This window comes from Streptomyces sp. NPDC047061 (assembly GCF_040643955.1).
Lineage (GTDB): Bacteria > Actinomycetota > Actinomycetes > Streptomycetales > Streptomycetaceae > Streptomyces.
In genome coordinates this window covers 1-41198 of the sequence record NZ_JBEYVI010000063.1, presented here as the reverse complement: position 1 = coordinate 41198, position 41198 = coordinate 1, and the positions used below count along the sequence as shown (strand labels likewise).

The 41198-nt window shown below is 70.4% G+C and carries 36 protein-coding genes and 1 pseudogene; 19 read left to right on the top strand and 18 right to left on the bottom strand.

The window, feature by feature from the left end; all coding sequences use genetic code 11:
* Nucleotides 1-104: 104 nt before the first annotated feature.
* Nucleotides 105-1382, bottom strand: a complete 1278-nt coding sequence (locus ABZ887_RS47190; RefSeq protein ID WP_361305166.1) for an extracellular solute-binding protein — start codon at nt 1380-1382, stop codon at nt 105-107.
* A 130-nt stretch (nt 1383-1512) separates the two neighbouring features.
* Nucleotides 1513-2532 (bottom strand): carbohydrate kinase family protein, encoded by a 1020-nt coding sequence (locus ABZ887_RS47185; protein ID WP_361305164.1) that lies wholly within the window; start codon nt 2530-2532, stop codon nt 1513-1515.
* A 126-nt stretch (nt 2533-2658) separates the two neighbouring features.
* Between ABZ887_RS47185 and ABZ887_RS47180 the strand changes: the two genes are divergently transcribed.
* The 5 genes from ABZ887_RS47180 (at nt 2659) to ABZ887_RS47160 (ending at nt 10170) form a co-directional block, all read left to right on the top strand.
* The gene (locus ABZ887_RS47180; protein ID WP_361305162.1) at nt 2659-3423 is read left to right on the top strand and encodes a DeoR/GlpR family DNA-binding transcription regulator; all 765 of its coding nucleotides are present in this window, start codon (nt 2659-2661) and stop codon (nt 3421-3423) included.
* Complete coding sequence (locus ABZ887_RS47175; RefSeq protein WP_361305160.1) at nt 3420-4757, top strand: 6-phospho-beta-glucosidase; 1338 nt, start codon at nt 3420-3422, stop codon at nt 4755-4757. Before ABZ887_RS47180 ends, ABZ887_RS47175 begins: the two co-directional genes overlap by 4 nt.
* Before the next feature lie 46 nt (nt 4758-4803).
* A complete protein-coding gene (locus ABZ887_RS47170) occupies nt 4804-7848 on the top strand; it encodes a glycoside hydrolase family 38 C-terminal domain-containing protein (RefSeq protein ID WP_361305158.1) in 3045 nt (1014 codons plus the stop codon).
* Between the two features lie 4 nt (nt 7849-7852).
* Complete coding sequence (locus tag ABZ887_RS47165) at nt 7853-9103, top strand: alpha-L-fucosidase (RefSeq protein WP_361305156.1); 1251 nt, start codon at nt 7853-7855, stop codon at nt 9101-9103.
* 191 nt (nt 9104-9294) lie between these two features.
* Nucleotides 9295-10170, top strand: a complete 876-nt coding sequence (locus ABZ887_RS47160; RefSeq protein WP_361305154.1) for a sulfotransferase — start codon at nt 9295-9297, stop codon at nt 10168-10170.
* 40 nt (nt 10171-10210) lie between these two features.
* On the opposite strand, the gene ABZ887_RS47155 is transcribed toward ABZ887_RS47160, so the two are convergent.
* The gene (locus tag ABZ887_RS47155) at nt 10211-11890 is read right to left on the bottom strand and encodes a carbohydrate binding domain-containing protein (RefSeq protein WP_361305152.1); all 1680 of its coding nucleotides are present in this window, start codon (nt 11888-11890) and stop codon (nt 10211-10213) included.
* Nucleotides 11891-12111: 221 nt separating this feature from the next.
* Nucleotides 12112-13233 (bottom strand): ATP-grasp domain-containing protein, encoded by a 1122-nt coding sequence (locus ABZ887_RS47150; protein WP_361305150.1) that lies wholly within the window; start codon nt 13231-13233, stop codon nt 12112-12114.
* Nucleotides 13234-13568: 335 nt separating this feature from the next.
* Here ABZ887_RS47150 and ABZ887_RS47145 point away from each other — a divergent pair, with 335 nt between their 5' ends.
* Entirely contained in the window at nt 13569-14474 is a 906-nt protein-coding gene (locus ABZ887_RS47145) for a metallophosphoesterase (RefSeq protein WP_361305148.1), read from the top strand.
* On the top strand, nt 14422-15102 hold the full coding sequence (locus ABZ887_RS47140; RefSeq protein WP_361305146.1) for a 4'-phosphopantetheinyl transferase superfamily protein: 681 nt from the start codon (nt 14422-14424) through the stop codon (nt 15100-15102). Before ABZ887_RS47145 ends, ABZ887_RS47140 begins: the two co-directional genes overlap by 53 nt.
* 14 nt (nt 15103-15116) lie before the next feature.
* On the opposite strand, the gene ABZ887_RS47135 is transcribed toward ABZ887_RS47140, so the two are convergent.
* Nucleotides 15117-15344, bottom strand: coding sequence for a hypothetical protein (locus tag ABZ887_RS47135; protein ID WP_361305144.1), 228 nt, complete (start codon nt 15342-15344; stop codon nt 15117-15119).
* A 244-nt stretch (nt 15345-15588) separates the two neighbouring features.
* Here ABZ887_RS47135 and ABZ887_RS47130 point away from each other — a divergent pair, with 244 nt between their 5' ends.
* On the top strand, nt 15589-16611 hold the full coding sequence (locus ABZ887_RS47130; RefSeq protein ID WP_361305142.1) for an alpha/beta fold hydrolase: 1023 nt from the start codon (nt 15589-15591) through the stop codon (nt 16609-16611).
* 40 nt (nt 16612-16651) lie between these two features.
* Here ABZ887_RS47130 and ABZ887_RS47125 read toward each other — a convergent pair whose 3' ends face one another.
* Together ABZ887_RS47125 and ABZ887_RS47120 are read right to left on the bottom strand one after the other, a co-directional pair.
* Complete coding sequence (locus ABZ887_RS47125; RefSeq protein WP_361305171.1) at nt 16652-17209, bottom strand: toxin-antitoxin system, toxin component; 558 nt, start codon at nt 17207-17209, stop codon at nt 16652-16654.
* A gap of 46 nt (nt 17210-17255) precedes the next feature.
* Nucleotides 17256-17912 (bottom strand): helix-turn-helix transcriptional regulator, encoded by a 657-nt coding sequence (locus ABZ887_RS47120; protein ID WP_361305140.1) that lies wholly within the window; start codon nt 17910-17912, stop codon nt 17256-17258.
* A gap of 263 nt (nt 17913-18175) precedes the next feature.
* Between ABZ887_RS47120 and ABZ887_RS47115 the strand changes: the two genes are divergently transcribed.
* A complete protein-coding gene (locus ABZ887_RS47115; RefSeq protein WP_361305138.1) occupies nt 18176-18847 on the top strand; it encodes a hypothetical protein in 672 nt (223 codons plus the stop codon).
* 96 nt (nt 18848-18943) lie between these two features.
* Here ABZ887_RS47115 and ABZ887_RS47110 read toward each other — a convergent pair whose 3' ends face one another.
* Nucleotides 18944-19723, bottom strand: coding sequence for a hypothetical protein (locus ABZ887_RS47110; protein WP_361305136.1), 780 nt, complete (start codon nt 19721-19723; stop codon nt 18944-18946).
* Between the two features lie 38 nt (nt 19724-19761).
* Complete coding sequence (locus ABZ887_RS47105) at nt 19762-20502, bottom strand: GntR family transcriptional regulator (RefSeq protein ID WP_361305134.1); 741 nt, start codon at nt 20500-20502, stop codon at nt 19762-19764.
* 123 nt (nt 20503-20625) lie between these two features.
* On the opposite strand from ABZ887_RS47105, the gene ABZ887_RS47100 reads away from it, so the two are divergent.
* The 9 genes from ABZ887_RS47100 to ABZ887_RS47060 all read left to right on the top strand — a co-directional run bounded on the left by ABZ887_RS47100 (nt 20626) and on the right by ABZ887_RS47060 (nt 30642).
* Nucleotides 20626-21657 carry an ABC transporter ATP-binding protein gene (locus tag ABZ887_RS47100; protein ID WP_361305132.1) on the top strand — a complete coding sequence of 344 codons (1032 nt, stop codon included), beginning with the start codon at nt 20626-20628 and terminating at the stop codon, nt 21655-21657.
* An 18-nt stretch (nt 21658-21675) separates the two neighbouring features.
* Entirely contained in the window at nt 21676-22878 is a 1203-nt protein-coding gene (locus ABZ887_RS47095) for an ABC transporter substrate-binding protein (protein WP_361305130.1), read from the top strand.
* A gap of 3 nt (nt 22879-22881) precedes the next feature.
* A complete protein-coding gene (locus ABZ887_RS47090; protein WP_361305128.1) occupies nt 22882-23745 on the top strand; it encodes an ABC transporter permease in 864 nt (287 codons plus the stop codon).
* Nucleotides 23746-23774: 29 nt separating this feature from the next.
* Nucleotides 23775-24590 (top strand): ABC transporter permease, encoded by an 816-nt coding sequence (locus ABZ887_RS47085; RefSeq protein ID WP_361305126.1) that lies wholly within the window; start codon nt 23775-23777, stop codon nt 24588-24590.
* A gap of 57 nt (nt 24591-24647) precedes the next feature.
* Nucleotides 24648-25643, top strand: a complete 996-nt coding sequence (locus tag ABZ887_RS47080) for a LacI family DNA-binding transcriptional regulator (RefSeq protein ID WP_361305124.1) — start codon at nt 24648-24650, stop codon at nt 25641-25643.
* Nucleotides 25644-25783: 140 nt separating this feature from the next.
* On the top strand, nt 25784-27136 hold the full coding sequence (locus tag ABZ887_RS47075) for an extracellular solute-binding protein (protein ID WP_361305122.1): 1353 nt from the start codon (nt 25784-25786) through the stop codon (nt 27134-27136).
* Nucleotides 27137-27141: 5 nt separating this feature from the next.
* Nucleotides 27142-28098 carry a sugar ABC transporter permease gene (locus ABZ887_RS47070; RefSeq protein WP_361305120.1) on the top strand — a complete coding sequence of 319 codons (957 nt, stop codon included), beginning with the start codon at nt 27142-27144 and terminating at the stop codon, nt 28096-28098.
* The gene (locus ABZ887_RS47065) at nt 28095-28976 is read left to right on the top strand and encodes a carbohydrate ABC transporter permease (RefSeq protein WP_361305118.1); all 882 of its coding nucleotides are present in this window, start codon (nt 28095-28097) and stop codon (nt 28974-28976) included. Before ABZ887_RS47070 ends, ABZ887_RS47065 begins: the two co-directional genes overlap by 4 nt.
* A gap of 31 nt (nt 28977-29007) precedes the next feature.
* Nucleotides 29008-30642, top strand: coding sequence for a glycoside hydrolase family 13 protein (locus ABZ887_RS47060; protein ID WP_361305116.1), 1635 nt, complete (start codon nt 29008-29010; stop codon nt 30640-30642).
* Between the two features lie 39 nt (nt 30643-30681).
* Here ABZ887_RS47060 and ABZ887_RS47055 read toward each other — a convergent pair whose 3' ends face one another.
* Genes ABZ887_RS47055 through ABZ887_RS47040 form a run of 4 tightly spaced genes read right to left on the bottom strand, consistent with a single transcriptional unit; the run spans nt 30682 to nt 34018 of the window.
* Nucleotides 30682-31485 carry an ABC transporter ATP-binding protein gene (locus tag ABZ887_RS47055; protein ID WP_361305114.1) on the bottom strand — a complete coding sequence of 268 codons (804 nt, stop codon included), beginning with the start codon at nt 31483-31485 and terminating at the stop codon, nt 30682-30684.
* A 24-nt stretch (nt 31486-31509) separates the two neighbouring features.
* Nucleotides 31510-32286: an ABC transporter permease subunit gene (locus ABZ887_RS47050; protein ID WP_361305112.1), complete on the bottom strand. Its 777-nt coding sequence runs from the start codon at nt 32284-32286 to the stop codon at nt 31510-31512.
* Nucleotides 32283-33056 carry an ABC transporter permease gene (locus ABZ887_RS47045; protein WP_361305110.1) on the bottom strand — a complete coding sequence of 258 codons (774 nt, stop codon included), beginning with the start codon at nt 33054-33056 and terminating at the stop codon, nt 32283-32285. The genes ABZ887_RS47050 and ABZ887_RS47045 overlap by 4 nt, the downstream gene beginning before the upstream one ends.
* Nucleotides 33053-34018, bottom strand: a complete 966-nt coding sequence (locus ABZ887_RS47040; RefSeq protein ID WP_361305108.1) for an ABC transporter substrate-binding protein — start codon at nt 34016-34018, stop codon at nt 33053-33055. The genes ABZ887_RS47045 and ABZ887_RS47040 overlap by 4 nt, the downstream gene beginning before the upstream one ends.
* Before the next feature lie 200 nt (nt 34019-34218).
* Here ABZ887_RS47040 and ABZ887_RS47035 point away from each other — a divergent pair, with 200 nt between their 5' ends.
* Complete coding sequence (locus ABZ887_RS47035; protein ID WP_361305170.1) at nt 34219-34941, top strand: helix-turn-helix domain-containing protein; 723 nt, start codon at nt 34219-34221, stop codon at nt 34939-34941.
* Here the strand turns inward: ABZ887_RS47035 and ABZ887_RS47030 are convergent.
* The 5 genes and pseudogenes from ABZ887_RS47030 to ABZ887_RS47010 form a co-directional block, all read right to left on the bottom strand.
* Entirely contained in the window at nt 34892-35830 is a 939-nt protein-coding gene (locus tag ABZ887_RS47030; RefSeq protein ID WP_361305106.1) for a PDR/VanB family oxidoreductase, read from the bottom strand. The genes ABZ887_RS47035 and ABZ887_RS47030 overlap by 50 nt on opposite strands.
* Nucleotides 35827-36030 carry a hypothetical protein gene (locus ABZ887_RS47025; protein WP_361305104.1) on the bottom strand — a complete coding sequence of 68 codons (204 nt, stop codon included), beginning with the start codon at nt 36028-36030 and terminating at the stop codon, nt 35827-35829. The genes ABZ887_RS47030 and ABZ887_RS47025 overlap by 4 nt, the downstream gene beginning before the upstream one ends.
* On the bottom strand, nt 36027-37091 hold the full coding sequence (locus ABZ887_RS47020; RefSeq protein ID WP_361305102.1) for an aromatic ring-hydroxylating dioxygenase subunit alpha: 1065 nt from the start codon (nt 37089-37091) through the stop codon (nt 36027-36029). Before ABZ887_RS47020 ends, ABZ887_RS47025 begins: the two co-directional genes overlap by 4 nt.
* 943 nt (nt 37092-38034) lie before the next feature.
* A complete protein-coding gene (locus ABZ887_RS47015) occupies nt 38035-40674 on the bottom strand; it encodes a DEAD/DEAH box helicase (RefSeq protein WP_361305168.1) in 2640 nt (879 codons plus the stop codon).
* A 267-nt stretch (nt 40675-40941) separates the two neighbouring features.
* Nucleotides 40942-41106 (bottom strand): annotated as a pseudogene (locus ABZ887_RS47010) (thioesterase domain-containing protein); the annotation flags it as partial.
* Nucleotides 41107-41198: the final 92 nt, after the last annotated feature.

The window sequence follows — 41198 nt, the reverse complement described above, 5'->3', positions numbered from 1 at the left end:
GGGGGCCGGCGGGGGGGGCGCGCCGGGGGGGCACCGGGGCGGGGCCCGCCCCGCCGCGGTGCTCGGGCACCGCGGCGGGACCGGTGACCGGAGGTGACGTCACCTCAGTTCACCCCCTGGCGCCGGGCGATCTGCTTGGCCTGGCTGACCGCGTCGTTCCAGGCGTCGTCGGGCTTCTTGCCCTTGGCCTCGATGTTGGTCAGCTCCGTCATGTACGGGGCCATGACGGCCGCGTCGGCCGGCGCCTCGTAGCTGTTCGGGACGGCCTTGGCGGCCGGGCCGAAGACCTCGATGATCTTCTGTCCGCCGAAGAAGGCGTCGGGGCCCGTCATGGCCGGCATGGTGTAGGCGGCCGGGGCGGCCGGGAAGATGGCGGCGTCGGTGAACCCGCGGGCGTCGTTGGCGGGGCTGAGGATCCAGCTGATGATCTTGAAGGCTTCCTCGGGGTTCCGGCACTGCTTGGGCAGCGCCAGGTAGGAGCCGCCCTGGTTGGCCGGTCCGACCGGGTTCGCGCAGACCCGCCACTTGCCCTTGGTCTGGGGCGCGGCCTGCTCGATGTCCAGCGCGTGCCAGGCGGCGCCGAGCTCGGTGAGGAGGTTCTTGCCGACGGCGGCGTTCCAGCTGTTGTCGTTGATCTTGGCGTCGATGCCCAGGGTGTAGGGGCGGACGGCCGTGGTCCACGCGCTGCGGATGTGGTCCTTGTCACCGATGAAGTGGTTGTTCTTGTCGATGAACCGCTGGGTGCCCTGGCCGACCACGATGTTGAAGACGGAGCTGATGTTGTTGACCAGGTAGGTGCCGGGGTTCTTCTTCTGCAGCTCGGTGCCGAGCGTGAAGTAGTCCTCCCAGGTCGTGACCAGCGCGGCGACCTTGTCGGGGTCGGTGGCCACGCCGGCCTTGGCGAACAGGTCCTCGCGGTAGAAGAGCGCGGTGGGGCCGATGTCGATCGGGAAACCGATCTGCTTGCCGTCGCTGGTCTGGGCGAGCTTGGTCTTCCAGCCCAGGTACTGCGAGGAGAGCTTCTTGAAGCCCAGGTCGTTCAGGTCGAGGAAGCGGGAGGCGTTGGGCAGGAAGGAGGCTATGTCCTCGCCCTTGATGCCGGTGATGTCGGGCACGGAGGAGCCGCCCGCGGCGAGCGTGGTGGTGAGCTTCTGCTTGAAGTCGCCGCCGATCGACGAGGCGGTCAGCTTGACCTGGCTGCTGAAGTGGGTCTTCGCCTCCGCGACCACCTTGTCGCTGAGCGCACCGCCCCAGTACCACAGGGTGAGGTTCTTGCCGTTCTTGGTACCGCTCGATCCGGAGCCGCCGCATGCGACGGTCAGGCCGGACGCGGCCGCGGTGAGCGCGGCGGCCTGGAGGAAGCCTCTACGTGAAAGGTCCACGGGTCACTCCTGTTGTTCCTGTTCGTGGTACTGAGGGGCGTTGGTGCTGTGGATCGTGGGGGCTGTGGGGCGTTGGGCTGTGGGGGCGTCGGGCGTGGGGTGTCGGGCTGCAGGCGGGTGCGGGTACGGGTCAGTGCGGCCGGGCGGGCGGGGTGACCGGGGCGTGGTGCACCGGGGGGCCCACGTCCGCCGGCAGGCGGTCGGCGAGGAAGCCGTACGTCTTCTTCAGTTCGGGGTCGGTCAGTGAGTGCCACCAGCGGTCCACGCCGTACCAGCCGGGGGCCGCGAGGGCGCCGCCGTGGTGCTGGACGGACAGACCGGCCGCGAGGACGGCGAACCGCAGCCGCTCGGCAAGCGGCCAGCCGCCGAGGGAGGCCGTGACGAAGCTCGCCCCGAAGACGTCCCCGGCGCCCGTGGCGTCCAGGACCTCGACGTCGAGCGCGGGGACCTCGGCGTACTCGCCGGTGGTCTGGTCGACGGCCACCGCGCCGTCCCCGCCCCGGGTGACGACGGCCACCGGCACCAGCTCCGCGAGCGTGCCGAGTGCCGCCACCGCAGTGTCGGTGCGGGTGTAGGCCATCGCCTCGGTCTCGTTCGGGAGGAAGGCGTGGCACAGGGCCAGCTGGTCGAGGAGGTCGCGGGACCACTCCTGGGTGGGGTCCCAGCCGACGTCGGCGTAGACATGGGTGCCGTTCGCCGCCGCCTTGGCGATCCACTCGCGCGGCTCGGCCTCGATGTGCACGAGCGCCGTGCGGGCCTCGGGCGGGTCGCCCATCAGCGCGTCCTGCGAGTACGGGGGTTCCTGGCCGTGGGTGACGAGGGCCCGGTCCTGGCCGGTGGCGAGCGAGACGGTGACGGGGGTGGGCCAGCCGTCCGCGGTGCGGGAGAGCGAGAGGTCGATGTCCTCCTGGTCGCACAGGACGTCCCGGCAGTACTCGCCGTAGAAGTCGTCCCCGAAGACCGTGGCCAGCGAGGTGCGCAGACCGAAGCGGGACGCGGCCACCGCGAGGTTCGCGATGCCGCCGGGGCCGCAGCCCATGCCGGCCGTCCAGATCTCCTCGCCCGGTGTCGGGGGCTTTCCCAGCCCCGTCAGGACGAGGTCGTAGAAGAGCAGCCCGGTCAGCAGGACATCGGGCCTGTCGTCGTCCACACGCACAGCCTCTCGTCAAAACTCGTCATTTTGATGCGGGAATCGTGCGCTGCTCCGAGAGATTGGTCAATACCCGAGCAGAACTGAGCATGGATTTGATTGAAGATGACGAGTAGTGTTCGCCGCGTGCTGGCAGAACGACGACACCAACTCATCCTGCGGGCCCTGCGCGCCGGTGGCCCCGCCTCTGTGACCGACCTCTCCGAGCAACTGAACGTGAGCCCGGCCACGATCCGGCGCGACCTGGTCAAGCTGGAGGAGGACGGGCTGCTCACACGTGTCCACGGCGGCGCGGTCGTGGAGGAGGGCGACCAGCCCTTCGCCGAGGTGGCCGAGGTGCGGGTGGCCGAGAAGGACGCGATAGCCGCGCGGGCGGCGGCGCTGGTCGAGGACGGCCAGTCGGTGCTGCTCGACATCGGTACCACCGCGTTCCGGCTCGCCCGCCAGCTGCACGGCCGCCGCCTCACCGTGATCACCAGCAACCTGGTGGTCTACGAGGAGCTCGCCGACGACGAGGGCATCGAGCTGGTGCTGCTCGGCGGCATGCTCCGCCGCGAGTACCGCTCACTGGTCGGTTTCCTCACCGAGGACAACCTGCGCCAGCTGCACGCCGACTGGCTGTTCCTCGGTACCAGCGGGGTGCGCCCGGGCGGGCAGGTGATGGACACGACGGTCGTGGAGGTGCCGGTCAAGCGCGCCATGATCGGGGCGAGCGACAAGGTCGTGCTGCTCGCCGATGCCGCCAAGTTCCCGGGCACGGGCATGGCGAAGGTCTGCGGTCCCGGGGACCTGGACATGGTGGTGACCAACGCGCCGGTGGATCCGGCGACCCGAGCCGCCCTGGAGGAGGCCGGTGTCGAGGTGGTCCTGGCAGGAAAGGCTCAAGCGTGAAACTGACGATTCTGGGCGGCGGCGGGTTCCGCGTGCCGCTCGTGTACGGCGCACTGCTGACGGACCGGGCCGAGGGGCGGGTCACCGAGGTTGTGCTGTACGACCTCGACGCCGGCCGGCTGTCCGCGGTCGCGCGGGTCCTGGCCGAACAGGCGGCCGGCGTCCCGGGCGCCCCCGCCGTGACCGCCACGACCGACCTGGACGAGGCCCTCACCGGCGCCGACTTCGTCTTCTCGGCGATCCGGGTCGGCGGCCTGGAGGGCAGGGCGAACGACGAGCGGGTGGCCCTCGCCGAGGGTGTCCTCGGCCAGGAGACGGTCGGCGCCGGCGGCATCGCCTACGGCCTGCGGACCGTGCCGGTCGCCGTCGACATCGCCCGGCGGGTGGCCCGGCTCGCCCCCGACGCCTGGGTCATCAACTTCACCAACCCCGCGGGCCTCGTCACCGAGGCCATGTCCCGGCACCTGGGCGACCGCGTCATCGGCATCTGCGACTCCCCGGTGGGCCTCGGCCGCCGGATCGCCCGCGTACTCGGCGGGAACCCGAAGGAAGCGTGGATCGACTACGTCGGCCTCAATCACCTCGGCTGGGTGCGCGGCCTGCACATCGCGGGCCGCGACGAGCTCCCGCGCCTGCTCGCCGACCCCGACCTGCTCGGCTCCTTCGAGGAGGGCAAGCTCTTCGGCGTCGACTGGCTCCAGTCCCTCGGCGCCATCCCCAACGAGTACCTGCACTACTACTACTTCAACCGCGAGGCCGTCCGCGCCTACCAGCAGGCCGAGAAGACCCGCGGCGCGTTCCTGCGCGACCAGCAGGCGCACTTCTACGGGGCGGTCGCCGAGCCGGGCGCGAAGGCCCTGGACGTCTGGGACCGCACCCGCGCCGAGCGCGAGGCCACCTACATGGCCGAGAACCGGGAGACGGCCGGCGCGGGCGAGCGCGACGCCGACGACCTGTCCGGCGGCTACGAGAAGGTCGCCCTCGCCCTGATGCGGGCCATCGCCCGCGACGAGCGCACCACCCTGATCCTCAACGTCCGCAACCGCTCCACCCTCTCGGTGCTCGACGGCGAGGCCGTCATCGAGGTGCCCTGCCTGGTCGACGCCAACGGCGCCCACCCGGTCGCCGTCGCCCCGCTGCCCGACCACGCCACGGGCCTCGTCTGCGCGGTCAAGGCGGTGGAGCGCGAGGTGCTCGCCGCCGCCGAGTCCGGCTCCCGTACGACGGCCGTGAAGGCGTTCGCGCTGCACCCGCTGGTCGACTCGGTGAACGTGGCCCGACGCCTGGTGGAGGGATACACCGAGGTCCACCCGGGCCTCGCGTATCTTAAGTAACCAGCCGCTCGGAAAGCGCTTTCCAAACCTCTTCTGGAGACTTCCCATGCACGACGAACGCCGCCGGATCGAGGAGCGCGTAGAGCGACTCCACAACCAGCGCATCAAGCCCGCGGTCTACGCGGCCACCGTCCCCTTCGAGGTGTCCGCCTGGCAGGCCCCCGGGGAGCCGGTGTCCTTCGAGGAGGCCGCGGCCGCCGCCTACGAGCCGTTCGCCATGGACACCCCGTGGGGCCCGCCCTGGGGCACCACCTGGTTCCGGATGCGCGGCCAGGTGCCGGCCGAGTTCGCGGGCCGCCGCGTCGAGGCGGTCATCGACCTCGGGTTCACGGGCGACTGGCCGGGCAACCAGGCCGAGGCCCTGGTCCACCTCACCGACGGGACCCCCCTGAAGGCGGTCAACCCGCTCAACCAGTACGTACGGATCGCGAACCCGGCGGCCGGCGGCGAGGTGATCGACTACCTGGTCGAGGCCGCCTCCAACCCCGACATCCTCGCCAACGACTTCGCCGAGCCCACGCTCCTGGGCGACGTGCTGACGGCCGGCGACAAGCCGCTCTACACCTTCAAGCGCGCCGACATCGCCGTCCTCGACGAGGACGTCTGGCACCTCGACCTCGACGTCCAGGTGCTGAAGGAGCTGATGCTGGAGCTCGGCGAGCACGACCCGCGCCGCCACGAGATCATGCACGCCCTCGACCACGCGATGGACCTGCTGGACCTGGACGACATCTCCGGCTCTGCCGCCGCCGTCCGCGAGGCCCTGAAGCCGGCGCTGTCCAAGCCCGCGCACGCCAGCGCCCACCGCATCTCCGGCGTCGGCCACGCCCACATCGACTCGGCCTGGCTCTGGCCGATCCGCGAGACCAAGCGCAAGACCTCCCGGACCTTCTCCAACGTCACCTCCCTCGCGGAGGAGTACGAGGAGTTCGTCTTCGCCTGCTCGCAGGCCCAGCAGTACGAGTGGGTGCGCGACAACTACCCGCAGGTCTGGGCCCGCATCCAGGAGTCGGTGAAGAAGGGCCAGTGGGCGCCGGTCGGCGGCATGTGGGTCGAGTCCGACGGCAACCTCCCCGGCGGCGAGGCGATCGCCCGCCAGCTCGTGCACGGCAAGCGGTTCTTCATCGAGCACTTCGGCATCGAGACCAAGGGCGTCTGGCTGCCCGACTCCTTCGGCTACAACGCGGCCTACCCGCAGCTCGCCAAGCTCGCCGGCAACGAGTGGTTCCTCACCCAGAAGATCTCCTGGAACCAGACCAACACGTTCCCCCACCACACCTTCTGGTGGGAGGGCATCGACGGCACCCGCATCTTCACGCACTTCCCGCCGGTCGACACCTACAACGCCCGCTTCAGCGGCGAGGAGATGTCCCGCGCGGTCCGCCAGTACGCCGAGAAGGGCGCCGCCACCCGCTCGCTCGCCCCCTTCGGCTGGGGCGACGGCGGTGGCGGCCCCACCCGCGAGATCATGGAGCGGGCCCGCCGCCTGAAGGACCTGGAGGGCTCCGCGAAGGTCGAGGTCGAGCACCCGGACGCCTTCTTCGCCAAGGCCCGCGCCGAGTACGAGGACGCCCCGGTCTGGGTCGGCGAGCTCTACCTGGAGCTGCACCGCGCCACCTACACCTCGCAGGCCCGCACCAAGCAGGGCAACCGGCGCAGCGAGCACAAGCTGCGCGAGGCCGAGCTGTGGGCCACGACGGCCGCGCTGCACGCGCCCGGCTACGCCTACCCGCACGAGAAGCTCGACCGGCTCTGGAAGACGGTCCTGCTCCACCAGTTCCACGACATCCTGCCCGGCTCCTCGATCGCCTGGGTGCACCGTGAGGCCGAGGCCGAGTACGCCCGCGTCGCCGAAGAGCTGGAGGCGCTGACCGCCGAGGCGGTCAGCGCGCTGGGCGGCGGCACCGCCCGCGTCTTCAACACCAGCCCCTACGGCCGCGCAGAGGTCGTCCGGGACGCCGCGGGCACCCCCGTCTACGTCGAGGTCCCCGCGAGCGGCAGCGCGCCCCTGACGGCCGCCGCCGAGGCCCCGCAGCCGGTGACGGTCGAGGGCCGGGTCATCGACAACGGCCTCGTCCGGGTGGAGATCGCCGCGGACGGCACCCTGTCGTCCGTGTACGACCACCGGGCGCACCGTGAGGTCCTGGCCGGCCAGGGCAACCTGCTCCGCCTGCACACCGACCTCCCCAACTACTGGGACGCCTGGGACGTCGACAAGCACTACAAGAACCGCTACACCGACCTGCTCGACCCCTCGGAGATCACGGTCGCCGACACGGACCCGCTGCTCGGCTCGGTCCGGATCACGCGCCCGTTCGGCAACGGCTCGACGATCACCCAGACGGTCACCGTCCGGGCCGGCAGCCCCCGGATCGACTTCGAGACGGACATCGACTGGCACGAGGCCGAGAAGTTCCTCAAGGCCGGCTTCCCGGTGGACATCCGCGCCGCGCACTCCTCCGCCGAGATCCAGTTCGGCCACGTCCAGCGGCCCACGCACACCAACACCACCTGGGAGGCGGCCCGCTTCGAGGTCTCCGGCCACCGCTGGGTGCACCTCGCCGAACCCGGCTACGGCGTCGCCGTCGTCAACGACTCGACGTACGGCCACGACGTCTCCCGCACGGTCCGCGAGGACGGCGGTACGACCACCACGGTCCGCCTCTCCCTGGTCCGCGCCCCGCGCGTCCCGGACCCGGGCGCCGACCAGGGCCGCCACCGCATCACCTACTCCCTGCTCCCCGGCGCGAGCATCGAGGACGCGGTCGCGGCGGGCTACGCCCTCAACCTCCCGCTCCGGGTGGCCGACGCGGCCGGCGAGCCGCAGCCGGTCGTCTCCGTGGACGGCGCGGGCGTGACCGTCGAGGCGGTCAAGCTCGCCGACGACGCCTCCGGCGATGTCGTGGTCCGCCTCTACGAGTCCCGGGGCGGCCGCGCCGAGGGCGTCCTGCGCACCGGCTTCCCGCTGGCCGGCGCCCAGGTGACCGACCTCCTGGAGCGCCCCCTGGAGGACGCCGCCACCGACGGCGACAGTGTCCCCGTCACGCTGCGCCCCTTCCAGATCCTCACCCTCCGCCTGCGCAGGAGCTGACCGGATGGCCATGCAACCCTGGTTCACCGACGCCAAGCTGGGGATCTTCGTGCACTGGGGCATCTACGCCGTGGACGGGGTCCAGGAGTCCTGGTCCTTCTACGACGACATCGTTCCGCACGAGCAGTACATGTCCCAGCTGGACCGCTTCACCGGCGCCCACTACGACCCGAAGGCGTGGGCGGACCTGTTCGCCCGCGCCGGCGCGAAGTACGCCGTGCTGACGAGCCGTCACCACGACGGTGTGGCCCTGTGGGACACGGCGTACGGAGACCTCAACCTCGGCCGGGACTACCTCGGCCCCTACGCCGAGGCCCTGCGTGAGAACGGCCTCAAGGTCGGCCTCTACTACTCGCACTCCGACTGGAACCACCCCGACTACGCCTCCACGCGCAAGCCGGGCCGCCCGCCGGAGCTGGAGGACAACCGCTACTCGGAGGTCGCGGCCGAGCACGAGGACCTGGCCGCCTGGGAACGCTTCCTCACCTACCGGGACGGCCAGATACGGGAGTTGGCCTCCCGCTTCCGGCCGGACCTGATGTGGTTCGACGGGGAGTGGGACCGCAGCGAGGAGCAGTGGCGGATCCCCGAACTCGCCTCGCTGATCCGGTCGTACGTCCCGCACGTCGTCTTCAACGCGCGCATGCTCAGCGAGGGCGACTACGCGACGCCCGAGCAGGGCGCCCCCATCGTGCCGCCGGACGGCCCCTGGGAGCTGTGCCTGACGATCAACGACTCGTGGGGCTACCAGCACCACGACCACAACCACAAGTCCCTCGCCCAGCTGATCCGCTACTTCACCGAGACCATCGGCGGCGGCGGCAACCTGCTGCTCGACGTCGGTCCCATGGAGGACGGCACCGTCCCGCAGCCGCAGGTCGAGCGCCTCGAAGGGCTGGGGGAGTGGATCCGCAGGCACGCGGAGGCGGTGTACGGGACCGGGCGCGGCCTGCCGGCCGGGCACCACTACGGCCCGAGCACCCTCTCCGCCGACCGGCGCACCCTCTACCTCACGCTGTTCGACGCCCCCCGCGCCGAGATCGGCGTCCGGGGACTGGCGACCGAGGTGAACCGGGTCACCGTCCTCGGCACCGGCACCGAACTCGGCCACCGGGTGATCGGCGGGCTGCACGACGCGGTCGGCGTGCTGTGGATCGACCCGCCGGCCGCGGCCGACCTCGACCCGTACGCCACCGTCCTCGCCGTCGAACTGGACGGCGAGCTGGAGCTGTACCGCGGATCCGGCCGGTTCTGACCAGATTCGAACCATAAGTCTGGATTTCTCATATGAAGAATTAAGAGAAGGGTAAGCGGGCAGGTCACGGCGGCTTTTCCGGTCGCCGTGACCCTGCTGGTTTCCCTCCCGGACACCTTGAGTTCGCCTGGCACGCCTGGGATGCGGGACGGCAGGGACGACAGAAAGGCATCACCGTGCGAGACCCGCGAATGTCTGCGATCGCCAAGGGGCTGAGGCGCCGCGGCCGCCTCATGGCGCAGGCGGTGAGCCCGCCCCGCAAGACCCTGGACGCCATCCCCACCCAGCGCCCGGCCGAGCGGCCGAAGCAGGCCCCCGTCGACTACACGGCCCCGCTCGCCCCGCGCCTGGTGGAGTCCCCGGCCTTCGTGCTCTCCTCGGTGCGCTCCGGCTCCACGCTGCTGCGGGTCCTGCTGAACAGCCACAGCCGCATCCGGGCCCCGCACGAGATGCATCTGCGCACGGTCCACGTCCGCATGTCCCGGGAGTTCACCGCGGACGCCATGAAGGAGCTCGCCCTCGACCGCGAGGAGCTGGAGCACGTGCTGTGGGACCGGGTGCTGCACCTGGAGCTCAGCCGCAGCGGCAAGGACGTCATCGTCGACAAGACCCCGCCGAACACGCTCATCTGGCCGCGGCTGCACCGATGTTGGCCCGAGGCCCGGTTCGTCCTGCTGCTGCGCCACCCCGGCGCCGTCATCCAGTCCCTGACCAGCCGCCGCGCCGAACCCAACCACGAGGCGATCCGCGCCGAGGTCCTGAACTACGCGGAGAAGCTCGAAGAGGCCCGCCAGAGCCTTACCGGCGCCCACGTCATCACCTACGAGGACCTCACCGCCGACCCGGAGCGCGTCACCCGCGGCCTGTGCGCGTACCTCGGCGTCCCGTGGGAGAGCGGCATGCTCGACTACGGCAAGCAGGACCACGGCACGTTCAGGCCGAAGCTCGGCGACTGGAGCAAGGAGATCAGGTCCGGGAAGATCCAGGCCGCCCGCCAGGCCGACCCGACCGCCGAACTCCCGCCCCGGCTGGCCGAGATAGCGAAGGCGTGGGGGTACCCGGTCTAGGCACCCCCACGCCGACGGTCTCCGTCCGCTCAGCGCTCGCTCAGCCGGTGAAGCCGGCCGTGATCGAGGTGAACTGCCAGTCGCTCTGGCTGATCCCGGAGCAGTTGCTCACCACTCCGCCGCCCGCGCAGCCGCGGTCCCGGTTCGCCGCCCAGAACGCGAGCCGGGCGATGTGGTGCGAGTTCCCCCAGTCGCGGATCTGCGTCCAGATCGCCGGAGTGGTGTTCTCCTGCTGGTCGGACAGGCCGTTCATACCGGAGATCCCGATGTGCGCGTAGGCCGTCGCGTCGTCCCAGCCGAACGTGGACTTCAGCTTGGTCTTCAGCCCCTCGGCCGCGGCGACGGTGTTGCCGTACATGTCGGAGCCGCCGCCGAAGTCGAACGGCATGATCGTGAAGACGTCGATGTCCGCGCCGATCGACTGAGCCTGTTCGATCAGCCGGTTGCCGTAGTACGTCGGACCGGTGGTGGACGTCCCGAAGGTGACGATCGTCTTCAGGCCGGAGTTGTTGGCCTTGACCGTCTTGAGGGCGGTCAGGATCTTCGCCTGCACGGCCTCGTTCTCGAACTCGTCCGTGTTCTCGATGTCCATGTCGACGGACTTGAGGCCGTAGGCGTCGATCACCTTCTGGATCGCCGCGGCCAGCGCGCTCGCCGAGGAGCAGTTGGCGCCGAGCTTGCTGCCCTGCCAGCCGCCGAACGACGGGGTGACGTCACCGCCGGCCGCCCGGATCTGGTTGATCGCGGTCTGGTCGGCGCCACCGGTCAGCGCCCGGCTGCCGTCCCAGGCCGGTGTGCAGCCGCCCGAGTCCAGCACGAAGGCCATGGTGAAGTTCTTGATGCCGGTCGCGTTCATCACCGTGGTCGGGTTCGGCGGATCACCCCAGCCCTCGTAGAGGTAGGGCGCGGCCTGCTTGAAGCCGGTCCCGCCGCCGCTGCCCGCGCTCGTCGTCACCGACACGGAGTTGGAGGCGGCCGACACGTTCCCGGCCGCGTCCCGCGCCTTCACCGTGAACGAGTACGCCGTACTGGCCGAAAGGCCGCTCACCGTGGCGGAGGTCCCGGAGACGCTCGTCGCCAGGGTCGACCCGCGGTAGACGTCGTACGCCGCCACCCCGACGTTGTCCGTCGAGGCCGACCACGACAGCGACACGCTCGACGAGGTCTTCCCGGTGGAGGTGAGGTTCGTCGGCGCGGTGGGCGCCTGGGTGTCGGAGCTGCCGCCGGGCCCGTCGAGGCTGATGTCGTCGGCGTAGTACGTCCCCTGGGCGTACCACCCGTGGACGTAGATCTGGGCGCTGGTCTGCGAGGCCCCGGTGGTGAAGGAGACGGTCAGCTGGCTGTACGCGGACGCCGACGTCGTCCAGGTGGAGGCGCCGCCGGTCACCCCGAGATAGACGTACGAGCCGCGGACCCAGCCGCTGAGCGAGTACGTCGTGTTGGGCTGCACGGCGACGGTCTGCGTGCACTGGGCGGTGTCACTGGAACTCACGGCACCCGCGAGTGCCTTGGAGCCGCCGTGCACGGGGGAGGACACGACCGAGCCGAGGTTCCCGGAGCAGGACCACGGCGAGAGACTCCCCGACTCGAAGCCGGGGTTGGACAGGATGTTGGCCGCCTGCGCGGTACCGGGCAGCGCGATGGCCCCGGCGAGCGCGAGAGCGGCGGACCCGAGCAGAGCGAATATCCGACGTCTGGAACGTCTGAGCGAGTTGCGCACACGATCTCCCTGAAGGAATGGGGGCGTTCGGGAGTGCACGAAGGTGCAAGGAGGTGCGCAACCAAGTTGGTATGGACCAATCCACCTGTCAAGAAGACGAACGTGAATTGGTCCATACCGGTGAGTCAAGGCGCCCCGACAGGGGCGCGGGGCTGTGTTCGATTTGCGGCTCCGCCGCGTGGGCGCGACCAGCCACAACGGACCCGCAGTCGGCGTCGTACCTAGAGCGGCAACACCGCAGCCGCAGCGTCGACAGACTCCACTTCCATGGGCAACGCCGGCGCAAACACCGTGTCGGCCTCTTCCCGCTGCACGGGAACCGACGGGAGGACAGGCTTCGGCCCCGACACCACCGCATAGTCCTGCCCCAGGAACGGCGGCTCGATCACCCCGGGGTCCTCGCCCAGCGCCAGCTGCACGGCCGCCCACGGCGCGTTGACCCCGCAGAGCGACAGCTGGTGCAATCCCCCAGCTGGACGCGTGTTGACGTCGAGCAGCACGGGCTGGTCGCCGTACATGCGGAACTGGATGTTGGACAGGTAGTGCAGCCCGAAGCCCTCGGCGATCATCCGCGCGGGCTTCAGCCACTGCTCGTCGAGGGTGAACCCGCGCCGGCGCCCCTTCTTGGTGCGGCCCACGGCCATCCGGATCCGGTTGTCGGGCCCCGTGAGGCAGTCGACGGACACCTCCGGCTCCTCAAGGCGCGGCATCACCAGCCAGTCCACCGGCTGGTCGGCGCGGCGCAGCGCGTCCACGACCAGGTCGAGCTGGACGTACGGCCCCGGGAACCCGTTGAGGTGAAAGAGCGAGAAGGGGGCGCGCGTGATCACCCGGAAACCCACACCGCCCGCACCGGCGGCCGGCTTGAAGCAGGCCTTGTGACCGCCGGCCTCCAACTCCTCGACCGCGGCGATGAGTTCGTCCGCCGTGCGGACCCGCGACCAGGGCGGCACCGGGACGCCCACCGAGCTCACCGCCTCGTAGGCGGTCGCCTTGTCCTCGAAGACGGCGGTCGCCTCCGGCGTCGGCGCCAGCAGGGCCGTGCCGACCGCCTCGAAGTCGGCCCGGTGGGCCACGATCGTCGACTGGTGCAGCCGGGGCACGAAGACGTCGATGCCGCGGCGCTGGCACTGGTCGAGGGCGTACTCGACATAGCCGGCCGGGGACAGGCCCTCCGGCTCCAGGTCGGCGGTGTCGGCGGCGGCCAGCACGGGGGAGTCGGCGTCACCGTGCGTCGCATGGATGTCGACCGCCCGGTCGCTGGGATTTCTCCGCAGCTGATCCATGAAGAACACGTTCTCCGCGTACGTGCGGTTGAGCCAGACGCGTACGCGAGAGCGCATTAAAGCCGCCTTTCGGGGTTTTCGGGCAGGGGTCAGCGGGCCCGTGCCCGGGCAGGGTGGTTGGAGGGTCACCAAACCGCCCTGGACGAAGGGAAGTTCGTGGCGGTGGTGTTAGGGGGGATCATACGGCTTTCAAGGGGCCCCGCGTGCAACGCCAGTGTTACGGATTTCCCCGTACTGTCCACGCGCGTTTTCCTGCACCGTCCGCGCCGGTTTCCTTGACGGCCCGGAACCGGCCGGGTGACGGCTGACGGGCCGTCGGCCGGGTGGTCTTGTTCCCGGCCCCCGAAGTGTGTTGTGGTGGGGACCGACGACATGATCGGAAGGGGTACGGGGTGGAGTCCACGGCCGGTGCCGGGCAGCTGCTGGCCATCAGCGACCTGCACATCTCGTACCCCGAGAACCGCGAACTCGTCGAGAAGATGCGTCCGGAAACGGACGGGGACTGGCTGATCGTCGCCGGGGACGTCGCGGAGACCGTCGCCGACATCCGCTGGACGCTGGAGACCCTTGCCGGCCGCTTCTCCAAGGTCCTGTGGGCGCCCGGCAACCACGACCTGTGGACCCATCCCAAGGACCCGGTCACACTCCGCGGAGTCGCCCGCTACGAGCATCTCGTCGGCCTCTGCCGGGAACTGGGCGTGGTCACCCCCGAGGACCCGTACCCGCTCTGGGAGGGCCCGGGCGGCCCCGTCGTCGTGGCCCCGCTGTTCCTGCTGTACGACTACTCCTTCCTGCCGGCCGGCTGCGCCACCAAGGCGGAGGGCCTCGCCTACGCGCACGGCACCGGCATCGTCTGCAACGACGAGTACCTGCTGCACCCCGACCCCTACCCGACCCGCGAGGACTGGTGCCAAGCCCGGGTCGAGGCCACCGAACGCCGGCTCGCCGAACTGCCCGAGGACCTGCCGACCGTGCTGGCCGGGCACTATCCGCTGGACCGGCACCCCACCGACGTGCTCTGGTACCCGGAGTTCGCCATGTGGTGCGGCACCACCCGCACCGCCGACTGGCACCGCCGGTTCCGCGTCGCGACCATGGTCTACGGCCATCTGCACATCCCCCGGACCACCTGGCACGACGGGGTCCGCTTCGAAGAGGTCTCCGTGGGATACCCCCGCGAGTGGCGCAAGCGGTCCGGGGAACCGGGCCGGCTGCGCCGCATTCTGCCGATGGAGGTCGGAACCGGTGATCGAGGAGCTGCTCCCGGACTCGGTGGTGGCCGTGGAGATGCTCGGTGACGAGGCGATCCGCGAGGCCCCGCTCTACCCCGAGGAGGCGGCGCTGGTCGCCCGGGCCGTGCCCAAGCGCCGCCGTGAGTTCGCCGCCGTGCGCGCCTGCGCCCGCAGCGCCATGGAGAAGCTCGGGGTCCCGCCGCAGCCCGTCGTGAGCGGCGAGCGCGGCGCCCCGCGCTGGCCGGACGGGCTGGCCGGCAGCATGACCCACTGCGACGGCTACTGCGCCGCCGCCCTGGTCCGCGCCACCGACCTGGCCTCCCTCGGCATCGACGCCGAACCGCACGCCGCGCTCCCCGAGGGCGTCGCCGAGACCGTGCTGCTGCCCGCCGAGCGGCAGCGGCTCGCCCGGCTCGCGGCCGAGTGGCCCGGCGTACACTGGGACCGGCTGCTGTTCAGCGCCAAGGAATCCGTCTACAAGGCGTGGTTCCCCCTCACCGGGAAGTGGCTGGACTTCATGGAGGCCGACATCGAGCTCGTCCCGGAGCCCGGTGAGCGGCCGCACGGCATCCTGCGCGCCCGCCTCCTCGTCCCCGGACCGGAGGTCGGCGGGCGGCGGCTGCAGCTCTTCGAGGGCCGCTGGAGCGTGGGGCACGGCATACTGACCTCGTCCGTGGTCGTGCCGCACCCCTGACGCACCGCGCCGGCTCAGGTGGGTGGACACCAGTCGTGCAGCAGCCGGAAGAACGCCTTCTCGTTGCCGGCCAGTCCGGCCCCGGCCAGCGCCTCCTCGGCCTCGGCGAGCACGGCCGGCGGCACCATGAAGGGGCGAGGCGCGTCGGGCGGCCCGTCGAAGGCCGCACGCACGGTGTGCAGCAGCCTCAGATAGGCCTGGACGGCGGCGCGCTCACGGTCGGTCAGTACGGCGGTGTGCATCGGTCGGCTCTCCCCGTCGGTCGTCGAGGTCACGCGCCCGGACGGCGCGGGCACACCGCGTGTGCGGTGCGCACCCCCCAGCTTGCCGGTCGCCACTGACAACGCCCCCGCGCCAGGCCTCGGTTCGCTCGCTTAGCGGAGGCGAAACCTCACCGAAACGCCCTGGGGAAAAGGCTTCCTACCCTGGAAGGAGAGGAATCCGGCCGGGCCGCAGCGAGCCCGGGACAGCGGGGGAGGCCGAGCCGTGGCAGAAGCGGTGCCCAGCCGTCCGCAGCGCTCCGCGCACCTGCGCCCGGTGGGCGACGGGGAACTGGTGGCGCGCCACCGGGTCGTGCACGGCTACCGGCGTGCCTACCGCATCGCCGGGGACGGGCCCGCCCTGGTCCTCATCCACGGCATCGGGGACTCCTCGGCGACCTGGGCCCGGCTCATCCCCGACCTCGCCCGCACCCACACCGTGATCGCCCCCGACCTGCTCGGCCACGGCGAGTCGGACAAACCGCGGGCCGACTACTCGGTCGCCGCCTACGCCAACGGGGTGCGGGATCTGCTGACCACCCTGGGCATCGAGTCCGCGACCCTCGTCGGGCACTCGCTCGGCGGGGGAGTCGCGATGCAGTTCGCCTACCAGTTCCCCGAGCGCACCGAACGGCTCATCCTGGTCAGCGCGGGCGGGGTGGGCCGCGAGGTCAACCCGGTGCTCCGGCTCGTCTCGCTCCCCGGCGCCCACCTGATGCTGTCCGCGCTGCGGCTGCCCGGCATGCGCCTCCAAGTGGGTCTGGCCGTACACCTGCTGAAACTCCTGGACACCGGCCTCGGCCAGGACGCCCCGGAACTGCTCACCCTGGTCGACGCGCTCCCCGACGAGACCTCCCGCAACGCCTTCGTCCGCACCCTGCGCGCGGTCGTCGACTGGCGCGGCCAGGTCGTCACCATGCTGGACCGCTGCTATCTCACCGAGGGGATGCCGACCATGCTCCTGTGGGGCGACCGCGACAGCGTGGTCCCGGTGCGGCACGCCCACCGCGCCCGCGAGGCGATGCCCGGCGCCCGGCTGGAGATCTTCGAGGGCGCCGGGCACTTCCCGTTCCACGCCGACCCGGCCCGGTTCGTCGCCCTGGTCCAGGAGTTCACCGCCACCACCGCCCCGGCGGACTGGAGCCGTGAGCACTGGCGCACCCTGCTCCGCGACGGCCGCCCCGGCACCGGCCACGGGCCGGCCGCGCAACAGGACCTGCGCGAGGCGAGCGAGCGCAGCGCCACCTGAGCCCGTGCCGCGCCGACGGCGGCCCCCCAGGCCCTGCCGCCTACTTCCCCAGGTACCCGAGCGACACCTCGATGCGGCCCGCCACGTCGTGCCGGCGCACCGGCCCGCGCAGGGCCGAACCGGCGAGCCAGGTCCGGCACTTGGTGGCCAGCAGCAGCCCGAAGGTCTCCGCGTCCCGTTCCTCGGCCCGGTCGAAGCGGGTACGGGCGGCCACCCGCTGGACGGCGGCCTGAAGCGCGGCCTGGTCGGCCTCGGTGCCCGCACCGCCGCCGACCGCAGTGCCGAGGAGCCGTGCGGCCACCCCGACCCCCTCCACGTCATGGCCGCAGTGCTCGGCGTGCATGTGCCACAGTTCGTGGCCGAGGATCACCAACTGGTGGTCGGGCACGGTGCGTTCCTCGACGACGACCAGGTCGCGGTCGGCCAGGTCGAGCCAGAGCCCGCTGGCCGTGCCGGGCGGGAAGACCGCCGTACGGAACTGGACGCGGCGGCCGCGGCGACGGCCCATCGCGTCGCACAGCGCCCGGTACAGCTCCTGCGGCGGGGCGGGCGCGGGCAGGGTCAGCTCCCCGACCAGCTCACCGCTCAGCCGGCGCATGTCCTTGCCGATGCCCACTCTTCTCCCTCGGCTCACGACTCTCGGCTCACGACTCGGGTCGCTTGACGCTCTCCAGGAGCATGTCCAGCCATTCCGCGACCTTGTCCCGGTGCTGGTCGGTGGGCAGCTGGGCGGCCCGCCAGGCGATCCCGCGCACCCCGTGGTCCTGCAGCAGCCGCTCCAGCGGGTCCTCGGCCGCCTCCGCCGCGGCCCGCTCCCGGTCGGCCAGCTTCTGCAGCAGCTCCTGTTCGACGCGCTGCAGGGCACCGGCGAGCGCCTCGGGGTCCTCGGCGGTGAGGAAGCCCGCGTGCACGCGGAAGAAGCGCTGGAGGGCGTCGCAGTGCTCCATGGTCGGCCGCCGGTCACCGTTGATCAGGGCGCCGGCCTGCTGCCGGGACATGCCCGCGCCGTCGGCGATCTCCTGCTGGGTGTGCTTGCGGCCGTTCGCCTTGAGCCGGGTGCGGCGCAGCAGGTCGAGGCGTTGCAGGAAGCGGGCCTGGACATCGGGCTCGCCCGCCGGGCGGCCGGTCAGCAGGGCCCGGACCACGGGTTCGGGGACACCGCTTGCGAAGGAGAGCCGTCCGACGTGGAAGACCTCGGCGTGCGGCACGCCCAGCCGGTCGGCGAGCGCGGTGACGCGGGCGACGGCGGCCGGCAGCTGGGCGGTCGCCGTGGCGCCCGGATCCTGGTAGCCATCCGTCACCGACAGAACTCCTACGTCTCTCAGGGAAATCAGAAAAATCAGGGGAATCAGGGACTTCTCACAGGCGCTGCCGTGAACTTCCCCGCATGAACCCCCCGGAGATTAGCGGGTGGTTCGAACTCACATCCAGGTCTCGCCACAACTGTGGCCAATTTCGGACGTCAACAGGCATGAAATGCCACGATAGTTGACATGACTCAGGGTGGAGCAGCAGGATCACATCGCCGCGAGAAGGCCGCATAGGCAAGAGGGGTGACCTCCCGATGGCATATCAGGCAGGTGGGCGGCGGCCGGCGCCGCGGCCCGTCCCCGAGGGCCTGGAGGCCCAGGCGTATCTCCAGGACTACGCGTTACTGCTGGACGCCGTCCCCTTTCCCTCGTTGGTGGTGGACCACCGCTGGGACGTGGTGCTCGCCAACGGCGCGTTCGAGACACTTTTCCGGGAGGTCGCCCCGCATCCGACCGCGATGCCCGGGGACAACTTCCTGCGCTTCGTCCTGTTCCACCCGGACGCCGGAGCGGTCCTCGGTGCCCACGAGGCGGGCTGGTGCCTGCCGATGCTGGCGCAGTTCAAGACCACCCTGGAGCGGTACGGCCACGACCACGAACTCCAGACGATCCGCCGGGAGATCGCCCAGGACCCCATCATGGAGGCCGCCTTCCGGCAGGGCCTGCCGCACTGGCTGCGCGTGGTCGGAGAGGACGGCGCACAGCTCGACGGAGCCGTCCGGCCGCTGCTGCACCCGGACCCGCTGCTGGGCGCAGTCGAGTGCCGGGTCGTAGGCGAAACGCCCAAGACCCTTCAGGACATGGGCTACGCGCGTTACACCCTGGTGCTGCGCGCCGTACCCCGCCCCGCTGCCGCCCCACGCCGCTCCCGGCGGCCCGGCGGCCTGGGCGCCCACCTGACCGTCGTCCCGGCCCCCGAAGGCTGACCCGGCACCGTCGGCGTTCAGGTCGCCGACGGCGCCGGGCCGGACGCCGGTGACGTCCGGCCCCGTCTCGACGGCTGCCGCTGCCTCAGCCCCGCCTCAGCCGCCCGCCACGACCAGGACCAGCGGCACGCCCAGGCACGGCACCAGCCGCAGCCCGCCGAACGTGCCCGGCCGCCCGCTCTCCAGCACCGCCGCGAAGTCCGGCCCCTTGGTCAGTGATCCGGCCAGCTGCGCCGGGTCCGACGACGCCGCCACCCGGCCGCGGGCGTTGACCAGCCGCGCGGGTCCCGGCAGCCGGCGCAGCAGCGGCAGCGCGGCCGCCTCGAAGTGCCGCAGATACACGTCGGCGGCGGCCACGCCCAGGAACCGGCCGCCCACCTCCACCGGCGCCGACAGCGTGAGGCTGTACTCGTCCGAGCAGAGGTAGTCGACGTACGGCCCGGCCACCGCCCGCCGCCCGGAGTCCCGGGGCAGCGCGAACCAGTCCCAGTGCGTGTAGTCCGAGTAGGCCGAGGTGCGCGGGTCGAGGTCGAGGAGAAGCGGCCGTACGTCCCCGCAGGCGTCGCTCTGCCACCACTCCAGCCAGGCCGGGACGTCGGCCAGCATCCCGGGCGCGGCCACGAACCCGACACCGGACACCAGTTCCTGCCGGGCCAGCCGCAGATGGAGCCCGGGCCGGAGCGCGGCCAGGTCCGCGGTCACCGGCCGGCGGCCCTCGGCGGCCACCCGGGCCAGCAGCCCGGCCGTGTCCGCGCGGGTCGCCGCCACGGCGTCGAACACCGCCTCCAGGGCGTCGCCGACCCGCGCGGCGACGTACTCCTCGGCGGCGTCGAGCGTGGCCGTGGACGGGCCGGAGGGGACGGTGCTGCGGCTCATGGTGCCCTCCAGCGGACGGGGGAGCGGGCGCGGTGCGGCTACAAGGCCAGCCGCAGGGCGATGAGCCGCGCCGTCGAGTCCCGTACGCACCGCTCGGCCAGCTCCCTGGCCGGTGCGTGCGCCCCATCCTGCACGGCCGAGATTACGGACCGGTGACGGTCCGCCACCTCTTCACGATATTCGTCGTCACCGAGCACAAGGCAGAGCAGCGCCCCGATCTCCGTCTGGAGCGCGACCTGTTCCCGGGTGAGCCGGGCCGACTGCGCGGCGGCGGCCAGCTCCACGTGGAAGCGGCCGTACACGCGGCTGCGCGCCGCCGCGTCCGGTGCCCCGCGCAACTCCTCGGTGGTGCGCCGGAGCTGGTCGAGGTCGTGGTCCTCGGTGCGCTGCGCGGCGAGGTGGGCGGCGGTGCCGGACAGGGCCGCCCAGTGGTCGCCGAGGTCGCGCAGCTCCTCGGGGCTCCAGCCGCGCAGCCGTTCCGTGAGCCGCTCCAGGTCGGGCACCTCGGGGGAGGACACGAAGCTGCCGCCGCCCCGGCCCCGGCGGGTGACCACCAGACCCTGCTGGCGCAGCGCCATCAGCGCCTCCCGCAGGGTCACCGTGGACACCCCGAGCTGTCCGGCCAGCTCGGTCTCGCCGGGCAGCTGCTCCCCGTCGGCGAGCAGGCCGAGGTCGATGGCGTCACCGATCCGGCGGACCACGGCGTCCACCCGCGCGCCGGTGTCCACCGGGGCGAAGACGGCCTTTCGGGCGCCGCCGTCCGTCTGCTGCTGTCTCACGGCCCACCACCCTATGCGTTGACCCAAGCTTTACCTCAGAAGGGTCTTGAGCTTTGAACTATGACTTCATATCTTTCCGGTCACCAGGTGCAACGCAGGAGAACGGCAGAAAGGTTCCCGCCCATGGAGGCCAGCGCGATCCGGTTGCGGGATCTGCGGAAGTCGTTCGGCGACACCACCGCCGTGGCCGGGGTCGACCTGGAGATCCGGGACGGCGAGTTCTTCTCCATGCTCGGCCCCTCCGGCTCCGGCAAGACCACCGTCCTGCGCATGGTCGCCGGCTTCGAGAGCCCCACCTCGGGCACGATCGAACTCGCCGGGCAGGACGTCACCCGCCGCGCCCCCTTCGAACGCGACGTGCACACCGTCTTCCAGGACTACGCCCTGTTCCCGCACATGACCGTCGAGCAGAACGTCGCCTACTCCCTCAAGGTCCGCCGGGTCCCCAAGGCCGAACGCCTGGTCCGGGCCCGCAAGGCCCTCGCCGAGGTCCGCCTCGAAGGCTACGGCGGCCGCCGCCCCTCCCAGCTCTCCGGCGGCCAGCGCCAGCGCGTCGCCCTCGCCCGCGCCCTCGTCGGCCGCCCCCGCGTCCTGCTCCTCGACGAGCCCCTCGGCGCCCTCGACCTCAAGCTGCGCGAGCAGATGCAGATCGAACTCAAGGCCCTGCAGCGCGAGGTCGGCATCACCTTCGTCTTCGTCACCCACGACCAGGAGGAGGCCCTGACGATGAGCGACCGCGTCGCCGTCTTCCACCAGGGCCGCATCGAACAGGTCGGCACCCCCGCCGAGATCTACGAACGCCCCGCCACCGCGTTCGTCGCCTCCTTCGTCGGCACCTCCAACCTGCTCACCGGCGAGGCCGCCCTGCGCGTGCTCGGCGAGAGCGGCACCCACAGCATCCGGCCCGAGAAGATCCGCGTCCTCGACGAGACCACCACCCCGGACGAGGAAGGGCACGCCACCGCCGTGGGCACCGTCGCCGAGGTGGTCTACCTCGGCGATGCCACCCGTTTCCTGGTCGACCTGGACGGCGGCGGTCGGCTCACCGCGCTCCAGCAGAACCTCGACACCTCCGCCAAGGACGTCGCCGCCTACCGCGGCACCCGCGTCCGGCTGCGCTGGCAACGCCGGCACACCGTCCACGTTCCCGACTGAACCGCCGTCCCTCACGCCATGGAGTACGTCGTGCGCCTCAACCGTCTTCGCACCGCGGCCGCCGTCGCCGCCCTGCTGCTGGCCGCCACCGCCTGCGGCTCCTCCGGCTCCGGCTCCTCGACCGGACTCAACCCGCCCGACCTCAAGCCCCTGGCCAAGCTCGGCAAGTCCGAGGGCGAGGTCAACCTGATCGCCTGGGCCGGCTACGTCGAGGACGGCTCCGACGACCCCAAGGTGGACTGGGTCACCGACTTCGAGAAGCAGACCGGCTGCCAGGTCAACTCCAAGGTCGCCGCCAGCTCCGACGAGATGGTCAAGCTGATGAAGACCGGCCAGTACGACGCCGTCTCCGCCTCCGGCGACGCCTCCCTGCGCCTGATCGCCTCCGGCGACGCCGCCCCGGTCAACACCAAGCTCGTACCGAACTACAAGGACATCTACAGCGGCCTGAAGAACGGCGCCTGGAACTCGGTCAAGGGTCAGATGTACGGCATCCCGCACGGCCGCGGCGCCAACCTGCTGATGTACAACACCGAGAAGGTCAGCCCCGCGCCCACCTCCTGGTCCGCCGTCTTCGACGACGCGGCGACGTACAAGGGCCATGTCACCGCCTACGACTCACCGATCTACATCGCCGACGCGGCCCTCTACCTCAAGGCCACCAAGCCCGAGCTGAAGATCAAGGACCCCTACGCACTCGACCAGAAGCAGTTCGACGCGGCCGTCGCCCTGCTGAAGCAGCAGAACGCGGACATCGGCGAGTACTGGAGCGACTACCTCAAGGAGATCTCCGCCTTCAAGAGCGGCGACTCCGTCATCGGCACCACCTGGCAGGTCATCGCCAACCTCGCCGCCGACGAGGGCGCCAAGGTCAAGGCCTTCGTACCCAAGGAGGGTTCGACGGGCTGGTCCGACACCTGGATGGTCTCCGCCAAGGCCAAACACCCCAACTGTGCCTACCAGTGGCTGAACTGGATCGTCTCCCCGAAGGTCAACGCCGAGGTCGCCGAGTACTTCGGCGAGGCCCCGGCCAACGCCAAGGCCTGCGACCTGACCAGCGACAAGAACTTCTGCACCACCTACCACGCGGCCGACGAGACCTACTGGAAGAACATCGCCTTCTGGAACACGCCCATCGAGCAGTGCCTGGACGGCCGCACCGACGTCAAGTGCGTGCCGTACGCGAAGTGGGTGCAGGCCTGGACCGAGATCAAGGGCTGACCCATGGCCCTGCTCACCCGGACCGCGGGGGCGCTGCACCGGCGCCCCCGGCTCCGCCTCGCCCTGCTGCTGACCGCCCCGCTGCTCTGGCTGGCCGTGCTCTACCTCGGCTCGCTGGCCGTGCTGTTCGTGTCCGCGTTCTGGACCACGGACTCCTTCACCTCCGAGGTGGTGAAGGTGTGGTCGACGGACAACTTCCACGAGCTGTTCACCACGCCGGTGTACCGGCAGGTGATCCTGCGCAGCGTCGGCGTCGCCCTCGCGGTGACCGCCCTCTGCGCGGTGATCGCCTTCCCGGTCGCCTTCTACACCGCCCGCATCGCCAGGCCGAGCCGGCGCCCGCTGCTCGTGGTCGCCATCCTCACGCCGCTGTGGGCGAGTTACCTGGTCAAGGTCTACGCCTGGCGGCTGATCCTGTCCGAGGGCGGGCTCGCCGACTGGCTGCTCAAGCCCTTCGGCCTGAGCGGCCCGGGCTTCGGACTGCCGGCCACCGTGCTGACGCTGACGTACCTGTGGCTGCCGTACATGATCCTGCCGATCCACACCGCCCTGGAGCAGCTGCCCGACAACCTCCTCGACGCGTCGGCGGACCTGGGCGCCCGGGCCGGGCGGACCTTCCGGTCCGTCGTCCTGCCGATGGTGCTGCCGTCGGTAGCCGCCGGGTCGGTGTTCACCTTCTCGCTCAGCCTCGGCGACTACATCACCGTGCAGATCGTCGGCGGCAAGACCCAGCTCATCGGCAACCTCGTCTACGCCAACATCGAACTCAACCTGCCCATGGCCGCCGCGCTCGCCACCGTACCCGTCGTCGTCATCGTGCTGTATCTGCTGGCGATGCGGCGGACGGGGGCGTTGAGCAGCCTCTGACAATCAGGGTGCTATGTCACATGTCACACATGACACTCTCCCGGTCCGCGCGCATCGCCCTCCGCATCGCCGCCGCCCTCGGCTTCGCCCTCATCTACGTCCCCCTCCTCCTCGTCCTCGTCAACTCCCTCAACCCCGACCGCAGCGCGAGCTGGCCCCCGCCCGGTCTGACCACCCGCTGGTGGTCGGCCGCCTGGCACAGCTCCGGTGCCCGCGAGGCGCTGTGGACCTCGGTCAAGGCGGGACTGGGCGCCACCGCGATCGCCCTGGTGCTCGGCACCCTGGTCGCGTTCGCGGTCGCCCGGTACCGCTTCTTCGGCCGCGACGCGCTCTCCTTCGTGGTCGTCCTGCCGATCGCGCTGCCCGGCATCGTCACCGGCATCGCCCTCAACTCGGCGTTCAGCACGGTCCTGGAGCCGCTCGGCGTCGGGCTAGGGCTGTTCACCGTGGTCGTCGGGCACGCCACCTTCTGTGTCGTGATCGTCTTCAACAACGTCGTCGCCCGGCTGCGCCGCACCTCGGGCAGCTACGAGGAGGCGGCGGCCGACCTGGGCGCCGACACCTTCCGCGCGTTCGTCGACGTCACCTTCCCGCTGGTGCGCTCGGCACTGCTCGCGGGCGGGCTGCTCGCCTTCGCCCTCTCCTTCGACGAGATCGTCGTCACCACCTTCACCGCCGGTCCGGGCGTCCAGACCCTGCCCCTGTGGATCTTCGACAACATGACCCGCCCGCAGCAGGCGCCGGTGGTGAACGTGGTGGCGGCCGTGCTTGTGCTCCTGTCCGTCGTCCCGATCTACCTCGCGCAACGACTTTCGGCGGACACGGCGACCGCCAGCCGGGTGTGATCCAGACCTTGTGACGTTACGCAAAAGGCTTGCGTATCTTGCGCTAGTCTTGCGGGCATGACACGACGACTTGCGGAAGTGGCCAAAAAGGTCGGGGTCAGCGAAGCCACGGTCAGCCGGGTGCTCAACGGCAAACCGGGCGTCTCCGAGGCGACCCGGCAGGCGGTGCTCTCGGCCCTCGACGTGCTGGGCTACGAGCGCCCCACCCAGCTGCGCGGTGAACGCGCCCGGCTCGTCGGTCTGGTCCTGCCCGAGCTGCAGAACCCCATCTTCCCGGCGTTCGCCGAGGTCATCGGCGGCGCCCTGGCCCAGCTCGGCCTCACGCCGGTGCTGTGCACGCAGACCAAGGGCGGGGTCTCCGAGGCGGACTACGTGGAGTTGCTGCTGCAACAGCAGGTCTCCGGCGTGGTGTTCGCCGGCGGTCTCTACGCCCAGGCCGAGGCGCCGCACGACCACTACCGGCTGCTCGCCGACCGCAACATCCCGGTGGTGCTGGTCAACGCGGCCATCGAGCACCTCGGCTTCCCGGGCGTGTCCTGCGACGACGCGGTGGCGGTGGAGCAGGCCTGGCGGCACCTCGCCTCCCTGGGACACGAGCGCATCGGCCTGGTCCTCGGCCCCGGCGACCACGTCCCCTCGGCCCGGAAACTGGCGGCCGCGCGGGCCATCGGCGATGTGCCCGACGAGTTCGTGGCCCGCGCGATCTTCTCCATCGAGGGCGGTCACGCGGCCGCGTCCCGGCTCATCGACCGGGGCGTCACCGGCATCATCTGCGCCAGCGACCCCCTTGCTCTGGGCGCCGTCCGCGCGGCCCGCCGCAAGGGGTTCGAGGTCCCCGCCCGTGTCTCGGTCGTCGGGTACGACGACTCGGCGTTCATGAACTGCACCGAACCCCCGCTCACCACCGTCCGCCAGCCGATCGAGGCCATGGGCCGGGCCGCCGTCGAGCTGCTGAACGCACAGATCGGCGGCGCGGTCGTGCCGGCGGAGGAGCTGCTGTTCGAGCCGGAGCTGGTTGTCAGGGGGTCGACCGCGCAAGCGCCGAAAGCCTGAGGCGCTTCAGATCCAATCCTCTGTCGAATAATTACAGATTCTACGTGACATCTTGCGCGGCGGTGCTGCCGGTGCTTGAGTGTGCGGCGCCCACCGGTCCCGGTGCGGCGCCCAACTGCTCCTGTTCTGGGGGGTCACCGATGTCCAGCACCGGGTTCCGCCGTGCTCTCGTCGCGTTCGGCGTCTGTTCCTCGCTCGCGCTCTCCGCCACGGCCTGCGGGTCGGGCGACGACGACGCGGGCAGCGGCAAGACGCGCATCACCGTCAACTGCGAGCCGCCGAAGAGCGCCAAGGTCGACCGGTCGTTCTTCGACCAGGACATCGCCGCCTTCGAGAAGAAGAACCCGGACATCGACGTCGTCGCGCACGACGCGTTCCCCTGCCAGGACCCGAAGACCTTCGACGCCAAGCTGGCCGGCGGCCAGATGGAGGACGTGTTCTACACGTACTTCACCGACGCCAAGCACGTCGTGGACATCAACCAGGCGGCCGACCTCACGCCCTACCTCAAGGAACTCAAGAGCTACGACACCATCCAGAAGCAGCTGCGGGACATCTACACCGTCGACGGCAAGGTCTACGGCATCCCGCGCACCGGCTACTCGATGGGCCTGATCTACAACCGCAAGCTCTTCCAGCAGGCCGGCCTCGACCCCGACCAGCCGCCGACGACCTGGGACGAGGTCCGCGCGGACGCCAAGAAGATCGCCGCGCTCGGCAACGGGACCGTCGGGTACGCCGACTACAGCGCGCAGAACCAGGGCGGCTGGCACTTCACGGCGGAGATGTACTCGCAGGGCGGTGACGTGGTGTCGGCCGACGGCAAGTCGGCGACCGTCGACACCCCCCAGGGCCACGCGGTCCTGCAGAACCTGCACGACATGCGATGGACCGACAACTCGATGGGCAGCAAGCAGCTCCTCATCATCAACGACGTGCAGCAGATGATGGGTTCGGGCAAACTCGGCATGTACCTCTCGGCGCCGGACAACATCCCGATCCTGGTCAAGGAGAAGGGCGGCAACTACAACGACCTGGCCCTCGGCCCGATGCCCGGCGGCCAGGGCACCCTCATCGGCGGCGACGGCTACATGTTCAACAAGAAGGACACCCCCGCCCAGATCCGCGCCGGCCTCAAGTGGCTCGACTCCATGTTCCTCACCCCCGGTGACGGCTTCCTCGGCGACTACGCCCGCGCCAAGAAGAACAACGCGCCCGTCGGCCTGCCCGAGCCGCGCCTGTTCACCGGCGCCGCCGACGCCAAGGACCAGGCGGTCAAGAAGGCCAACGCCAACGTGCCGGTGGAGAACTACCAGGCGTTCCTGGACGGCAACCAGTCCCTGCAGATGAAGATCGAGCCGCCGGACGCCCAGCAGATCTACTCCGTCCTCGACGGCACCGTCTCCGCCGTCCTCACCAAGAAGGACGCCGACATCGACCAGCTCCTCAAGGACGCCAACGACAAGATCGACGGCATCCTGGCCCGGGGCTGACCACGATGACCAAGACGGCCGAGCGCCGACCCGCCCGCGCGGCGGTCGGCGCCCGACAGGCCCCGGCGCCGCCCCCGGCAGGGGACCGGAGGCGGCGCCGGATCACCGACCAGGTCCGCGCCTACGGCTTCCTGCTCGGTGGACTGATCTGCTTCGCCCTGTTCTCCTGGTACCCGGCGATCCGCGCGGTCGTCATCTCCTTCCAGAAGTACACGCCGGGCTCCTCCGCCGAGTGGGTCGGCACCGCCAACTTCACCCGGGTCCTGCACGACCCGGAGTTCTCGGCGGCCTGGCGCAACACCCTCACCTTCACGCTGCTGGCCCTGCTGATCGGCTTCGCGATCCCCTTCGTCCTCGCCCTGGTCCTCAACGAACTGCGGCACGCGAAGGCGTTCTTCCGGGTCGTGGTCTACCTGCCGGTGATGATCCCGCCGGTGGTCAGCGCCCTGCTGTGGAAGTGGTTCTACGACCCGGGAGCCGGCCTCGCCAACGAGACCCTGCGCTTCCTGCACCTGCCCACCTCGAACTGGACCAACGGCACCGGCACCGCGCTCATCTCCCTGGTGATCGTGGCGACATGGGCCAACATGGGCGGCACGGTCCTGATCTACCTGGCCGCCCTCCAGTCCATCCCCGGCGAGCTCTACGAGGCCGCCGAACTGGACGGAGCGAACCTCCTCCAGCGCATCCGGCACGTGACGATCCCGCAGACCCGGTTCGTCATCCTCATGCTGATGCTCCTTCAGATCATCGCCACCATGCAGGTGTTCACCGAACCGTTCGTCATCACGGGCGGCGGCCCGGAGAACGCCACGGTCACCGTGCTCTACCTGATCTACAAGTACGCGTTCCTCTACAACGACTTCGGCGGCGCCTGCGCGCTCAGCGTGATGCTCCTGGTGCTGCTCGGCATCTTCTCGGCCGGGTACCTGCGGCTGACCCGCTCCGGGGAGGACGGATGAGCAGCGCCACCCGCACCCTGATCTCGCCGGCGACGCTGGCCCGTCCGCGCGGGCGGGCGGTCTACTGGACCGTCTTCGCCGGTGTCGTCCTGCTCTTCGCGCTCGCCTTCCTCTTCCCCGTGTACTGGATGGTGACCGGGGCGATGAAGTCACCGGACGAGGTCGCCCAGACCCCGCCCAGCATCGTCCCCAAGCACTGGCACCTGTCCGGCTACACCGATGCCTGGGACCTGATGCAGCTCCCGGAGCACCTGTGGAACACGGTGGTGCAGGCGGCCGGAGCCTGGGCCTTCCAGCTGGTGTTCTGCACGGCCGCCGCCTACGCCCTGTCGAAGCTGAAGCCGGCCTTCGGCAACGTGATCCTCGGCGGCATCCTGGCCACCCTGATGGTCCCGGCCCAGGCCCTGGTCGTACCCAAGTACCTGACCGCCGCCGACCTGCCGTTCATCCACACCAGCCTGCTCAACGACCCGCTCGGCATCTGGCTGCCGGCCGTCGCCAACGCCTTCAACCTGTATCTGCTGAAGCGGTTCTTCGACCAGCTGCCCCGCGACGTGCTGGAGGCCGCCGAGATCGACGGCGCCGGAAAGCTGCGCATCCTGTGGTCCGTGGTGCTGCCCATGTCCCGCCCGGTGCTCGGGGTGGTGTCGATCTTCGCCCTGGTGGCGGTCTGGCAGGACTTCCTGTGGCCGCTGATGGTCTTCTCCGACACCGACAAGCAGCCCATCAGCGTGGCCCTGGTCCAGCTGTCGCAGAACATCCAGCTCACCGTGCTCATCGCCGCGATGGTGATCGCCAGCATCCCGATGGTCGCGCTGTTCCTCGTCTTCCAGCGGCACATCATCGCCGGGATCAGCGCGGGCAGCACCAAGGGCTGACGGCCCTTCCTCCGACAGAAAGGTTCGCACCGTGGGACAGCCCAGCCATGCCCCGAAGGACCACGAGGACCACGAGGACCACGAGGACCACGACTGGTGGCGTTCGGCCGTCATCTACCAGGTGTACGTCCGCAGCTTCGCCGACAACGACGGCGACGGCACCGGCGACCTCGCGGGCGTCCGCGCCAGACTGCCGTACCTCGCCGAACTCGGCGTGGACGCGCTGTGGTTCAGCCCCTGGTACCCGTCGCCGATGAAGGACGGCGGGTACGACGTCGCCGACTACCGGGCGATCGACCCGGCCTTCGGCACCCTCGCCGAGGCCGAAAAACTCATCTCGGAGGCCCGCGAGCTGGGCATCCGGACGATCGTCGACATCGTCCCCAACCATGTCTCCGACCAACACCCCTGGTTCCAGGCCGCGTTGGCCGCCGGACCGGGCAGCCCGGAGCGCGGGCTGTTCCACTTCCGGCCCGGCCGCGGCCCGAACGGCGACCTCCCGCCCAACGACTGGCCGTCGCAGTTCGTCGGCTCCACCGAACCGGTGTGGACCCGGCTGCCCGACGGCGAGTGGTACCTGCACCTCTTCACCCCCGAACAGCCCGACCTCAACTGGGCCCACCCGGCCGTCCACCAGGAGCACGAGGACATCCTGCGCTTCTGGTTCGAGCGGGGCGTCGCAGGCGTCCGCATCGACTCGGCCGCCCTGCTCGCCAAGGACCCGGACCTGCCCGACCTGGCCTCGCACCCGCACCCCCACCCCTTCGTCGACCGCGACGAGCTCCACGACATCTACCGCTCCTGGCGCGCGGTCGCCGACCACTACGACGGCGTCTTCGTCGGCGAGGTCTGGCTGCCCGACGCCGAACGCTTCGCCCGCTACCTGCGCCCCGACGAGCTCCACACCGCCTTCAACTTCTCCTTCCTGTCCTGCCCCTGGGACGCGGACCGGCTGCGGAACTCGATCGACACCACCCTCGCCGAGCACGCCCCGGTCGGCGCCCCCGCCACCTGGGTGCTGTGCAACCACGACGTGACCCGCACGGCCACCCGGTACGGCCGCGAGGACACCGGCTTCGACTTCGCGGCCAAGGCCTTCGGCGTCCCGACGGACCTGGAGCTGGGGACCCGCAGGGCCCGCGCGGCCGCCCTGCTGTCCCTGGCCCTGCCCGGCGCCGTGTACATCTACCAGGGCGAGGAGCTGGGGCTGCCCGAGGCCGAGATCCCCGTCGACCGCATCCAGGACCCGATGTACTTCCGGTCCGGCGGCACCGACCCCGGCCGGGACGGCTGCCGGGTGCCGCTGCCCTGGGCGGCCGGGGCGCCGTACGCGGGCTTCGGCTCGCGCGAGGAGCCGTGGCTGCCGCAGCCGGCCGGCTGGGAGGCGTACGCCGTCGACCGCCAACAGGGTGACGCCGACTCCATGCTGGCCCTCTACCGGCGCGCCGTCGCCCTGCGCCCGCACTTCGGCGACGGCCCGCTGACCTGGCTCTCCGCCCCCGAGGGCGTCCTCGCCTTCACCCGGGCCGAGGGCGTGACCTGCGTGGTCAACCTCGCCGCCACCCCCGCCGAACTCCCCGCCCACTCCCGACTCCTGCTCAGCAGCGGCCCGCTGGACGACGAAGGCAGGCTGCCGCAGGACACGGCGGCCTGGCTGACCGACTGAGCCGCCGGTACCGCTCGCGCTCTGAGGTGGACGCGTATCTCAACTCGCGCTCTTCCCCGGGGGACCGGCAACGGTCCCCCCGCGCTTCGCCGCCTGGATCTGCTCGTAGACGTGGGTCCGCAGTTCGGCGAAGCGCGGGGCGACCCGCGTGTGCAACTGGTCCCGCTCGTCCGGCAGATCGACCTTCAGCTGCTCCTGGACGACCGTGGGGGAGGCGGACAGGACGATCACCCGCTGGCCCAGGTAGACCGCCTCGTCGATGTCGTGGGTGACGAACAGGATCGTGATGCCGCGCTCCCGCCACAACCCCCGGACCAGGTCCTCCAGATCGGCCCGGGTCTGGGCGTCGACGGCGGCGAACGGCTCGTCCATCAGCAGCACCTGGGGCTCGTAGGCGAGGGCGCGGGCGATCGCCACCCGCTGCTGCATACCGCCGGAGAGCTGCCACGGGTAGGCGCCGGCGGCGTCCGCGAGACCGACCGAGTCGAGCGCGTCGGCGACCAGCTCCTTGCGCCGTCCGCGCGGCAAACGCTTCTGCTTCAGCGGGAGTTCCACGTTCTCGGCGACCCGCATCCAGGGGAACAGGCTGCGGCCGTACTCCTGGAAGACGAACGCCATCCCGGGCGGCGGCCCGGTCACCTTCCGGCCCTCCAGGAGGACTTCACCGCCCGTCGGGGTGAGCAGGCCGCCCATGCACTTCAGGAGGGTGGTCTTGCCGCAGCCCGACGGGCCGACCAGACAGACGAGTTCGCCCGCCTCCACGGTGAACGTGAGGTCCCGCACCGCCTCGATGCGGCGGCCGGATCCGTCGTAGACCTTCTGCAGGCCGCGTACGTCGAGCATGGACCGCCCCTTCACGAGCTTCATTCAGGACCGCCGGGTTGACGCGCGCAGCCCGTGGTACCAGCCGAGCACCCGGCGCTCGACCACCTGGAAGACCACCGACAGCGCGAAGCCGAGCAGGCCCAGCAGCAGGATCCCGGTCCACATGTCGGGGATCGCGAAGCTGCGCTGGAACTGCACGATGGTGAAGCCGAGCCCGTTGCTGGCAGCGGACATCTCGCTGATGACCATCAGGATGATCCCGATCGACAGCGCCTGCCGCAGGCCCGCGAAGATCTGCGGACTCGCCGAACGCAGTACCAGCGTACGCAGCCGGGCCGCGCCCGTGATGCCGTAGGAGCGGGCCGTCTCCGCCATCACCGGGTCGACCGCCCGTACCCCCTCGACCGTGTTGAGCAGGATCGGCCAGACACAGCCGCTGACGATCACCAGGATCTTCATGCCGTCGCCGATGCCCGCGAACAGCATGATGACCGGGACGAGCACCGGCGGCGGCACCGCCCGCAGGAACTCCAGGACCGGTTCGCACACCGCCCGCACCCGCCGGTACGAGCCGATGACCGTGCCCAGGGCCACGCCCAGGACGGCCGCCGACGCGTATCCGGCGAGCAGTCGCAGCACACTGCGCAGCAGGTCGTCGTGGAGCCGCTGACCGGTCCAGACGTCCGGGAAGGTCTTCAGGATCGTGCGCAGCGGCGGCCAGTAGACGTTCGTGCTGCCGTCGGAGGCCAGCCACCACAGCGCGACCAGGACGGCGGGCAGGGCGAGGACGTACCCCGCCCTCAGCAGTACGGCTCTCACACCGCCACCTCCCCGCGCACCGACTGGTGCCAGGCCAGCGCCCGCCGCTCCACCGACCGGGCGCCCACGTTGATGACCAGCCCCAGCAGCCCGGTCACCACGATCAGGGCGTACATGTCCGGGACCGCCTGCGAGGCCTGGGCGACCGCGATCTGCTGCCCCAAACCCGGTGCGCCGATGACCAGTTCGGCGGTGATGGTGAGGATCAGCGCGACCGCGGCGGCCAGCCGGACGCCGGTCATCACGTACGGCAGCGCGGTCGGCCACAGCACGTGGCGGACCCGGGCCCAGGTGCCGAGACCGTACGACCGTGCCGTCTCCTCGGCGACCGGGTCGACGTCCTGGACGCCGTACATCACCTGGATCAGCACCTGCCAGAAGGAGGCGTAGACGACGAGCAGGAGGACCGAGCGGAGTTCGGTGCCGTAGAGGAGGATCGCGAGCGGGATCAGGGCGACCGAGGGGATCGGGCGGAGGAACTCGATCGTGGAGGCGGTGGCCTCGCGCAGGTGCGGGACGACCGAGAGGGCGACGCCGGCCACGATCCCGGCGCCGACCGCGACGGCCAGGCCCACCGCCCAGCCGGTCAGGGTGTCGCCGAGCGCCGACCAGAAGGCCCTGTCGGCGAGTTCGGTGCCGAGGGCGCGGGCGATCCTGCTGGTCGGCGGGAAGTAGTCCGCCTTGACCAGGCCGAGCCGCGGCACCGCCTCGCCGAGGGCGAGGAAGGCCGCGAGCCCGGCCGTGCCCAGCACGGTGTTCAGTCCCTTCACGGCAGCAGCTTGTCCAGGTCGGGGGCCGTCTTGAAGAGGCCGTCCTGCTCGCTGAGCTTCTCCAGCGTCTCGATCGAGGAACGGTTCGCCTCGGCGGGCCACTTGGGCAGGGTCACCTTGGCCAGGACGTCCGCCGGGGTCTTGGTGTAGGTGGTGACGATCTGCCGGACCTCGTCCGGGTGCGCGTCCGCGTAGGACAGCGACTCGGCCACGGCCGCCTGGAACTTCGTCACGACGCCGGGGTTCTTCTGCGCGTACGACGTCGAGGTGAAGTACATGGCGACGGTCAGGTTCGCCGCCACGTCGACGAGCGGCGAGGCGATCTCGGTAGCGCCCTGGAGCTTCATGGTCGCAAGGGCCGGTTCGACCGCCATCGCGGCGTCGATCTGGCCCTTGTCGAGGGCGGCCGGCATCTGGTCGAAGGCGAGCTCGACGAAGTGCACCTTGTCCGGGTCCCCGCCCGCCTTGCGCACGGACTCGCGTACGGCGGTCTCGTTGATGTTCTTCAGCGTGTTGACGGCGACCTTCTTGCCCTCCAGCTGCTTCGGCGACGTGATGCTGCTGCCCTTCTTCACGACGAGCCCGCCGAAGTCCTTGCCCGCCACGCCGGTGGAGGCCACGCCGTTGGCGATCGCCTGCACCGGCACGCCGCTGGACTGCGCGATCATCAGTGAGGTCATGTTGCTGAAGCCGAACTGGAACTGACCGCTCGTCACACCGGGCACGATGGCCGCGCCGCCCTGGGCGAGTGTCATCGACAGTTTCAGGCCGCGCTTGCTGAAGAAGCCCTCCTTCTGGCCGAGGTAGAGGGGGGCCACGTCGACGATGGGGATGATCCCCACCTTGACGGTGGTGGTGCCGCCCGACGAGGTCGAGGTGGACGACGCGCTCCCGGAGGAGCCGCAGGCCGCCGTGGCGAGCAGGAAGGTACCGGTCGCGAGACCGGCAAGCAGACGACGCATGGCTCCTCCTGTGCAGACAACGGTGTTCCGACAGGCTGTGCGCTGTGCGCACACTGGTGCTCGATTGGTGCTCAGCGGGAAGGTAGAACCGGCCGTGCAACCCGGTCAATGGGTTTAGCTGACAAAATTGTTGACAGTTATCGAAACGCGCTCTCACCGTGTTCTCCGTGTCGGACCATGAGGCTGGCCGGGAGGCGACGATGTCGAGGGATGTGCCGAGGGATGCCCGCGCACCGCATTTCGTCAGGTCCTTCGAGCGTGGCCTGGCCGTCATCCGGGCCTTCGACGCCGAACATCCGGCGCGCACGCTCAGCGAGGTGGCCCGCGCCTGCGACCTGACCCGGGCCGCCGCCCGCCGCCTGCTGCTCACCCTCGCCGACCTGGGCTACGTCCACTCGGACGGCCGCCGCTTCCGGCTCACCCCGCGCGTCCTGGAACTCGGCTACGCCTACCTCTCGGGCCTGGACCTGCCGCACCTCGCGCAGCCGCATCTGGCACAACTCGCCGAGCTGGCCGGGGAGTCGGCGGCGCTGTACCTGCTGGACGGCGACGCCGTCGTACCGGTCGCCGCCGCCCGGCCCCGGCGGGTGATGGCGGCGACGATCGCGGTGGGAGCGCGCCTGCCTGCGTGCGGGACGGCGGCGGGGAGGCTGTTGCTGGCCGGGGAGCCTCCATCCGACTGCGTCCTGCTGGACGGCGATCCCGAGGCCGGGGTCAGCACGATGGCCGCTCCGGTACGGGACCGGAGCGGCCGGGTGGTGGCCGGGGCGGTGCTCGCGATGCACTCCGGCCGGACGTCCGCCGGGGCGGCCCGCCGCGATCTGCTGCCGCACCTGCTGGCGGCGGTGGCGCGGATCGAGGCGGACCTGCGGATCACAGATCCAGCACCAGACGCGCCCCTCGGCACCGTGACACGCAGATGAGCATGGTCTCCCCGGCCGCCCGCTCCTCCTCGGTGAGCACCGAGTCCCGGTGGTCCGGGTCGCCGTCGAGGACGTCTGTCTCGCACGTCCCGCAGGTGCCCTCGGTGCAGGAGTAGAGCACCTCGACCCCGGCGGCCCGGACGGTGTCGAGCACGGAGACGCCGGGTGCGACCGTGAGGGTACGACCGCTCTGCGCGAGGACGACCTCGAACTCCCGCTCCTCGCCCGCCTGTTGCTCCTTGGGCCGGAACCGCTCGACCCGCAGCAGGCCGGCCGGGCAGCGCTCCTCCACCGCGTCCAGCAACGGCCCGGGACCGCAGCAGTACACGAGGGTGCCGTCCGGGACGTCGTCGAGTACGGCGGCCAGGTCCAGCAGTCCGCTCTCGTCCTGCGGGGCGACGGTGACCCGCCCGTCCCCGTACCGCGCCAACTCGCCGGTGAACGCCATGGACCGGCGGGTCCGTCCGCCGTACAGCAGCGTCCAGTCGGCGCCCGCGGCCTCGGCGGCGGCGAGCATCGGCAGGATCGGGGTGATGCCGATACCGCCCGCGACGAACCGGTAGCGGGGTGCGGACTCGAGCCGGAAGTGGTTGCGCGGCCCGCGCACCCGCACCTTGTCCCCGACGCCCAACTGCTCGTGGACGTAGGCGGATCCGCCGCGCCCGTCAGGCTCCCTGAGCACCGCGACCCGCCAGCCGGAGCGGTCCCCGGGATCCCCGCAGAGCGAGAACTGCCGCTCCAGCTCCGGCCCGAGCACGACATCGACATGCGCTCCGGGTTCCCAGCCCGGCAGTTCCTCGCCCAGCGGATGCCGCAAGGTCAGGGCGACCACTTCCTCGGCCGCCGACACGCGTTCCGTCACGACGAGTTCGGCTTCGTACAGGCTCATGGGGTGCGCTCCGGGGACTGTTCCTGAACCTGGGACCGCGGCCGGTGGCCTTCGGGGTGGCCGAGCATCCACTCCCACATCTCGACCGGGTCCTGGGCGGTGTGCTCGGCGCCGCAGTGACAGGTGCCGTGCAGGACGTCGGTGCCCGGCAGCCAGTCGATACGGTAGATCTCACCGGTCGCGCCGGTCGGTGCGCTCACAGGACCTTCTCCACGGGCTTGTCGCCCTCCTCGACCAGCCGGGCGAGGATACGGCGGGCGGCGAGACCGCCGGTGTCGATGTTGATGCTCAGCTCCTGGTAGCCGGCCCGCTCCGAACCCAGCGTCCGCTGCAGGAGGTTGAGGGCGTCCACGTCCTGCATGACCACCGTGTGGTTGTTGCTCCGCAGGAACTCGGTGACCTCGGCGTCGTCGGTCGCCCAGTCCCGGGAGACCATCCAGAAGTCGTACACCCTGCCGTCCGCGGACGGGGTGATCGCGTAGGTGATCTCGGTGTGGAAGCCGTTCGGATCACTGCCGTCGGCCTCCGGCACCACACCCACCGGGGCGATCCGGCTGTGCAGCAGGTACAGGCACGGTGCGTGGTACTCGATGTCCTGCCAACGCGTGATGCGCCCCGCGATCCCGGTCGAACGGGCGTAGAACGGCGGGCACTCGGCGTCGTCCATGTGCCGGCTGACCCGCACGATCCCGGCGCCCTCGTCGACCTCGGTGGTGATGGGGGTCTCGGCGACCTCGGGGGTGCCGATGTAGCCGCCGTGCAGATAGGTCTCGTGGGAGAGGTCGAGGAGGTTGTCGACGAGGAGGCCGTAGTCGGCGTCGATCGGCTCCATGCCGCGGACGGTCGTCCAGCCGGGGGAGTCGAGGTGGCGCGCCCGAGGTATGGCCTGCGGGTCGGCGAGCGCCGGGTCGCCGACCCACACCCACACCAGCGAGTCCTGCTCGACCACGGGGTGGGAGGCGACCCGGGCGGTGCGCGGGATGCGTTTCTGCCCCGGCACGTACACGCACGCGCCGGTCCGGTCGTAGGTGAACCCGTGGTACCCGCACACGATCCGGTCGCCGTCGAGCCCGCTCTCCGACAGCGGGTAACGGCGGTGCACACAGCGGTCGCTGAGGGCGACGGGCGTACCGTCCTCCGCCGCCCGGTAGAACACGAGGGGCTCCCCGAGAATCGTCCGTCCGAGCAACTCCCGCCCGACCTCGTGACTGTAGGCGGCGACGTACCACTGGTTCCTGGCGAACGCGGTGATGTGCGGCATCGTTGCGGCTCCCGTCGTTGGGTGATGGCGACATCGTCCGGAAGGGCGTCACCGGGGCGCAATACCTCTTCCGCCTCACGGAAGGTGCTGGGAAAACTGCGTGCTCAGGCGGGTGCTCGTCTGTGGGAGCGAAGTCAGGACTGGGCTGGGCCGGCGAGTTCGCTGAGCGTTTCCTTCGGTGGGTTGCGTCAACCGTGGCGCTTCCGCTTCGCGTTATATGGCAGCTTTGGGAGTTTTCTAGCGACTGTTGTGCCATGAACTGGCGGTACACCGGCAGAAATTGTATCGCCGCAGATCGAACGTGATCATTTCTGTATTGAGAGGTAGTGGGGTCGAATCCGGGTCGAATGCGCCCTACTTCCGCCTCGCCGACGTGTAGGTCCAGGTCAGGAGTGGGTTGAGAGGGCGTGATGGCGGGCAGCGAGAGAGCGCTTGCTGAGCCTGTGGCCCTGAAGGATGTACGCGAGCAGATCCTTGGTCTCATGGTTGTACATGTGCGGTTCGTGCACTGACCTGTGGAAACGGGGCTGCTGCCGTCGGCGGAGGACGCATCGGCCCGGGAATGGCCCGGATCTTGGACTCGGGCGCGCGCCTGCCGGCGGCGGCTCCGGTTCGTTCGACGGGTCGACGCCGCGCGTCCGGGTCGGTCCGGACGCCCGACGACGCGCTGGCCAACCCTCAGGACCGCAATGCCTGGAATCAACGCGACGACGAACGCCGACGCCTGCGCGACGCGCAGAACAGGCGACGACACGACACAGCTCGCGCCACGGCACCAGCCCCGCGCCGACGATGCAGGTCGCGCACGAGTGTTGCGGCAATCAGGTTCGTCCGCGCGGGCGCGGCGTCAAGGCAGTGATCCCTGAGAAGAAGGCCTCCGGAAAGGTCTCTTCAGCACGGTGTTCTCCGCGTGCGACTCCGAGCGGGAACCGGTCGCGCACCGTCATGCACTCGAGTAGACGGCGAGCCATCCAGTTGCCCTGTAGTCGCCACGCCACGAGAACAAGGCCGCCCCGCCCGCCTGGCTCCCACCGCCTTGAGACTCGCCACTGTCCGGGTACGCATACGCATTCTCTCCGCGCTGCACAATCTGGGCTCGGTACTCGTCACCCACCCACGTCGTGAGGGTCCTCCGGAGCGGAGCCCGCACGACCACCTCGTTCCCCCGTACCGTCAACTCGTTTTCGCCGACCCGCTCGCGCAGCAGTGCCGCGTACGACGGCAGATCCAGTCGGTTCCCGCCCGGTGGCGTCCGGGTGTCCCAGTCGGGGGCCGCCAGGTTCCGGTCGCGGGCGGCCCTCCACAGCGCCGGGACCTGCGCCTCCGCATGCACCGGGGTAGCCATGTTCTCGCACATCCACAGCAGCCGTCCGCTGCCGCGTGAAGGCCCGCAGCGTCGCCAACGGACCCGTCGGCTCATGTCGGCCGCCACAATGGCCACCCAGGGATGAATGGTCCCCAGATATCCCTGAGAGCCCAACCAGTGCAGATAGCGAGGGGCGTCCTCGAACACCGGACGCAGTGTCGAGTGCGGAATACCGCATACGTCGGATCGGGGGTTGACGAACTCCTGCGGGGTGTTCGCCACCGTCAGCAACGCGGCAGACGCGAGATCCCCAGGAACGTAGGGCAGTTGGAAATCGTCGATCTCTCCGGCCGACGGAGTCGTCAGACCGGCCGGCTTCCCTCCGCTGTGCCGCAGCCGGGTCACCGCGGGCTTGAGATTCTCACCGAGCTGTGCCCTCGACAGCTTCGGAACGAGCTTCGACACCAGATCGATCAGAGTCTCCTCGGCGGTGTCCGCGTCATGTGGCACCGCAGTCCGAACAAGGGCGGACCGTATCTGGTATCCGATGTCGGTGGGCACCATCACGCGCGTGGTCAGCACTCCGAGTTCGGTGGGAACGACGCCGTCGTCGTCGGTATGACGGCAGTAGTCCGCCCCGGCCAGGAACCTGAGCGCCTGCTGAAGGGAATGGGTGCTCCGATTCCCCTGATGGTGGGCGAAGGTACCGGTCCACCACTCCCTGGCGTCCTCCACCGTACGGATACGCCCCTGCACCATCTCAGCCAGTACATGATCCGCGAGGCTCGAGTTGATCTGCGAATCTACGGTGTATCCGCCGGCCAGCTGTCCTTGCCAGTGGCGTCTCTCCGTCTCGTCGACGATCATGAATGCCCACCCCGCGTTCTCTCCCTCTCCGAGGCGGCCGGCTCTGCCGAACATTTGCTGGATCGTGGCGATATCGACGTCCCTGTGGCCGATTTTCGTGTCCCGCACGACCACGGCCCGCGCGGGAAGATTCACGCCGGCCGCTACCGTCGATGTGGCGACAAGGACGTCTGTGCGACGCTCCCGGAAGGACCGCTCTGCCTCCCTCTTGTGCTCCCAGTCCTTGTAGTGCAGACCTATTCGCGCCGCGTCGCAGACTCTGCGCACACCGTCCAGGTCGTCGGGACGGACTCCCGCCGTGGATACGCCCCTGCTCGCCGCGATCGCCAGTGCCGTGCTGCGCACGCTGTGCTTGCTGCCGCAGAACACCAGCACGCTCCCGCCGTCCAAGGTGACCATGTCCACGATGCTGTTGGTCATGCGTGTTCGCGCCGCCTGCGCGACATTCCAGTCCGATGACACCGGTACGGTCGGCAGTTGCCAGGTCAGACGACTCGGACGCCAAGTGATCCGGATCAGACGGGCGTTGAGCCAGTCGGCGACTTGCTCGGCGTTGGAAACCGTGGCGGACAGGCCGATCATGCGCATCCGTGAGTCCTCACCACGGACCCTGGCCAGTACGGCCTCCAGCACGGGGCCACGCTCCGGGTCTCCGAGCAGGTGCACCTCGTCCACGATCAGGCACCCCACCTCCGCCAACGCCTCGCGCAACGAGGATGTACGGCACAGGACTTCGAATTTCTCCGTCGTCGTGACCCACAGGTCCGCTCGGCGCACTCGCTCCACGTCGGTGCTGTACTCGCCCGAGAGGCGCTCGACCCGAAGCCCCTGCTGCCGCCAGACCGCGAGCTCTCGTTCCAACTCGTCCGTGAGCGATCTCTGCGGCACCAGCCAGACGGCCTTGCGCCCTTCGTCCACGATCGCGCGCAGCGCCCCGAGCATCCCGATGGTGGTCTTGCCCGCGCCGGTCGGCGCTACCACCAGGAGGTGTTCATTGCTCCCCAACACCGATGGTGCCGCCTGAGCCTGAGCCGGGTTGAGAGTGGGGTGCGGCAGAAAAGGGACCCAGGAGGCAGGCACCGCCTCCTGGATCCTCGTCACCGGTGTCTCTGCCTCGTCCTGCGGGGCGTGCGTCTGCCACATCGTGTCGAACGCGTCCCGAGCCACAACAGCTTGAGGCCCCTCGCTGTACGTCGGACGCGCGTTCCCCGAGTAGGCCACCCCGGTCCGCACGGCCAGCTCACCCGCGCCTGTGTCGGGCTCGCCGCTGGTGATCAACTCCTGTTCCACCCAGTACTTGACCGCCCGGACCTCGGCGCCCTGACTCGTCAGCCGTTCGCGCAGTGAGGCGAAGCGCTCGTCGTCCGGCAGCAGGACTCTTGCATCGGCGCCCTCGCCGAAGTCGGCCACGGATGTTCCCGGATCGCCGGTCTTCAGCCAATACAACGGAAGGCCTACGCGATCGGAGGAGTTCTCTGCGGCCTGGGAACCTGAAGCAGGAAGAACGGTGTCTGACATATCGTCGACCACAGTACTATCCCGTGCTGGTCGGCTTCCCGAGCTCCCTGCTACTGCCGGCGCCCGGGTTCGGGTCCTCCGGTGTGACGGCGTTCCGGTGGCTCGGGGAGGGGACATGGACTCGGGTCCGGTGCACCTGTTCCTGTCTGCACCGGCGGCCGCGAGGTTCCGGGCGACCTCGTACGCCACAATGGCGCCCAGACTGTGTCCGAAGATGGCGAACGGTCGGTCGGTCAAATCCCGGAGTGCCAGGGTGCTGAGGCGGGCGAGTTCGTGGACATTGTCCACACACGGCTCTCGATAGCGGTCCTGGCGGCCCGGCAGGGTCCCGGCAAAGTCGTTCTGTAGCCCTGTGACGTGGGATTTTGCGGGGTGGAAGAGGTGCGCGGGTGTGGTCCGGTCCGATTGGATGGAGG

Excerpts from the sequence above, each read along its gene's own strand:
- ABZ887_RS47055 (WP_361305114.1), bottom strand. The coding sequence starts at position 31,485 with ATGCTCGACGTACGCGGCCTGCAGAAGGTCTACGACGGATCCGGCCGC.
- ABZ887_RS47085 (WP_361305126.1), top strand. The coding sequence starts at position 23,775 with ATGACACTCTCCCGGTCCGCGCGCATCGCCCTCCGCATCGCCGCCGCC.
- ABZ887_RS47075 (WP_361305122.1), top strand. The coding sequence starts at position 25,784 with ATGTCCAGCACCGGGTTCCGCCGTGCTCTCGTCGCGTTCGGCGTCTGT.
- ABZ887_RS47040 (WP_361305108.1), bottom strand. The coding sequence starts at position 34,018 with ATGCGTCGTCTGCTTGCCGGTCTCGCGACCGGTACCTTCCTGCTCGCC.
- ABZ887_RS47150 (WP_361305150.1), bottom strand. The coding sequence starts at position 13,233 with ATGCGCTCTCGCGTACGCGTCTGGCTCAACCGCACGTACGCGGAGAAC.
- ABZ887_RS47110 (WP_361305136.1), bottom strand. The coding sequence starts at position 19,723 with ATGAGCCGCAGCACCGTCCCCTCCGGCCCGTCCACGGCCACGCTCGAC.
- ABZ887_RS47020 (WP_361305102.1), bottom strand. The coding sequence starts at position 37,091 with ATGCCGCACATCACCGCGTTCGCCAGGAACCAGTGGTACGTCGCCGCC.
- ABZ887_RS47095 (WP_361305130.1), top strand. The coding sequence starts at position 21,676 with ATGGAGTACGTCGTGCGCCTCAACCGTCTTCGCACCGCGGCCGCCGTC.
- ABZ887_RS47080 (WP_361305124.1), top strand. The coding sequence starts at position 24,648 with ATGACACGACGACTTGCGGAAGTGGCCAAAAAGGTCGGGGTCAGCGAA.
- ABZ887_RS47070 (WP_361305120.1), top strand. The coding sequence starts at position 27,142 with ATGACCAAGACGGCCGAGCGCCGACCCGCCCGCGCGGCGGTCGGCGCC.
- ABZ887_RS47115 (WP_361305138.1), top strand. The coding sequence starts at position 18,176 with ATGGCATATCAGGCAGGTGGGCGGCGGCCGGCGCCGCGGCCCGTCCCC.
- ABZ887_RS47160 (WP_361305154.1), top strand. The coding sequence starts at position 9,295 with ATGTCTGCGATCGCCAAGGGGCTGAGGCGCCGCGGCCGCCTCATGGCG.
- ABZ887_RS47165 (WP_361305156.1), top strand. The coding sequence starts at position 7,853 with ATGGCCATGCAACCCTGGTTCACCGACGCCAAGCTGGGGATCTTCGTG.
- ABZ887_RS47100 (WP_361305132.1), top strand. The coding sequence starts at position 20,626 with ATGGAGGCCAGCGCGATCCGGTTGCGGGATCTGCGGAAGTCGTTCGGC.
- ABZ887_RS47030 (WP_361305106.1), bottom strand. The coding sequence starts at position 35,830 with ATGAGCCTGTACGAAGCCGAACTCGTCGTGACGGAACGCGTGTCGGCG.
- ABZ887_RS47090 (WP_361305128.1), top strand. The coding sequence starts at position 22,882 with ATGGCCCTGCTCACCCGGACCGCGGGGGCGCTGCACCGGCGCCCCCGG.
- ABZ887_RS47135 (WP_361305144.1), bottom strand. The coding sequence starts at position 15,344 with ATGCACACCGCCGTACTGACCGACCGTGAGCGCGCCGCCGTCCAGGCC.
- ABZ887_RS47035 (WP_361305170.1), top strand. The coding sequence starts at position 34,219 with ATGTCGAGGGATGTGCCGAGGGATGCCCGCGCACCGCATTTCGTCAGG.
- ABZ887_RS47065 (WP_361305118.1), top strand. The coding sequence starts at position 28,095 with ATGAGCAGCGCCACCCGCACCCTGATCTCGCCGGCGACGCTGGCCCGT.
- ABZ887_RS47170 (WP_361305158.1), top strand. The coding sequence starts at position 4,804 with ATGCACGACGAACGCCGCCGGATCGAGGAGCGCGTAGAGCGACTCCAC.
- ABZ887_RS47125 (WP_361305171.1), bottom strand. The coding sequence starts at position 17,209 with ATGCGCCGGCTGAGCGGTGAGCTGGTCGGGGAGCTGACCCTGCCCGCG.